The sequence below is a fragment of the Chromobacterium vaccinii genome, from assembly GCF_001855275.1.
Classification (GTDB): Bacteria; Pseudomonadota; Gammaproteobacteria; order Burkholderiales; family Chromobacteriaceae; genus Chromobacterium; species Chromobacterium vaccinii.
Window position 1 is genome coordinate 4,937,693 of record NZ_CP017707.1, and the last position, 55,135, is coordinate 4,992,827.

Below are 55,135 nucleotides of genomic sequence, written 5' to 3' on the forward strand. Positions count from 1 at the left end.
CGAAAGCGTCGCCCAAGATCAGCGGCAGGCAGTCCGCCGGGCGCACGGCCTCGGGGCCGGCGAGCAGCGCGGCGAAGAAGCCGTCCAGTCGCTCCAGGTTCATGCAGCCGTGGCCGGCGAAGCGGGCGAGAGTGGCGGACAGGCGTTGATAATCTTGTTCGCTGAGCGGCTTGTGCGACATGGCGGATTCTTCTGGTTAGGTCAGGCGGCCATTATGGGGCAGGGCGGGGCAAAACAAAACCGCCCGCGCAGGGGCGGGCGGCTTGGCGGGGCGGTCGGGGCTTAGTAGGAAGCCAGCACCAGGCCGGCGATCAGCGCCGACAGGATGCTCACCAGCGATGAGCCGTAGACCAGCTTCAGGCCGAAGCGGGACACCATGTTGCCGCGCTCTTCGTCCAGGCCCTTCACCGCGCCGGCGATGATGCCGATCGAGCTGAAGTTGGCGAAGGACACCAGGAAGATGGACAGCACGCCGCGGGTGTAGCTGGACAGGTGCGCCGCCTGGTTCTTCAGTTCCAGCATGGCGACGAACTCGTTGGTCACCAGCTTGGTGGCCATGATGCTGCTGGCGGTCAGCGCTTCGTGGCTAGGCACGCCCATCAGCCAGGCGAACGGCCAGAACACGTAGCCCAGGATGGTCTGGAAGTTGATGCCGAAGATGGCGGTGAAGATGAAGTTCACGCAGGCGATCAGCGCGATGAAGCCGACCAGCATGGCGGCCACGATCACGGCGATCTTGAAGCCGGTCAGGATGTACTCGCCCAGCATCTCGAAGAAGGACACGCGGTGCGCGTCGCTGCTGATCAGCTCGTCCTCGCCCAGCGCGCTGTCGTAGGGGTTGATCAGCGACAGCACGACGAAGGTGCTGAACAGGTTCAGCACCAGCGCGGTCACCACGAAGCGCGGCTCGATCATCTGCATGTAGGAGCCGACGATGGACATCGACACGGTGGACATCGCGGTGGCGGCCAGCGTGTACATGCGCTTCTCGTCGAAGGTGTGGATGATGTTCTTGTAGGCGATGAAGTTTTCGGACTGGCCGACCATCATCGAGCTGATGGCGTTGAACGACTCGATCTTGCCCATGCCGCTGATCTTGGACAGCACGAAGCCGATCGCGCGGATCACCACCGGCAGCACGCGGATGTGCTGCAGGATGCCGATCAGCACCGAGATGAACACGATGGGCATCAGCACGTTGAGGAAGAAGCTGAATTCATCCTTGTTCTGAATGCCGCCGAAAGCGAACTTGGTGCCTTCGCCGGCGAAATCCATCAGCTTGGTGAAGACGCCGGAAATGCTGCCGACGATGGCGAGGCCATAGGTAGTGTTGAGCAGGAAGAACGCCAGGGCGATCTCGATGACCAGCAACTGGATCACGGAGCGGATCTTGATGTTCTTGCGGTCGCGGGCGACCAGCTGGGTGAGGGCCAGTACCACGATCAGGCCGATGATGAATTGGACGATATGCATGATGAAGTCGCTTTGTGGGTTCCCCCTGCCTAGGCAGGTATCGAGCATGGTTCCGGTCCCGCCTGATGCCGCGGGCCGTATGCCGGTTTTTATAAAATGCGGCCAGCGCCGCGCCGGGCGGCATGCGCTTGGGGCGGATGCCATCGGCGTGAGCACAATGCGCTGAAGCAGAGAATAATACTTGTCTTTAGATCAAACAATCTGTCTTTAGATAAAGAGAAGCGGCCCGCCCCGGCGCATGCCTGGGGCGGGCCGCTTTTCATGTCTATTGACCCGATTGGGCTTCCTCCGCCTCGCGGCGGGCTTGTTCCGCGAAGTAATGCGCGCGGCGCGCTTCCTTGGCGGCGGCCTTCTCCGCCAGCTCGGCGGCTTTCTTTTCCTTCTCCGCGTTTTCCTCCGCCAGGCGCGCCGCCTTGGCGGCCTCGCGTTCGGCGGCTTCTATCGCCTCGATTTCCTCGACTTCCTTGCGCGTCTTGCACGGGCTGGTCTTTTCGAACCAGGCCACGGACTCGACGTGCGCGGTGTGCGGGAACATGTTGATGATGCCGGCCGCCTTCAGCGTGTAACCCTTGGTGTTGACCAGGATGCCGGCGTCGCGCGCCAGCGTGGCCGGGTTACAGGACACGTAGACGATGCGCTTGGGCGCGGTGTCCTCGGTGATGGCCTTCAGCAGCTGCACCGCGCCGTCGCGGGGCGGATCCACCAGCATCTTGTCGAAATGGCCCAGCGCCGCGAACGACTCCTCGGTCACCTCGAACAGGTTGGCCATCTCGTAGCTCACCTTGTCCTGCAACTGGTTGTGCGTGGCGTTCTCCACCGCGCGCTTCACCAGCGGCTGGCTGCCTTCCATGCCGTGCACGATCGCGCCGGAACGGGCGATGGGCAGGGTGAAGTTGCCGATGCCGCAGAACATGTCGGCGATGCGCTCGCCCGGCTGCGGGTCCAGAAACTTCAGCGCGCGGGCCACCATCACCGCGTTGATCTGCGGGTTCACCTGGGTGAACTCGGTGGGGTAATAGGGCATCTCCACCGCGAACTCCGGCATGCTGTAGGTCAGCTTGGGCGCGTCCAGCGGGTAGATCGGGTAGCAGGTTTCCGGGCCCTTGGGCTGCAGCCAGATCTGCAGCGGGCGCCCGGCGGTGCCGTGCGTGTCGGAAAACGCCTTGAGGATGGCGAAGTCGGCGTCGGTGATGGCGTCCATATTGCGGAACACCAGGATGTCCAGCTTGTCGCCGACGGCCACTTCCACCTGCGGCATGCGCTGGCTGATGGACAATGTGGCGATCATCGCGCGCAGCGGCATGATCAGATCGGAGATGTGCTTGGGCAGAATGTGGCACTCGCGCATCTCGGCGATGTAGCTGGAGCTTTTCTCATGGAAGCCCACCAGCACGCCGCCCTTCTTGGCCACCATGCGGGCGGACATGCGGGCGCGATGGCGGTAGTGCCAGGCCGGACCGGCGATGGGGGTGAGCACGCGTTCCGCCTTGACCTTGCCGATGCGCTTGAGATTGTCTTCCAGCACGCGCTGCTTGATTGCCACCTGGGCGGTGAATTCCACGTGTTGCATCGAACAGCCGCCGCAGACGCCGAAGTGCGGGCAGCGCGGCTCGGCGCGCATGAAGCTTTCCTTCAGCACCGCGGAGGTGTTGGCGTTTTCGTAGCTGGGCTTTTTGCGGTAGCTGCTGTAGACAACTTTTTCGTACGGCAGCGCGCCATCGATGAAGATGGTCTTGCCGTCAACGTGGGCGACCCCCCGGCCTTCGTGGTCCAGCGATTCGACCAGGGCAATAGTCTGTGCGTGCGTCATCGTCTTGCTTGCAAAATCAAACGGTAAAACGCGGATTTTCTCAAAAACCGGCGATTCTTGCTGGTTTTTTTACGATCCCGGAATTAGCCGCCTTTCTGTTAGAATCAGGACTGTGAATCATGGTTACAGAAGGTGCGGTATGTTGAAGCGGTTGTCGGTGCTGGCGCTGGGATGGTGGCTGGCTGTTCCCGTACAGGCGGCGGTGATGCCCGCGCCGGATGTCGCGGTCAATCCCATAGGCCGCCACCTGGTGCTGAATCTGCCGCAGGCGCGGCTATTCCTGTACCAGGACGGCAAACTGGCGCGGATCTTCCCGGTGGCGGTGGGCAAGATGCTGACCCAGACCCCGACCGGCAGCTTCGACATCACCGGCATCTACCGCGCGCCGAGCTGGCACGTGCCCAAGTCCATCCAGGAAGAGATGCGGCGCAACGGCAAGGAGGTGCAGACCGTCGTGCCGCCGGGTCCCAACAATCCGCTGGGCCCGGTCTTCGTGCGCTTCGGCGAGAACAGCCTGGGCCTGGGCTTCCATGGCACCAACGCGCCGGGCTCGGTGCCGGGCTTCCGCAGCCACGGCTGTGTCCGGCTGCGCAACAACGACGCGCTGGAGCTGGCCGGCACCGTCAGCCGCGGCGACGCGGTCACCGTCGCCTACCAGACCATCATCTTGAGCGAGGACGAGGCCGGCCAGCTGTGGCTGACCGTCTACCGCAACCACTACCGGCAGAGCGATCCCTCGCTGCCGTACTTGGCGGATACGCTGCTGGCCTGGCAGCGCCAGCACCAGCAGGCCTTGTTCGGCCAGCGGGTGGACAATGCGTTGAAGCAGCGCGACGGCAAGCCGGTTTGCCTGAGCTGCAAGAGCGCCAAAACCGACATCAACGGCAATCTGAGCGCCTTGCCCTGGTTGTCGAAGATGAACCCGCCGGTTCCGCCCGCGCCCGCCGCGCCAGCGGCCAGCCAGCCGCAGAACGAGCGCCAGCCGGGACCGCCGTCGGCCAGGGCCGGCCAGCGGGTCCGGCCTGTGGCCAAGGCGGGCTGAGTCCGCTGGTTTGAGTCAATGAATCCGGGCCGCGATCGCGGCCCGGATGCGTTTGGCGGCGCGCTTACTGCGCCGCGGCCTTCAGCGCCTGGCCGATATCGGCCAGGATGTCGTCGATGTGCTCGATGCCGATCGACAGCCGCACCAGTTCCGGCCGCACGCCAGCCTGCAATTGTTCTTCCGGCGACAGCTGGCGGTGGGTGGTGGTGGCGGGGTGGCAGGCCAGCGATTTGGCGTCGCCGATATTGACCAGCCGGGTCACCAGCTGCAGCGCGTCGATGAAGCGGCCGCCGGCCGCCGCGCCGCCCTTGATACCGAAGGAAAGGATGCCGGAGGCGCGGCCGCCCAGGTAGCGGTCGGCCAGCGGCTTGCTGGGGTGGTCCGGCAGGCCGGCGTACTCCACCCACTCCACCGCGGCGCTTTCCTTCAGGAAACTCGCCGCTTTCAATGCGTTGTCGCAGATGCGGTCCATCCGCAGCGCCAGCGTTTCTATGCCCTGCAGGATCAGGAAGGCGTTGAACGGCGACAGCGCCGCGCCCATATTGCGCAGCGGCACCACCCGGGCGCGGGCGATGTAGGCGGCCTCGCCCAGCGCTTCCACGTAGTTGACGCCGTGGTAACTGACGTCCGGCTCGTTCAGCCGCTTGAAGCGCGCCTTGTGTTGCCCCCACGGGAATTTGCCGGAATCGACGATGGCGCCGCCTATGCTGTTGCCGTGGCCGCCCAGGTATTTGGTCAGGCTGTGGACCACGATGTCGGTGCCGTGCTCGAACGGCCGGCACAGATAGGGCGAGGGCACGGTGTTGTCGACGATCAGCGGCAGGCCGTGTCGATGGGCCTCGGCGGCGAAGGCGGCGAAGTCCACCACATTGCCCAGCGGATTGCCTATCGATTCGCAGAACACGGCCTTGGTGCGCTCGTCCACCAGCGCGGCGATCGCGGCCGGGTCCTTGTAATCGACGAAACGGACTTCGATGCCCAGCTGCGGGAAGGTGTGGGCGAACAGGTTGTAGGTGCCGCCGTACAGGGTGCGGGTGGCGATGATGTTGTCGCCGGATTCGGCGATGGTCTGGATCGAATAGCTGACCGCAGCCATGCCGGACGCCACCGCCAGCGCGCCTATGCCGCCCTCCAGCGCCGCTATCCGCTTTTCCAGCACGTCGGTGGTGGGGTTCATGATGCGGGTGTAGATATTGCCCTGCACCTTGAGGTCGAACAGGTCGGCGCCGTGCTGGGTGCTATCGAAGGCGTAGCTGGTGGTCTGGTACAGCGGCACCGCCACCGCCTTGGTGGTCGGGTCGGGACTATAGCCGGCATGGACGGCGAGGGTTTCCAGTTTCATCGTGGGCTCCGGTTGAGTGGGCGGGTGGCTGCAGGCGCTTGTCATGATCGCTTACCTTAATGCCGCCGCGCGCTTGCCACAAGGAGATATCGATGATGCCGGATATAACTTTTGAATCTATTTAATCCATTATCGATCAGTCTTGTTCCGCTTATTCCCATCCGGGATGATTGCGCCGCAGCTCGGCCCAGATTTTCAAGACGTGGGCCGCGTAGGGCTGGGCCTTGCTTGGCGTGGGGCTGTGATAGGCGCCGATGCCGGCTACCCAGCTGCCGGTGCGCCTCACTTCGGAAGAGAGCAGCCAAGCGGCGACCTGGACATTGACGCAGGGATCGTACAGCCGGGTGCGGTCGATGTCGTAGCGCGCCAGCTTGGGCAGCCAGTTGTCGTTGATCTGCCAGTAGCTGATATCGCTGCTGCCGTTGCGATTGCGGCCGGTGATGTAGGGATTGCTGAACTGGACGCCGGATTCCTTTACTTTCAGCGCCATCAGCAGCAGATAGGGCACGCTGAAGCGGCGGGAAGCGTCCAGCGCGCAATTGGCGGTGCGTCTGATGTCGAAATGTTCCGTGACGCGGTCGATGGGAGCGGCTTGGCAGGAGAAGGCCGGCAGTAGCGCGAAGACGAGTCTCCATGGCAAGAGGGCGGCGCGGGAGCGGCGTGCGAGCGGACTCATGGCAGGCGCCGCAACGGTCCCAGGGCGTCCCGGACCTTGCGCTCGCCAGCGCCGTCGTCGAGGAAGGGGCCGATTCGAACCTGGAATTTCCTGCCGGCAACCTGGATTTGGCTATCAAATCCCTTGGCTTTATAGGCAGAGGCTACGCGCGCGGCCAAGGCGCGTTTGGCGAAGATCCCGCCGTCCATCGCGTATTTCTGCGCAGGGGGCTTTTCTGGCGTTTTGGCGGTGGCCGGAGCGCCGATGATCATTCGCGTGTAGTCGAGCGCGATGGTTCTGGATTTGGCGTCGACCACCAGTACGTAGGGGAACTGGTCGCCGATGGCTTGCAGCACCGTCAGCGCCGGTTGCGACGCGCTTTTGATGCGGACGATGACGGCATTGTCGGCGGCGCCGCGTTCCTCGAAATGCCAACCGATTGCGTCGGCGAGGTTTTGGGCGATCTCGCGCGGCGAGCCGGTATAGTCCGCCGAGTAAGCCTGTCTGAGGTCCTCGGTGGGATTCGCCGAGGCGCGCGGCACCGCCTGGCGGCCATCTTTCGCCGCTTCCATGGTTTTGGCAAGGGCGGCCAGTTCGGAGGGGGCCCCCGGCCGATTGTATGGGGGCGGAGCGCAAGCGCTGAGGGCGGCGGCGAGCAGCGCCAGCCATGGTGGTGTTTTCATTTTCTTAAATTTATTTGATAAAATATTAACTATATCAAACATAAAATTGACAGGCTACTCCTTCCGCTGGCGCGCGGGGTGTCGTTTGAGACTTGCCTTGTATTGATCACGACATGATCTTATTTGACTGGCATTGATAAAATGTTTGATATAATATTCATCAAAGTGAACTATTAGGGTTCGGCTGTGAAGAAGAAACTATTGCTGGCGACGTTCGTGCTGATGCACGTGGCTCAGGCGCGCGCTGGATTTCTGTACTTGGGGGGCGATACCGGCTTGCAGCCGCCGGCCGCGGCGTTGGCGGGCGGTGCCGAGGCCAAGACTCCGCCGCCTGCGCCGGTTGCCACGGCGGCATCGCCAGTCATGCCCGGAGCCGCGGCGGTGCCGCCAGTAGCGTCAGCAGCGCCGATGCCCGTGGCGACGGCAATGCCGCCCGCAATGGCGGCAACGGCAGCCGAGGGGCTGGCCGGGGCCGTTGGCAGCCGTGTCGTTTTGCGCTTGCGGCCCGGGGTGGGCAGGGTTTCCGCCGCGCTGCGCGATTTTGCCAAAACCAATGGCTGGGTTCTGGCTTGGGAGTTGGATCGTGATTTTCCGATCGACTACCCCGCGACTTTCAGCGGTTCTTTTCTCGATGTGATCGAGCAGGTGGCCAGGTCATTGCAGAACACCGATTCGCCGGTGCGGGTCAAGGTTTACGAGGCGAATAAAGTCATTCGCGTGCTTCAAGCCGCACGATGAGGGGATGTATGAGGAGAATGCTTGTTGTCGCGTGCGGCTCGGTGATGGTGGCCGGCTGCGGCACGCCGGGTCTGTTGCAAAGCATTGATGAGCGCATCGGGGACGTGCAGGACGCATCGCGCAAGGCGGGAGCGGAACTGGCGTATCCGACGGCGGGCCTGGTGGAGCGGAATGGCGGCGCTTGGCTCGCCCATCGTTCGGTAGTGATCGATGAGGCGGATGCATTGCCGGCCCGCTTTGATGAACCCGCCAGCTTCGCTTCCGGCCGGGCTTTGCCGTTGTCGCTGCTGCTGGAGCAGATCGCCAAGGAGCAAGGCATCGTCATCCGTCTGGCGCGGGATATTTTCAGCGCCGGGTCAGCCAAGCAGACCGGCCCGGCCCCGTCGGCGGCCGCGATGCCGGCGCTGCCGCCGGGCTTGGGAGCGGCGTTGCCGCCGCCTGCGGCGACTGGCGGCGATGGCGAGCCCAGGGCGCAGGTAAATTACAGCGGCAGCCTGCGCGGCTTGCTGGATGCCGTGGCCAACCGGACTGGCACCTATTGGATTTACCGCAACGGCTCGGTCAAATTCTCCCGCTTGCTTACCCGTACTTTTCAGATCAAGACCATGCCGGGCACCTCCAGCTATGCGGCCAAAGTGGGCAAGAGCTCGCAAAGCAGCACGGGAGGGAGTGGCTCCGCCGGAGGCTCCAGCTTGAATTTCGGCTCGGATTCATCGGTCAGCATGAATTCGGAAATGAAATACTGGGACCGGCTCAGCGATACGGTCAACAGCATGCTGTCGCCGCTTGGGCGGGCGGTGTCGTCCGAGATGACCAGCTCCATCACGGTAACCGATTCGGCCGACGTCATTGAGCGCGTGAGCCGCTACATTGACGGCGAAAACGCGGTGCTGGGGCGGCAGGTGAGCTTGTCGGTACAGGTGTTTTCAATCCGCCTGACCCGAGATTCGGCTGCGGGCATAGATTGGAATCTGGTGTACCAGGCCGCGCAAAGCGGTTGGGGCAGCTCGTTCCGGATGTCGGGCAATTCGGATACTGCTCAAGGCGTGTTCGGCATCACGATGGATTCAGGGCAGTTCAAGGGATCGCGGATCTTGCTGCAGGCGCTGAGCCAGCAAGGACGCGTCAGCACGGTGGTCAATACCAATGTCGTCACGCTCAATAATCAGCCGGCGCCGGTGGCGGTCACCAGCAACCGCGGCTATCTGGCCCGGGTGACCAGCACGCCCGGCACCAACGGTTCCGCGCCCAGCGTCGGGCTGGAGCCCGGCCTGATCTCGACCGGCTTCGTCATGAACTTGCTGCCGACCTTGCTGGACAACAGCAGCGTCATGTTGCAGGTGCAGATCGACCTGTCCGAGCTGATGGGGATCGACGAGGTCAAGTCCGGAGACAACCTGATCCAGACGCCGAATACCTCGTCGGTGCAGACAATGCAGCGCGCGGCGCTGAAGTCCGGGCAGACGCTGATCCTGAGCGGTTTCCGCCAAGCCAGGAACAACACGCGGCGCAAGGGCGTGATCGCGTACGAGGGGGGGACGAAGACCGCCTCGCAGAGCGATGAGGAAGTCATCGTGGTCATTTCGCCGCAATTGACCGAGGGCGTGTGAGGTGTCCCGGCTGCTGTTCGGCAATCTGGTCGTCGAGGTCCTGTGGGAGGCGCTGCTTGGGCTGAGCAAGGAAGCGGACGAGATCCGCGAACTATCCTCGCGCCGCGGAACCCGGCAGTTCCTGGTGTTGCGCAACCAGCTGGGGCCGCATGTGGCGGGCTTGGCCGACTTGCCCGGCAATGTGCGCAAAACGGCGTATTTCGCCTTGGCCGGCCTGCTGCGGGAGATGTCGGACGATGACAACATTCTCTTTCTGCATACCGACCCGGAGGATGCGGACAGCCTGATTTTCATCGCCATACACGAAGGCAAGCCGACGCATGACCGGGTGCTCTCCCGCGACGAGGCCATCGTCGCGGCCAGGCAGTTCATCCAGGAGGTCGGGACCGGCGTCACCATCCTGGGCGATGTGTCGGAAGGCTCGCTGGTGGCGACCAGGCTGCTCGATCTCGAGCATATCGTCAGCGCGCTGGCCGATGAAGACAAGGCGGCTTCGCGCTTCCTGCCCCTGCCCGGTGGCGGCCGTTGGGCGGTCGCGCTGTTGTTGCTGATGCTGGCTGGCATGGGCGGCGGCGCCTGGTGGTGGACGCAGGAACAGGAGCGCGAACGGCAAGCGAGTCTGGCGGCGCTGCAGGCGGCCAGCCCCGATCCTGCGGCGATCTACCGAGGCCAGATGGAAAAAGCCTGGCAGGGACTTCCGTTGCGGCATGGCCTGGGGTATGCGCGGGCGATGCAGGGCGTCATCCAGCAATTGCCGTTGCTGGCGGGGGGATGGCGGATCAGCCGCATGACGTGCCAGAACGGCGTTTGCGCGCTGACCTGGCTGCGCGGGATCGGCGGCACGTTTGAAACCCTGCTGGCGCAGCGCCGCAATGTCCGCTTCCAGGACATGAACACTGCTGAGGAGAGCCTGGATTTCGCTCCGCCGGCTGGCGCTGCGGCGATCGAGGCGATGGATGCCTCGCAGTTCTACCTGAAGGCCGGCGTGCGGATGCAGATGCTGGATGACTACGGCAAATCCTTCTCGGGCGAAAACCGGCTGCAGGTGGCATTGGACAGGATCGAGCCCCTGGTGCCGGTGCCGCCCGAGCTCAAGAGCCGGGCGGGCGAGGTTCGGCCGCTGGCCAAGGGAAGCTGGATGCTGCAAGGCCATCTGGCGTTTCTGGACTCTTTGCCGGGCCTGATGGAGAAGGCCAACAACATGACGATAGATCAACTCGCAGTGACGATAGATGACAAGAATCCGGCGTTTTCGGCCAAAGGGACGTTCTATGTCCGCTAATCCGCTGAAATGGCTGGCGGTCGCTTGGCTGGCGCTGGTTTTGCCCGCGGCGGCGGAAACGATAGACAGTTTCGCCAAAGGGGCGCTGTCGTCGAATGGCGGCATGCCGCCGTTGCCCGCCGGAGGGGCGGCGCTGGCATTGCCTGGGCCTGGGGGGGAGGCGGCGCAGCCGTTCGACCTGATGTTCATTCAGAGCCGAGGCAAGGTGCGCAAAGCTTACATCGTGGTGGGCGGCAAATACGGCAGGGCAGTCCAGGCCGGCGACATGTTGCAGGAATGGAAGATCGCGGCTGTCGGCGAAGACTATGTCGACATGTCGCGCCGCGGGAAGCGGACGCGCTTGTTGATGGATGCCGGAACGGCGATCTCGGAGCCGCGCTGAGCGCGGGAGGGAGAGGGTTTTGGAAATATGGAAATGGTTGACTGGAGCGCCGCGGCGGAACGAGGGGGCGGAGCGCCGATCGCGTGCCCGGGACGCGTCGAGTGGGGCGAGAGCCATGCCGGCGAGCCCGATCGCCCAACTCAGGCTGGAGGCCATCCGCCATCAGGGATGGCGGCACGAGAGCGAACTGGTACTGCCTGGCCATGAGAACGACGCGATGGTGCTGGTCGCGGCCAAGGCGAAGCAATACATCCTGCTGCTGGAGGACGCCGCTTATCGCCAGCTTCGGCACAGCGATCTGCTGCAGCGCTTCGACGCCGGGGTGCGCGGCCGGACCCGTTTCGCTTGTCTCGGCATCTTTGTCGGCAGCATGGAGGAAATCCTGCTGGTTCATTCCCAGTTGCAGCAGCATGGCATGGAGACCGGACTGCGGGGGGGAGACGCCAAGACCGGAGGCTATCGCAATTTCGACATGGTGATCGAGAAGGCGATCGATCTGCGCGCCACGGACATCCATTTCGAGTTTCGCGACAATGGCCTGGTCCAGGTGCGTTACCGCGTGCACGGCAAGTTGAGGGACAGCGACCCCAAGGACAAATTGCTGCGCGATTTCAACGCGATGATGGATGCGGTGTCCACCGCCTACAATTCCCGCGCCGACTCCAGCAGCCGCAGCCACAATCATTTCGATGAAAACAAGCATCAAAGCTGTTCCATCAGCCTGGCTATCCAGGGACGCAACTACCAGTTGCGTTTCCAGAGCATCCGGGAAAACCGAGGCGTCGACATTGTCCTGCGGATACTGCTGAACGAGGCGGTTGAGAAGGACATCATGAGCCTGGCAGAGCTGGGCTATTCGGCCGATCAGGTGGAAGCATTGGAGGACGCGGTGTTCCGCTCGCCCGGGCTGACCATCATCGCCGGCGAGACCGGCTCGGGCAAAACCACCACTTTGCGCACGCTGATGACTTATGAGCGCCATTCCGGCAAGAAGTTTTTCTCCATCGAGGATCCGGTGGAGTATATCCAGCCGCATGTGACGCAAATTCCCATCCAGCGCAAGGCTGAGGACAGCCGCAAGGACGGCAGCGAGACCGCGTTCGGCGCGGCCTCCAAGGTTTTGCTGCGCGGCGATCCGGACAAGGTGATGGGCGGCGAGATCCGCGACGTGGAAACCGGCTCGTTCGCCAAGGCCATGACCCAGACCGGCCATCAGGTGTTGTCCACCGTCCACGCCGCCAGCGCTTTCGGCATCATCCCGCGGCTGAGCGACGACGAGGTCGGCATGCCGATCCACGCGCTCGCGGCGCCGGACTTCCTGACCGCGTTGGTCTATCAAAAGCTGGTTCCCGTGCTGTGCCCGGCATGCAGCCAGCCGGCGGCAAGCTGCCTGGATGAGTCATATCTGCGCACCATCGCCGAGCTGGGCATCGATGTTGCGGCGGTGAGGGCGGAAGGGCCGGGATGCCCCGAGTGCCGGCATCTGGGCAGCATGGGGCAGACCGTGGTCGCCGAGGTGTGCGAAGTGACCGAGGAGATGTTGCCGCTGATCCGGGAAGGACGGTTCTGGGAGGCGGAGAAGCGCTGGCGCGCCCTGAGCAACGGCCGCCTGGACGATCCGACGATGCTGGGAAAGACCGCGATGGAGCATGCGCTCTACAAGATGTCGCTGGGTTTGCTGGACCCTCGCGATGTGGAGTCGGCGTTCCGCAAGCTCAAGAAGTACCGCCCGCTGACGCCGGCGGAGAAAACGGAATGCGCATGAGCCGGTTTCGTGGAGAGGGGCCGTGCGAGGCGAGGAGGGGCCAGTCATGCTGGATTTGCTGAAGCGGTTTTTCGGCATCGCTCCCGCGGATGAGTCGAAATACGCCGGCCTGGCCAAGGCGCGGCGGAAGTTTCTGAAACTGCGCGCCAAATTCTACGGCGATCTGGCCGATTCGATCGAGGACGGAGCCAATCCCTATGAGTTGTTTTCCCACAAATACGCGTTGGCGCGCGAGCGCGGCAATCCGATGGCGCCGTTATTCGCCTATTGGCGGCAACGGGCGGCCTCGATGAATTTGAGGGGAACCTGGGAGGGAACCGTTCCGGCTGACGATTTGATGGTGATCGGCTCCGGCGAGCGCGGCGATCTGCCGGAGGCGCTTCGCTTTTTGGCCAGGGTGGTGAAAATCAGGGAAGGCAACGCCAAGGCCATCAAGATGGCGGTGGCGTTGCCGATTTTCCTGCTGGTCCTGATGAGCGGGGTGCAGCTGGGAGTGGCCATCGGCATGATGCCCATCATGGAGCAGATCATGCCCGCCGAGCGTTTTCCTTTCATCGGCAAGGTGTTGTACTACCTGTCGGCGGCGATACGGGATTTCTGGTTTCTGATCTACGGGCTGCCGGTGTTGCTGGGCTTCGCCTATTTCTGGTCGCTGCCGCGCTGGACTGGCCCGCTGCGCAACCGGCTGGACCGCCACCTGCCGTATTCCGTATACCGCGATTTGAAGGCCAGCGAGTTTCTGGTGTCTCTTGCGGCGTTGTCGCAAGCCAATACCGCGGTGTTCGACGCGGTGATGCTGCTGGAGCGCGGCGCCACGCCATGGATGCGCTGGCATTTGGCGCGGATCCGGATTTCGCTTACCGCCAACCGCAGCATACTGAAGGCGATGGATACCGGTTTGTTTTCCGAGGAGATCTTCGACCGCTTGTCGGAGTATTCCGAGCGCAGCAATTTCGAGGATGGCATCCGCAAGATAGGGCTTGGCACGATCGAAGAGATCGCCGAGGCGATAGGCGAGCGCTCGGCCATCATGCGCAATGCGCTGGTGGTGATGGTGGGCGGGTTCATCCTGCTGACCATCGCCGGCATGATGATGACGGCGCTGGAGGCTGGCAATCAGATTCAACAAATGACCACTGGAGGGTGATTCATTCGGTCCAGGATATTAAATATTCGTTATCGTTGCTATTTTAATTAACTTTATGGAGACACTCATGCATGCATTGCCCATACAAACCATGGCTGCCAGGAGCGGCTCGCTCAAACGCCAGGCTGGCATAGACCTGATCCAGCTATCGGTCGCCGTCGGCATCATCGCTTTCATCCTGGCGGTGGGCTTTCTGGTGGTGCCGACGGTGATGACCAATATCAAGGTCAACTCGGAAACCTCCGACATCCAGCAATCGGTTTCCAATGCCCTGCGCGTGTTCGGCAGCGGCGCTGACAGCAGCGGCCTGACTACCGATGTGGCGGTCAGCCTCAAGCTGTCGCCGCCGGATCGCATCAGCGGCAAAAACATCCTGAACCGCTTTGGCGGCACGGTGGACTGGAGCCATGGCAGCGTTTTCGGCAACGAAGACGGCTTGACGATTACGTCGAAGGGCTACTCGGCGGAAGCCTGCGCCAAGCTGGTGCCGAATGTGCAGGCGTTGTTTGCCAGGATCAAGATCGGCGGCACTACGGTGAAGGACACCGCCAATGGCACGGCGCTGAGCGTGAGCTCTCTGGGCACCGCGTGCAATCCAGGCGGCGGCAAGACTGCTGATATCGAGTTCGCATTCACCAAATAACAGCGGCGCCCCGCCGGAAGCGGGGTGGCGGCGAGAGTATCCGGATACATGATGCAAGAGATGATTACCGACGTTCAGTTGCTCGTGCGCGACTGGCAGTCCTGCGTGCTGTTTCCCGGGCAGATCCGGCCGGCGGACGAGCACAGGGCCTTCCTGCAGGAAATGGCGGAAGCGGTTTTGGCCGAGCAGAGGCAGATGGAGCAGCGCTCGGGTTTCACCGTGGCCGTCGGCGGCGCGCGCTGGCGGGTGCAGCGCATGCAGCCATTTCGTTACGCCTGCCGCAAGGTGATGGGGCAGGCGCCCAAGCTGAACGAGCTGGGCCTGCTGGAATGCCATGTGCGGATGATGCAGTCCGACGAGTTGAAGAAGAGCGGCGGCTTGGTGCTGTTTTCCGGCTTGACCGGCTCCGGCAAGACCACCACCTTGAATGCGATGCTGGTGTCCCGGCTCGAGAAGTTCGGCGGCTTCGCCCAGACCGTGGAGGACCCGGTGGAGATCGTCATCGAGGGCTGGCATGGCGAGGGCTATTGCACGCAGATCGATGTGACGGATTGTCCCTCGGGGCAGGAAATCAGCTTCGATCACCGTTTCGCGGAGGCCATCACCACCTCGCTGCGCTCCTTCCCGGCGCGCGAGCGTTCGATACTGATGATAGGCGAGGTGCGCGATCCGCATAGCGCGGCCGAGTTGCTGCGGATCGCGGTGGACGGCCACCTGGTCTTGTCCACCATACACTCGCGCGACATTCCCACCGCGCTGAGCCGGCTGGCTTCGCTGGCGCGGGCCGGCGGCGAGATCCAGGCCGACAAATTCATCGCCGACTCCTTGCGCATGGTGTTTCACCAGCGCCTGGATAGCGGCATTCCGCAAGTGAGTTCGCTGGATGTGCGCGAGCGCAGGGATCTCTATCAGTTCCTGAGCAAAGGCGAGTACGCGCGCCTGGAGGGGGAGGTGGACATCCAGCGACGGATGAATGTTCAGAACAGGGGGAACTGATGCGCAGGAAGCAGACGGGGGAGTTGCTGATCAGCCTGGCGATCGCCGTGACCTTGATAGGCATGTGCCTGGCTTATCTGGGGGTGCGCCAAGTGAACGACTGGCGGGAAAGCCGCGGCCGGCAGCTTGGCGGCGCGCTGGCGGGATTGGCCAGAGGGGTGAACAGTTATGTCGTTGACTATCACCCCAAGATCGTAGAGGCCCTGTTTGCCTCCGGTCCGCCGATTCCGCTGGTGGACAAAGGCGTATTGGTCGCCAAGGATGTGTTGCGGCCCACGGTTCAGGAGATTGTCAAGTACGCCGGCATGGGCGGCTTTGGCGACAAGCCGCCGGGTACGGATGGCAATTACCAGATCGTGTTGAAGAAGGGTAGCCAATGCGCGGATGCGGCGACTTGCAATATCGACGCGCTGACCTATGTCGATCAGCCGTTGATTTTGCCGTACCCGTCGGTGGCGGACAGGATCGACTATGTGGCCGCGGCAGCCGCCGTGCAGACGATAGGGGCCAACGGCGGGATGTCGATGCTGCAGAGCAAGCAGTTTCTGACGTTTCCGGATAATCATGGGCAGAAGGCACTGCAGATGGATAATCCCGAACCGAAGAAGCAGGGTGGCATCGTCGCCGTGCGCGGCGGTTATTTGCGTTCGGACATGGACCAGTTTTTGCGGCGCGACGGCAGCCGGCCGATGACGGGCAATCTGGACATGGGGGGCGGCAACATAGGCGCAGCCAAGGACATCGCGGGGACGGGCTCGCTGACGATGGATGGGAATGCGATTGCTGCCGGCAGCATGTTGGCCTTCCAGAACATCACCGCAGGAGCGGATTTGTCCGCCGGCGGCAACCTGACGGTGGAGAAGCAGGCGACGATGAAGGGCGAGCTCATCGCCAAGGAGCGGCTGACCGCCAATAAATACCTGCAATTGGGGGGCGACTCCAGGGCGGTGATCGGGGCGGATTGCTCGCCGAACGGCTTGGTGGGGCGCGATGAGGATGGCTTGATCCTGTCATGCCAGAGACTGAAGTGGGCGCCAGGCGGTTTTTCGCAAACCAAGCCCGCGGTGGCGGAGGTTGAAACTTGCGGCAAGCAATCGATGCGTCCGCCCAAGGGGGACAGGGGCAATGCGTCGATCGCCTATTGCGAGGAAGGGGCCCGATTGGTGGCGGGGGGCTACTACCTGACTGGCTGGCCCAATCAGGCAGACGAACATCTATATGAGAAGTACACCCTCGCGCCGGAGGAAAGCGCGCCGTTGGCCTTTTACACCATAGCGCGGGACGAATATCCGCAGGGCTTCAAGTCCCGCAACGACGAACGTCCGTTGCCGCGCGACAAGTTGAATCGCGAGGGCTGGTATGTCTGGACCGGGGGGGCGGAGTCAGGCTGCTGGAAAGCCGTGGCCATGTGCACCAAATAAACATGGCCAGGGCGCGGCAACCGGCTGCGCCCTGCATCCTTTTGCGCGTTCCAGATCGGCGGCCGCGCTTGATCGCATCCTGCTTTAGAGCTTGTTTTCTGCCCATATTCCAGTTTTCGCGCGCTCGCGCGGCTTCGCCCAGGCCGAGGCCTTCATTCCCGTCTTTGCCGCCCGATGGCGCATCTTATGAGCAAATATGATAGCTGCGCCCTGGTTCGCCGTGTAATTGACGCCGGGCGCGTGGCGTCGGTCGCATCTTTCCGGTTGAACGCGCGTCTGAACGGCGGCTCCCGCGGCGCGGCGCGGCTTTCATCGCGGGCGATGGGCGCCGCGCGGATGCGCCGCGCTGACGGGCTCGCAGGCGGTGTGGTTGCGGGGAGGGCGAGCCATGCCATTATCCAGGATGAATGCGCATTAAAATACCGGGTCGGCGCGCTTGCGCGGCAATGCGATGTTTGGTGTTCTGCGAGCAACGGCAAGGGCGGAATCGCATGGAAAATCACCGTTCTAGATGAGCGTTATTTAGCGTTTTTTTAATAAAAAGTTGTGTTAAAGTATGTATCTTAATAAATTATTAATTGGATTTGGCATTGCCTTTGACATGCTTTTTCGTATTGAGGCTTGCGGGGTGTATTGATTGAGCGTTTCGGCGGCGGTTTCCCGATAGGGCGTGAAGACGGCTTTAGGTGATTGGATCGGGGCGACGAATTGGAAGTGGGTGCGAACATGGGTTTGGCGGATGATGATGCGTGTTGTTTTGTCTGGCATATGCTCTGGTGTGTTGGCTGAGACTTCCTTGGATAGGGCTGGAAGGGTTGATAGAGGTTTGGTATGAAAAAAATTCAAGCGGTGCTGAAGGACATTGCGCAAAAATCCCTGCTGCTGGCTAGCTTGATCGATGAGGCGATTCGGGTCGGCGCGCTGACCCAGGAGCGGGCCAATGATCTTGTTCAAGGATTGAGCGTCAGGGGGCAGCTGGCCAATAGTTTGGAAACCATGCTGTATTGGACTGCCGATGATATCGGTGATCCAGCCGTGATTGAGGAGTTTCAGGAACTTGCAGTCTGTACTCGCGACTATTTGTACTGGGTGGAAGATGCGGTTTGCCAAATCAGGGCTACGTTGCGGAATGCCGTCGACTGCATTGAACGATAAAAGCATCCCGCGTTTATGCGCTTGAGGTCTGCGGCGGCGTCGGTGGATTTCGACTGAAGCGGTCGTTTGTAGGCGGTGATAGTGAGCGGGCGGAAAGCTGCGGTTTTCTTAATGCTTGTTGGTCGGATAGTCGCAGTCATTCCTTACCTTTCCTGTAGACTTCGTTCCCCTGATGATACTAAATCAATATTATTGTTTTTTTTTGATTGAACATGACATGGCAGGCGGGCTGCCATTGTGGCTACTACCCTGGAGCGGGTTGGGTTTCTTCATGCCAGACGATTGTCCGACAAAGGTGATTTCTGTTTCTAGCGGGGTTGTGGAGTGGGTTCAGGCATGCCTGCTCAAAATGCCGATAAACCGGGTGTGGAGGAGGCTCATGTATGAGCGGCATAGCCGTCAGCGTTCGTGGAAATGAATTTTTGTGACCTTGTGGTACACTCTAGTAGTAATGAAACTAAAAGAAACTGTAACCTCCGGGCTGCGCCAAGAGGCAGGGTCACTCATGGTAACTGAGTGAGGGGAAAAGACATGTACGATGACGGACGCGTATTTTTGGTTGCGGGTTATTGGGCAAAACTTAAGAAAGCGTTCTCGGCGGCTTCGGTGTATGTCATTGCGGACACTGCGACCGTCGCATCCAGTTTGGCAAAGCGTTGCATGCCGCAGTTTCAGCCGGCGGGTGTGATGAGTCTGGCCGAAGTGCGTCGATATGTAAATTACATGAATCGGATCGCGGTCGGCGACGAGGCTTGCCTGACGCAGGAGGGCGTGGCGTTTGGCGATGATCGCCATTTGCCTGCGGAGCGGGTTTTTGTTGTTGTCGGTTTTTCCAAGACTCATGCGCCGGACCGAAATCCCGTGGTCAATTTCGTGGTTGCGCGCAGCGACGCCGAAGCGGCGGTTCTGCAGCAGGGCGCGATGCCTAGTCTTTCCGTTTCTGGCGTGGTGGATCTGGCCAGATTGACGGAGTTGTTGTATCGAATGGAGCGAGTCGCAACTGGAGAGGTGCCGGCGCTAAAAGAGCATGGTGTCATTCGGTAATGATCGGGTCTATCGCAAAAAGGTGTGACAGATGTCTACGGTGAACATCCCGGTGTATGAACGTCAACTTGCGGCGGTGTTGCCGGAGGAATTGCAGGCTTGCTACTTCAGGGGCGAGGTGCCTGAGTCAATGCGGCAACGGTTTGACGAGTGGAAAGCCAGCGCTTTTCTTGATGGAGCGCCGCCGGCTTCGATGACGGAAAGCAATGTCGCGAAGTTTTTCCTGAGGGCCGAGGCGCTTGGGGAGCGGGATGCGTTGGGCGCTGTGGCTTTATCCGTGCTGTTTCCGATGAGCAATGCGCCGATCACGGCGCTGGACGCTGCCGCGGTAAGGCGCGCGGCCGTCGCCGGCCACGCGCAGTTGGCGCGAGAGCTGGTGGATATGGCGATCCATCCTGCCGACGTCGCGCCGGCCAATCGTCAGCCGCAGGTCGCCGATCGCCGCGATGCCGAGCGGGCTCAACTCGGGGCGGCAAATGTCGACCGCAATTTGCTGGACTTTTTTCAGATGCGAGGCAATGCCAAGTACCGCAAGGACTTGATGATCAATGTCGCGCTGGAGGAGGCGCACGGCGCAAAGGGTCTTGCAGAGCGGGTGGAGCGGCGGATAGGCGTGCTGTCTGAGCCGGAGCGGGGATGGGTGAGGCGTTTGCTGGATGGAGAGTCTCCGGTCGAAGTCATGAAGGATGCGCGCCGCGCGAAAGCGCCCTAGCTCCGCGCGGCTGTTTTCCCTGGGAATGGCCCTGGCGGGCCGTCCGCCGGGGATATGCGGCAGTTGGCCGCTAACCCTGTCCCAGGGCCGTCTTCAGATACCAGGCGGCGATCTCGTTTCCCCAGAACAGCGCTACCGCGGCCGCGCCGATGAGGTGAGGGCCAAATGGTTGCGGCGCATGGCTGTCAATCTTTCTCAGCGCGATCAGCGCGCCGCCTGTCAGCGCGCTGCTGATTGCTCCCAGTCCGACGATCAGCGGCAGTTGTTGCCATCCCAGCCAGGTGCCCAAGCCTGCGACCAACTTGAAGTCTCCGGCCCCGAGTCCGTCCAGTCCCGTGCTCCAGCGGAATAGGGCGGCGATCGTCCACATCAATGAATATCCCGCTATTGCCCCGACCACGGCATCTTGCAGCGGGGCGAATGCGTGGAAAATATTGGCTATCAAGCCCAGCCATAGCAGCGCCTGGGTCAGCGAGTCGGGCAGCAGCTTGGCATCCAGGTCGATCAGCGCCAGCGCGGACAGCAGAAATAAAAAGACCAGCCAGGCCGCGGCGATGGGATGGGGGCCTAAACGCCAGCCTACGCAGCAGAAAGCGAGTCCGACGCCCAGCTCGATCAGCGGGTAGCGCAAGCTGATTCTGGCGGCGCAGCGGGCGCAGCGTCCGCGAAGCAGCAGATAGCCGAGAAGCGGGATCAGCTGCCATCCGGCCAGCGAGGCATGGCAAGCGGGGCAGTGTGAGCGCGGGCGCGATAGCGTAAGCGTTTCGAGTGGAGGCGCCGGCTGATTCGTGGCCTCCGCGCACTCGCGCCTCCAGGCGGACTCCATCATTTTGGGGAGCCGGTATACCAGTACATTCAGGAAACTTCCAAGCAGCAAGCCCAGGATCAGCAGGACGACGGCGAACTGAATGCCGAGCGTGGCGTTCTGGCTGAGCCAGGCGAATAGCGCTGTCAGCGCGATGCTCGCGCTTCCGATGAGAAGCGCGCTTTTCCGGTCGATCATATGCTCTTGGCTTTCTTTTCATCGAAGCGTGTCTGAAGGGGAGGAAATATGTGGATTTTGAAATCCCTTCAACATTAAGTTTGATTTAGTACCTACTTCAATATAACATATTTATCGCATTGACCTATATGACGAGGTATCGGAATGAGTGGAATGCATGATTTTGGCGATGCGGAAAGTCTGGCCTTGGATAGGGAAGGGCCTGGTTTCGCCGATGAACGCGCGATGGCGCGCGATGCATGGCGGCAGCCCCCGCCGCTCCAGGATTTCGGGATGGAAGAAAAGCCCGGGAGTGCGCTGACGGAGGAAAGACCGAAACGCGATCTCCGACGCGTGGCGGCGTTGGCGCTGATCGCCTGGCTGGCGCTCATTCTGCTGGGCATGCTGTTATGGCAGAAGTTTGTGAGCCCGCAGCCTATCGCCGAACCGTTGATCTCTGCTTCGAGGCAAACAGGCCCGCCGACGATGCCGGCGCCGAGGCGGATTGCGGCAAAGGCCGGCGGTGCGTCTGAGGCTGGCGGACGGACTGCGCTGCCGGCGCTTGACGCGCGGACTCCAGCCTCCGGTCCGCTTCCCGCGCGGCAATCCGCAACGCAGCCGAACGCTCCGGCATCCGCGCCTGCGTCGCGGCCAGACTCCCCGGTCGTGAGCGCGAAGCCCATGCCGGCAGGAGAAACGTTGGAGGCGAAAGTCGCGAGGCTGGAGCTGGAGGTGAAAGAACTGGCAGCCCGCAGCCGGCCGGCAAGCCCGCGCAAGGCCGCCATCGGCGGGCATGGGCAGAAGGCGCGCGATGTGAGCGTGCTGGGCATGTCCTCCACATCGGTATGGGTGACGCAGCCGGATGGCCGCGCCGCGGAATTACAGGTGGGCGATCGCTTCAGAAATGGCGAAGTGATCCAGCGCATAGACCAGCAAGCGCAGGTGATCGAAACCGATCATGGCCGCTACAAGGTCAACCTCTAGCCGGCGGCGCAGGCCAGATGACGGCAGCGCCCTGGGGCGCGCATATGAAAGGATTAAGTCATGCGCAAGTTTTTCGCGAAAATGCTGCTGGGCAGCGACGCGCTCAGCAAGCTCGATTCCATCGAGCAGTCGGAAGCCCTGCAGGAGGTGGCGGGCAGCCAGCCTGACGAAACGATCAGCGACACGCTCAAGGGCAGTTCGCCCACCATCACGCGCGAGCAGATCCGTTCTTTGATCGAGATCGACATGGAGATCCATGGCGATATTTTCATTGGCCGGGGCGTCAAGGTTTCCGGACGGATTATCGGCAGCCTGATTCCCAATGGGGCGGTCAAGGAGTGCGATCCTATCGTCATCGTCAGCCAGGGGGGAGATATCAATGGCGATCTGCATGCCCGAGTCGTGGTCGTGGCCGGCAATCTGGACGGAGATATCTATGCCGATCACGTGCTGTTGATGCCGACTGCCCAGGTCTGCGGCACGGTCAACTACCGCCATACCCTGCGCCAGGATATAGGCTCGGCCTTGTCCGGCATGGTAAGGCGAGTCGAGCACATCGCCATGCTGGATCATCCGCCGCATCCTTGCGATATGGGCAGGAGCGCGTTGCCGGGCGACGAAGAGGCATCGGCCACAGGCATCCCGGTGCTGACAGTGGAGCGCGAAGCGGCTGTCGCGCAGGTTTCGGCGACGGTATCGCCATTGGCCGCGACGCAGAATACGGCGGAGATTGAAAAGCTGTATCGCGGGCTGGATGTCGAACGCGAAAGCTCGGCGAACCTGCGTTCCTTGGCTGTCGGCGCCTGACAGGCGCCGGGCTTGCGTTTCGCTTGGATGGTTGGAACCGGGAGTTTGGATGGAAGAGCAAGGCTTTCCCCGGCGGGTGCCGGCGGATGCGTTGTCGGCAGCGGAAGCCGGCAGGCTGGGCTTGAATGCGCCTCTGCCGCCGGAAGCGAGCGACGAGGAGGAAGATGCCCGGTGGGCTTGCCAGCCGTTTCTGAAGCTGGCGATAGAGCGCTTGTGCATCATGTTGTTGCTGGCAGAGGATCATGAGGTCGCATTTTCCCCTTTGGGCGGAGATGGGCTGGCGGCTATCCGGGCGATGGCGGCGTCGGCCGCGGATCCGGTATTCGCCCAGGCTGCCGCGGACTATCTGGGAGGCTTGGCTACGCTGGCTTCGATGATGGGGCGCGGCGAGGCTGGACTGCATCAGTCGATCAGCGGCTTGTATCTGTAGGAGGAGAATTCATGAGTCTGCAGCGAAGCGGGCGGCGCGATTATTTCAGCGAGGTCTCGGTCAGAGTCTCCAGACACCTGGAAGCGATGCGGCTTGGCACTGGGGCTGCGCCGGCTGGGCTGGCCTGCCATTTCAATCCGTTGTCGGGAACGGTTTATCAAGGCATTAACCATTTATTGTTGAACGCCGCCTTGCCGGCGGGCAGCGCCGATCCCCGCTGGCTGACGTGGAAGCAGATAGATGGCTTGCGGCAACGATTTGCCGACATCCGCCTGGTCAACGGCGCGCAGGCTGCCCTGGTCGTGTTCGCTCTGCCGGTCATGAGGGCGGGGGGCATGCCGGGGGATGACGCCGTATACGCATTGAAGGGTTGCTCGCTATTCAATGCCGCCCAAATCATCGGTTTGCCTCCGCTGGCGGTTTCGTCGGACATGGATCTGGCGGCAGGGGGCGGCAACCGTCGCTTGACTGAGCTTGCGTTGAGCGATTTGGGTTGGACGGATGGGCCGAATGTTTTTCCGGCCCTTGCCCGGCATTGCTTGGAGGACGCCGCCTTGGATGAGGGGGCGGTGTTGCTGTCGCGGGTCGCCTCGAGCATGCTGAGCTGGTTGCCCGGTTTGGCCGAGGCTGCGCCGATGGCGCGAATCTCCGGCCATGACGGGGCTGAAGGGCCGCTGGCCATCTTCCGAGCGGCGCATGCGGTGGAAAGAGTGAGAGCCTGGCTTGGTCGGCACTCTCCGGCTGTTTCGGCGTTCGAGCGGGCGGGCAACGAGTTTATGAAGGCGAATCTGCTGGCCGATCCCTCGTTGGAGGCGCGGAAGCTTGCGCTGGCGGCGGAAGCGGCCCGGTTTGCGGCGCGGCGCGGCGCCTTATGGATGGAGGTATCCATGCTGGCCATCGCGGAGTCGACGCAGCTGACGGCGAGCCATTTCGGCAGCCAGGAACTCTTGCCCGAAACCGAAGCGGAGCTGTACGGCCGTTTTCAGGACTGGGCGCGGCGCTCCATTCAGGCGGGAGCCTATGATGGCTTGTCTGTTACCGCGCGCGAGCTGTTCGGCTGGTTTCTGGCGGAGGAGGAAGGCATGGCGAGGGATCTGCTGAGGCTGGATGACAGCCGGCGGAGGCGGCGGCGCGCGGCTTCGGCCATCGATATGGCGATGCCGGGCCTCGCCGCCGCAGGCTAGGAGACGCTGACAAAAATCCCGACGCTGCGTTGCGCCGATTTGTCGCAAGATTCATGCGCGCCTGCGCCCTTGGCCTTGAGTCAGTCCTTCCGCTCGGAGGGCGCGGGGCTTGGAAAAGACTTTGAGCCGCTTCCAAGAGTGGCGTGATTTCCAGCCACTATCGGTAAAACTCCGGCGTTTCTCTACGCCGGTCGCCGCTGCGGTTCCTCGGCTGGATTTCTCCCGGCGCTCTCCCGGCGCGTCGCGGCAGCATGCGGGGCGGCCAGCCTGCCGTACGCAGCCTGGCCGACTCTCCGCGTTACCAGTCGCTGAACTCCGGCGGCGTGCCATCCGATAGCAGGACCTCCTGCATCCACTGGTTCACTTGTGATTGCAGATTGCTGACTCCCAGCATGGCCCCGGTCAGCGGCTGGTAAAGAGGCGATGCGTCGCCTACCTCGTTCTGGAGGTGCTTGAGCACAGCTTTTTGCTGGGCCAGGGTGGCAAATGCGCGGGCGTTTCCTTGAGGCGATTTGAAGTCGCGCAGCTGCTGCGCGATGGCGGCGATATAGGCCTTGCGGTCCGCCAGCGAGTCCGATGCCGGCGTGGGCAGCTGTTTCAATGCCGCCAGCAAGGCTTGCGCCTGCGCGGCGTCTCCGGGCGCGAGGGCATGCTCCTGGGCGGCATCGGTCTGTTGGGCCTGGGCGGCCCGCAGATATAGCGGAACGATGGAGTCCGCGGCGCTCGAGCCGAGCGTTTGCGCGTCGGGAATCCGGTTTGTCGGGGTCGTGATCATGGAGGCTAGCTTTCCGTTGACGGATTGGCGGGGAGGGCGGCGGCCAGCGGCTCCAGCCGTTGCCGCAATTGCCGTTGCAGTTGTTCCAGCGAGGCGGCGGACAGCCGGCGGCAGTCCTGCGGCAAGCCATTCAGGCTCTGAAGCAACTGGCGGCTCGCCGGTTCCAGATATTGTTCCGGGGAAAACTCGGCCGCCTGATCGGCGCAACGCATGATGAAGCGGCTATCGTCGTGATGGTCGATCTGGATGGCGCCGTGCCAGCGCTCCGCGAGCAGGGACATCAGCGCGCCCTGCCGCGGGCGCGAGGCTTTGGGCACGCGCAAGTGCAGCGTGGCTTCCGGCGCGGCGGGGGGCTGGTTTTTCAGCCATTCGTCCAGCAGCAGCAGCAAGGTGTCCGGGTGGTCGACAGCGGCGGCCAGCATGGCGCGCGCCTGCTGCTCCAGATGTCCGCGCCATCGCTCTGCCAGGGCCTGGCTGTCGGCCAGCGCGGCGGCTATCTGATCCAGGGCTGTGAGCATGCCCTGTTGGTAGCCGTCGCTATAGGCATGGCCGCGGATGGCGTCGGCCTGATTTTGAGCTTCCCGCAGCAATTGGCTGGCGCGTTGGCGCGCCTGTCGCTCCAGATTGTGGGCGTGGCGAAGGCGTTCCAGTTGGCCGCGGCGGACCAGTACCCCCTCAGCGGCTGTCTGCGGGCGGAACATGGGGGTGTCGTTGGGCATATTGCAGAGCCAGTGTCAGTAGCAGGACGTCCGGCGCGCCGGGCGCGGCCGGCACATCGTCGACGATGGGAGGAAACGGAAGCGCCAGCCTTTGGGAGAGCGCCGCTGGCAGCTCGCCCTTCCAGGCCTGCAGTCGGCTATAGCCGGCGCGCAGCAAGTCGTTGTGGGAGAACGGGCGGGATGGCGCGATGCCGCTTGGCTGATTCAGACGCATGGCGGCGAAATCCTGGGCCCAGGCAGGCAGGCGCAGCAGACCGCCTTGCCAGCCCAGGGCGGCGCGCAGCGCCTGGCAACCGATCAGGTAGGCCGCTTGCGGCAGCAGTGGCCAGTGGCGCAGAAACTGGCGGGTGGCGCTATTGAGCGGGCCGGCGGGCCAGTGGTTGTCCAGGCGATGGCCGCTGATCAGCATGTCGTTGATGACGGCGCGCTGCCGCGGGCTGTCCAGCGCGGCAGGGAGCCTCAACCGGTGCGGATGCAGATAGGACAGCGGGTCGAATAGAATGGCGCGCACTGGCGGAGACAGTTCCGCGCCGGAGCGCTCAGCCATGCCGCGCCTCCGCGGGGGCCGCCTTGCCGCCTCGTTTGCCCTGGCGCAGCCAGAACCAGCCGGCCATAACCGCTAGCAGGCCCGTTGCGGCCAGGCCGGCCAGCAGCGCGGGCAGGTTGTCCGGCCGGCTGGCGGATGGCTGGCCGGGTGGCTGTTGCTGGGCTTCGCTGCGGCGCGACAGCACGACCGAGATATTGTCGTATTCGACGTCGGCGAAGCTGTTTTTCAGAAAGCGCTTGATGTTGTTGATCATCGGTTCCGGTTCGATGTCCCGGTCATAGCTCGCCAATACGGCGAGATGGATGGGCTGGGGCGGCCGGCCGTCCTCTCCGGCATTCAGGTCATAGCTGACGTGGACGCGGGCGGACAGGATGCCATCCATGGTCTGCAGCGATTGCTCCAGCCGCTGTTCTATGGCGGAGTACAGCCTGGCTTTTTCCGCGCGCGGCGAAGAGACCAGCGAGTCGGCCGGGAACATCTGCGCCACTTCCATGCGCGGACGGGAGGGCAGGTCGTAGGTTTTCAGCCAGTCTACCGCGGCGGCGAAGTCGGACGGCGCCACGGCGATGCTGAAGCCGCTCTTGCCCTTGTCCTGCTTGTCCGCTTCGATATTGTGGCGCTGCAGCACTGCGATGACTTCATTGGCCTGCTGCTGGTCCAAGCCCTTCAGCAAGTCCTTTTGCTGGCAGCCTGCCAGCAGCAGCGCCAGCAGCGCGGCTTTCAGGCAGGCGCGCGTCATGAGCGCAGCAGGCTTTCCACCACGCCGACCCCTTTGCGGGCGAGGGTGCTGAGCATGGAAACTTCCAGGTTGTAATTGGATGTGCGCAGCTGCAGCTGATATAGCTTGGACGGGTCGCTCAAATCCTCGGGTTGATCGATTTTTTGCATGATGGCAGTTTTCTCCGTGCCGACTGAGACCGCGGATTCGGCGAAGGCATGGATCATTCTGTCTTCCAGCGACATGGTTTGCTGATCGGTCTGGCTGATGTCGCTGACCTGGATGGCCTGGCGCGACTGGGCGGCGGAAATGGGAATCATCTTGGAGTCCAGGTTGGCGCCGGCGGCTTGCCGGCGCGACGATTAGCGGAAGTTCTGGATAATGGCGGCGTCAATGTCCTTGAAGGTCTTGACCACGTTGGACTGGGCGTTGCGGTACAGGTTGTATTCAGACAATTTGCTTTGGTACTTGGCGAGTACGCTTGGGTCGGAAGGGTTGGCGACAAGTTTTTCCAGGGCTGTATCTACTTCTGTCTTGAGTTGGGTCGAGTCAAAATTTTGCGACAACTGGTTGATATAAAAACTATCCGGTTGTGAGGCTCCGATAGTGGCGGCCATGCTTATTCTCCTGTGGTTGATAAAGTGTGTGGGAAGTACCAATGGCTGGCATCAAGCTTGATGTAGCCCTGACTGCCATACAGGAAGGACTTGCCTTTGAGACTGTCGTCCTTCAATTCGATGGCGAACTGCACATAGCGGCCGCCCCATTGGCGGTAATAGCGGTCGACGAACTGGCGCGCGCGCTGCAGTTCGTCGTCGCCCAGCGAACCTGAGATGGCGAAGACGACGCTGCTTGGGTTGTCCTGGCGGCGGAAGGGCAACGCCAACCGCCGCAGCCCGGCTTCCGCTTCGCGCGCGGCGGCGGCGTCGTCCACCGGGACGATATCCACCTTGTCGGCGTAAGGCAGGCTCTCGACCAGCCGGGCAGCCAGGCGCATTTTGTCTTCCGCGCTCAGCGCGGCGCGCTGCAGGCTGATCCAGAGCTGGGGGTGGCGCGGATCATTCAATTGCAGGCAGTAATAAGCAAGATCCGGATAAGCCGCGGCCAGCCAGCGGCCGATGCGCTCGTTCTCGCGCAGAGGGGTGATGACCTCGAAATCTTGCGGATCGTCGCTGCGCAGCAAGGCTTGCCGCGCCCAGGCGGTATCTCTTTCGCTGGCGGCCGCGACGTAAAAGCGGCCATCCTGTCCGGGCAGTATCTGAAAGCGCTGAGGATTGTTGCCCAGCAGCGCCGATAGCTCCATTGTCTTGCGTTGAGAGCCGTCCTGCCATTGCTCGTAGCTGCCGAAGCCCAGCCCCGCAGCGGCCAGCAGCGCCAGCAGGGCGGGGACGGCCAGCCAGCGGTTGCGGCGGCGCGGAGGCTTCGTCGCCAGGGTATCGGTCTGGCGCGGATGGTTGAGCACTTCCGGCAGCCAGGACTGGTCCTGAGGGCGCAACGCCAGTTCCAGCGCGCCCACCCGGATGATCTGATTGAAGCCCGCCGGATATTCGGCCACCTCGTCCTGGCCCAGCTCGCGGATTTGAGCATCCTCATCGATGAGGATCTCGAAGTTGACGCCGCCGTCGGCCAGCGGCACGTACAGCGTGTCTCCCGGCAACTCCGGCAATTGGTGGGGCTCGGCCAGGGCTTCGCTGGGGCCTACCAGAAACAGCGTCCTGCCGGGGCGCAACAAAAACTCGCAGCCGCGCAAGGCGCTGTTGAGCAGGCGCACGACGATGGCGGCCGTCTCGGATGGGTGGTTGTCTTCTGCAAGCATGGTGTTCTTATTCAAGGCTGCTGGGCGAGTCGATATCGGCCGCCACTGTATGCGCGCGGGTTATGCCATTCCTGATGAAAAACCGATCAGATTCGGCGCGGCGGATCAGATTCGCATCCGAATCTTGTCGGCTTAGTGGACTCACGCTGCCGCCGACATTTGCGGCGCGAACAGTTCCGCCAACCTAGGGTCGTGCCGCCATGCCGGCAGCCAGGGGTAGCGTCCGGCCTGCAATTGCCCCCACAGCAGCAGCGCCGCCTCGCGGCCGTCGCGCGCTAGCACCAGCGGCAGCAGGCTGGCCCGCACATGGCGGCTGTCTATCTGCAGCGCTTGCAACGGGGCGGGGTCGCCGGAGCTGGCAAACTCCACGCTGCAGCGGTTGAGCATGAGTAGGCCGGCTTCCTCGCCTGCGGCGCGCACGGCATGAATGAGCTCCAGCGCTTCGGCATGCAGTTGCTGTTGCGACAAGATCAAGGCCAGCAGGCTTTGCAGCACCGGATGGTCCTGGCCGTAACGGCGCAACTGGCTCTTGCCCAGCGCGACGGCGTCGCCGAGGCGGTTCTGGCAAAAGGTCAGCCACAGCTTCAGGATGCTGGCCGCGATGCGGGAAGGATCGCGTTCCAGGCTGGCGTCCAGCGCGTTCTGCGCCTGGCTCAGCCGGCCGGACAAAAACAGATGCCAGGCGTGGCAGCAGAGCACTTCCACCGATTGCGGCGCCAGCAGCCGCGCCTGCTCGAACAGCGCGTCGGCCAGCGCATGTTCGCCGCGCAAGCTGCCCAGCAAGGCCAGCAGCCCAAGCGTCTGAGGATGGGCGGCGTCCAGCTCCACCGCTTTGTCGACCGCCTGCCTGGCTTGCTCCAGCGCCAGTTCCTGGTCGAACAGGCTCAGTTGCGCCAGGGCCAGATAGCATTCGGCCAGGGCGCGCCAGGATGGCGCGTGGCCGGGCGCGCTCTCCACGCATCGATGCAGCTGGCCCAGCGCGCGCAGCAGGCTGGATGGCGTGTGCTGCCGCAATTCTTGCATGGCGTTCAGGTAGGGGATGGCGGTGTCGGCGGCGTCCAGTTCGCCAACCCGGCTGACGCGAAGGCCGGGGATGCGCTGCGCCAGCAGATTGCTTAGCCGGGCTTGCAGCGCCGCCGGGTGCAAGCCGGATAGCGAGATGCTTTCGTGATGGACCAGCTGGTGGCCGCGGGAGCGGATCAGCTCCACCCGCAAGATGCAGGTTTCGCCCGCGCCCTGGGTTTGACCGGCCAGGTAGTAGTCGGGAGCGAGCTGCTCCAGCAGCGCGTGGATATCCCCGATGGCATGGCAATGCCGGGTCAGCGTGGCCGGCAGCACGCAGAGGCCGTAGGGAGCGTAACGCGCCAGATTCTGCACCAGCGCGCCATGCAGCGCCTGGGCATCCAGCTGGCTTTCCATGCGGAAGGGCAGCACCGCGACCGAGGCGCTTGTCGCCGGCACGCTGTGCTGGGTCACCATGGCCACGGGGCGGCAGAAACGGTAGCCCTTGCCGTAGACGGTGTCGATGTAGCGCTGCTCCTTGCTCTCCAGCAGGATGCGGCGCAAAGCGTAGATGCAGCGGGTAAGCGACTCCTCGTTGACGTCGTCATCGGGCCATACCCTGTCCAGCAGCTCATCCTTGCTCACCAGCTCGCCGGCGGCTTCCAGCAACACGGTGAGCACCGCCAGTTCCTTGGGCGGGATGCCCAGCTGCCGCTCGCCATGAGTCAGCATGCCGTCGAAGTGCAGGATGAAGTCGCCGAAGACGAACTGCCGGTTCATGAAGCCATCGTTGTTCATCATCTCTCTATCCCTTGCGGCAGGCCAGAGCTACAGGGTCTCACGGCGCATTGATAATTTGTTCGTTATGATACGTATCATATCAAACATATTATCAGCTGGCTTGGCGACTTGACAACGGAATTTTTACTATCCGGTTTGTCACGCCTGTAGGGATGGGGCCGGCTCGTCCTTGATGGTGGAGGTGTGAGCTGTTTCTGCAAGTATGGCTGGCGATTGTGGTTTAGCTTTTTTGGTTACGCGTGTGCCTCTTGAGCGTTTAGAGCATGCGCAGAGCCTTTTCCACTTTGTTTGACTAGTATTGCTAACCATCCATGGCATTTGGATTCAGTGCAGTTTGTGTTGGCTAGACTTGGTTTATATGTCGAAGTGTGTTGCGAGGTTATAAGGTGGTGGCGTAATTTATTGCCATCAAATTTAATTGGTTATATTTGTTTGAACAATGGAAGTGATATGATTTCTAGTCCCTCGAATGGTATGTCTGTCAATGCAAAATTTGGTAGTATGGCCTTGGATGGTGGCGCGGTGGAGGAGCGTGCTAAAAAATTCAACACGGGGGAGGCCTCTAAAACTTATGATGGCCAGATCAATATACTGAAGGCAAGTGATAAGGTTGATACTGCAAAGCTTGAGGGATTGCATGCACAGTATGAGGAGATAGAGCCTAATAATCCAGATGGAATTCTTAGAAAATTGCGCATTGCTGATGAAATGGCTGCTGAAGGTAAGTCCATCAGGGCACAATGTGAAGCGGGCGATATTGCTGTTGGTGATGCTGCGCGCACAGTTTCTCTTTTTCCTCATGTTTTCTTGCCAGTCAACTTTAGTATTTCTTTAAAGGATCTTCAAACTATTGGGATGGATAGAAATACAGCAAGTGAAATTGGGTTGAATGTGGTTGGTGATGCGAGTGAACGACGGCTTCTGATAGTAGGAGGGGTGACAAGTGATGGCTCTAATGGTCTAGCTGCTTCTGTTAAGACGCCAGGGAACACAACGCCTGGTTTTGAAGGCATGAATGTTATTAACATTGTACATACGCATCCGAGAGAAGGACTAGCCAAAGCTTCTGATGTGGAGTTCAATGCGGATGTGAAGGGACAGGGCGAGAATGATCCTCCGGCGCTGGTGCGTAGCCACTCAGGTGGGACCTATTTATTCAGTAATGAAGATGCTGGAGGTGTATTTAATGAGAAAAAAGACAGCAGATTTTCTCCCTCTTCTTTGTCCATACCCAGTTTTGCAAAAGATACAATGAATGGCGGCAAGAATGGATTTCCATTTCATCGTTATGAGCCAAAGAGCGAGGGAGTGGACGTTGGTCCTTACAAAGAGGCTGTGGTGGCAGAGATTACAGGGCTTGTTGGTGAGTTGAATGATTTATATTCTAAAATGTCTAATGATTCATTTACAGCAGATGGATTCTTGACAGTTTTGGGACAGGCGGGGGATGTAAGAAAAAAACTGGAAAATGTTAATGATTTATCTAGTGTAAAAAATTTCGAAGAGCATTTTAAAAAGCCAGATGAGCCAGATTCAGGATTTGATCTTTTTTCTGGGGATTTTGAGGGTGTAAACTTCAGTGGGAGTGGAAGCGAAAGTGGAAGTGAAAGTGAGGGTGGGCGTAAAACTGGGAGTCAGTAAGCGATTTTGATGGGAATGGGCTTGCTCGTTATCAAGCGTATGATGGTATATCGCCTATGTCGAGAATGTTTTCTCGTTAACTGTATTCCATATTTTCGCGGGGAGAATGACTCGACGTAGCTTGCCTGCTGGTAGCAAGTATTGTCCCGGTCATCATATTCCCATCAGGATTCCTTCCTTTCGCTAATACACACTGTCGTCATCCCGGCAACCGCCGGGCCTGGATTTCATGCGATGACAGAGAACAATGTATTGAACCCCCTGCAAACCTTGGCGGCCTCTGGCCGGCGCGAGATCGCCGGCCAGGAGGCTTGGTTATTGCTGCCGCTGGCCAAGGGCGGGGCTCGGCTTGAATTGAGCTGGGAAGCCGACCGTGAGGTTTGGACTCTGCCATCAGGCTGGCAAGGGCTGTTGCTGCTGGACCGCCTGAAGCTGAAGGCGGTGTCCGGCAGTCTTTGTTTTCATCCGGTCCGGCTGGAGGCGCTTGCCAAATTGCTGGCCTTCGTCGATGAGGCCAATGGTCTGGCGCCGTGTTCTGCCGAGCGGCATTGCGCGCGCTTGCCGCAGGATGATCTGTCTTTATGGGCTGACCGGCGCCGTTGCGAGTACTGGTTCCTGAACCAGTTGCTGGAGCCTGCGGAGCCGTTTTCGTCCTTGCTGGCCCTGTTGCGCCGCAATGAAAGCTACTGGCTGGTGCGTTTTCTGTTGGCGCAGTCGGCAGGCGGCGACAAATTGCAAGAGCTGGGCGAGCGTTACGGCGTGTCGCGCTCCCATTTCCGCCGCTTGTGCCGCCACGCGCTGGGCAATGCGGCCAAGACCGCGCTGCGCGACTGGCGGATGGCGCGCTCTCTGCTGGATGTGGTTGAGGGCAGGGAAAGCCTGACCCAACTGGCCCTAAAGCATGGTTATTCTTCGCAATCGCATTTTTCAAATGAAATCAAAGGATTGATCGGCGTTTCTCCACGCAGTCTGTCCAATATCATCCAGCTAAGCGTGAAATGAACAAGTGTTTGTCGTACGCGTTATGGCTGGGATGCGCGTTGTGCCTGGCCGCCGGAGCGCTGGCCGCGCCGGAGCCGGGCGAGGCTGCCGATGGCGCTGGCTATGTGGCCAGAAAGGACAGCCTGCGTTCGTTTTTCGACGCGATTTCCTCCAAGTTGAAAAAGCCGGTGATTCTGAGCAAGCAGGCGGCGCGCAAGCAGGTCAGCGGCGAGTTCGACCTCAGCAATCCGCAGGCGCTGCTGGAGAGGATGACGCAGCAACTGGGGCTGGTCTGGTACCACGACGGTCAATCCATCTATGTCTACGACGCCAGCGAAACCCGCAACGCGGTGGTGGCGCTGCGCAATGTGTCCTTGTCGGCCTTCAACGGCTTTCTGCGCAAATCCGGCCTCTACGACAAACGCTATCCGCTGCGCGGCGACAGCCGCAGCGGCGCTTTCTACGTATCCGGCCCGCCGATGTATGTGGATCTGGTGATCAATGCGGCCGGGTTCATGGATAAACAGAGCGAAGGCATGGACCTGGGCCGTTTGAAGATAGGCGTGATCAAGCTCAACAACACGTTTGTCGGCGACCGCAGTTACGAGCTGCGCGACCAGAAGCTGGTGATCCCGGGCATGGCCACGGTGATAGAGAAATTGCTGACGGGCGAGGGAAAGTCGGTGCGGATGCTGCCGCCGCCGGCTCCGTCCCTGCCGCCTTCTTCGGCGCTGCCCGCGCGCGCGGAGGACGCGGCCAGCCAAGTGGGCCTGCCGCCGTTGCCGGGGCTGCCGTTGCCGTCCAGGACGGCGCTGCCGGAGCCGCCGCCGCAAGACGGCCCCGCCGGGGATATTCGCGTCATCGCCTATCCGGACACCAACAGCTTGCTGGTGAAGGGGTCGGCCGAGCAAGTGCGCTTCATCGAGAATCTGGTGACGGCGCTGGACGTGGCCAAGCGCCATGTCGAGCTGTCGCTGTGGATCATCGATCTGCAGAAAGAGGATCTGAATCGGCTGGGCGTGGAATGGAGCGGGCAACTTGTGGTCGGCGGCGGGCTGGGGGTGTCGTTCAACGGTTCCGGCTCGCTGAGCACGCTGGACGGCAGCCGCTTCATCGCGTCGGTGATGGCCTTGTCGCAGCAGAACAAGGCCAATGTCGTGTCGCGGCCGGTATTGCTGACGCAGGAAAATGTGCCGGCCGTGTTCGATAACAACCGCACCTTCTACACCAAGCTGGAGGGCGAGCGCAGTGTCGATTTGCAGCATGTGACCTACGGCACGCTGGTCAGCGTGCTGCCGCGCTTCAGCGCCGATGGCCAGATCGAGATGTCGTTGAACATCGAGGACGGCAGCGAGGCGCGGGCGCCGGATTACTCCAAAGACAATAAGGATGCCGCCACCCCGGAAGTGGGGCGCACGCGCATCAGCACGGTGGCGCGGGTGCCGCAGGGCAAAAGCCTGCTGATAGGCGGTTTCACCCGCGACGCGAGCAGCGACAACCGGGCCGCCGTGCCGGGCTTGGGCCAACTGCCGCTGGTGGGGAGCCTGTTTCGCTATCAGCGCAAGGATTTGTCGAACAGCGTGCGGGTGTTTCTGATTCAGCCGCGCGAGATCGACTCGCCGCTGACGCCGGACGCCAGCGACTTAGCTGGCGGCTTGAGCCGGCAGGGGGGCTTGGATATGGACCCGCTGCAGCAGAAGTTGCGCCGCTACCTGGAGCGGAGGGAGGGCGCGGGCCATGGAGATTAACGCTCGCCAGCAGCATGCCTTGGGTTTGCGCACGCCCAAACAGCAGGCCCAGCTGGACGCCAAGCGCGATGCCAAGCGCGATATCCGGCACGATGCCCAGCAGAAAAGCGAATCGCAGCAGGCCGATGCGCAGATGAACGAAGCGGAGCTGGCGGAAGAGACGAATCCAGCGGCGCTGCTGCAGCGCGCCGCCCAATCCGCCGACGAAATGGCGGCGGTGCTGACCCAGTTCCGCAACCGCCGCGATTACGACAAGAAGCGGGGCAATCTGGCGGATAGTTTCGAGCGGGTGCTTGACGAGGATGCCCTGCCCAAGGCGCAGGAAATCCTGCAGGTGGCCAAGTCGCCCGGCTACACCGCCGAGGAGTTGCTGCGCCGGGCGCGCTCGCAGTTTCCCGACGACAGCGATCTGGTGCTGGTGTTGCGCCAGTTGTTGCGGCGCCGGCAACTGGACGAGGTGACGCGCAAGCGGCTGCAAGCGCTGCTGGAGCAGGTGGAAGACGAGGCGGAGCCGCGGCCCCTGAAAGCCGGCATCAACTGCGCGCTCAAGGCGCGCTTGTTCGGCAAGGCGCTGGATTTGAGCCCCGGCCTGCTGCGCGCCAGCTACCGGCAGTTTCTGCAAAGCGAGGCGGGAGAGGCGGAAATCTATCAGGACTGGGTGGCCAGTTACGGCTATCAACGCCGGGCGCAGGTGCTGGATTTCATCGAGGGGTCCTTGCTGGCCGATATCGATTCGCTGGATGCCAGTTGCTCGAGGCTGGAGTTCGGCGATCTGCTCGGCAGGCTGACCCAGCTGAAATTGCTGCGCTCCGCCGACTGCCTGTTCATCGGGCGCCTGCTGGCCAATCCGGCGGTCCGCGGCTTCAACCCCAATGAGGCTGACTGGCTGTTTCTGCTGCTGTCGCTGCTGCAGCAACCGCAAGAGCTGGACGAACTGCTGGCGGAAACCGTGGGCGATACCGCCTTGCTTAGCCGCCATGCGGATCGCTCCACCCTGCTGCACGCGCTGTACCAGGCCTGCAAGTCCTTGCCTGCCAGGCTGTTTCCCGATGAGGGATGGCTGGACGCCTTGCTGGACGAGTTTCGCCATCTGGCCGGAATCGCTTATCGACATGAGTTGGTTGAGCGGCGCAGAGCGCGGTGAGTGGTGTGGGAGAGAGCCGCCAGCCAAGCCCTGCGGCGCAGGATTTCGCTTGCTGTTTTCCCCTATCAAAGACGTTTTGAGCGTCTGATTTTCTGGATGAACGACGGTGTTGACTTCTTTGTTGAACGGCGCGCGCTCGCGGCCTGAATTGCTGATCCTGTTGTTGATGGTGATGATCATCGCGATGCTGATCATCCCGCTGCCCACCTACCTGGTGGACTTTCTGATCGGCCTCAACATCGTGCTGGCGATGCTGGTATTCATGGGGTCGTTTTACATCGACCGCATCCTGAGCTTCTCCACCTTTCCGTCGGTGCTGCTGATCACCACGCTGTTCCGGCTGGCGCTGTCGATCAGCACCAGCCGCCTGATCCTGATCGAGGCCGATGCCGGCGAGATCATCGCCACCTTCGGCCAGTTCGTCATCGGCGACAGCCTGGCGGTGGGTTTCGTGGTGTTCTCCATCGTCACGGTGGTGCAGTTCATCGTGATCACCAAGGGTTCGGAGCGGGTGGCGGAGGTGGCGGCGCGTTTCTCGCTGGACGGCATGCCCGGCAAGCAGATGAGCATCGACGCCGACTTGAGGGCCGGCATCATCGACGCCGACGGCGCGCGCGAGCGGCGCAGCGTGCTGGAGCGGGAAAGCCAGCTATACGGCTCTTTCGACGGCGCGATGAAGTTCATCAAGGGCGACGCCATCGCCGGCATCATCATCATCTTCGTCAACTTCGTCGGCGGCATCGCCGTCGGGGTGACGCAGCATGGCATGAACCTGTCCACCGCGCTGTCCACCTACACCATGCTGACCATCGGCGATGGCCTGGTCGCGCAGATCCCGGCATTGCTGATCGCCATCAGCGCCGGTTTCATCGTCACCCGCGTCAACGGCGACAGCGAGAACATGGGCCGCAACATCATGAGCCAGTTGCTGGGCAACCGCTTCGTGCTGGTGGTCACCGCGGGCCTGGCGTTGGCGGTGGGCATGCTGCCGGGTTTTCCTCTGCTGGTGTTCCTGATCCTGGCCGGCGGGCTGGGCGGCTTGTTCTATTTCAAGCGGCGGGCGGCCCAGACCGCCGGCGCGCCCGGCGAACCGGCCGGGGGGCGCGCGGTTTTGGGCGGCGCGGCTCCCGAGCCAGGCAAGCCGGGCCCGGATAGCTCCTTGGGGTTGATCGGCAATCTGGACCGGGTGGCGACCGAGACGGTGCCGCTGATCTTGCTGGTGCCCAAGGCGCGTCGCGCCGAATTGGAGCGCATGCAACTGGCGGAGCGTCTGCGCAGCCAGTTCTTCATCGATTACGGCGTTCGCCTGCCGCAGATGATGCTGAGCGACTCCAGCTCGATGCAGGACAACCGCGCGGCGGTGTTGATCAACGAGATCCGCGCGGAAGAATTCGCTTTGCATTTCGATCTGGTGCGGGTGGTCAACTACTCGGACGAAGTGGAAGCGCTGGGCATTCAGCCGGTATGGGCCGCGCAGGGCGCCGGGCAGTGCGCGTGGGTCAAGCCGGCCGAGGGCGAAAAGCTGGCCAAGCTGGGCTATCAGCTGCGGCCGGCGCTGGACGAGCTCTACCACTGTCTGTCCACGCTGCTGGCGCGCCATGTCAACGAATACTTCGGCATACAGGAAGCCAAGCACATGCTGGATCAGCTGGAAGGCAAATATCCGGACCTGCTCAAGGAAGTGCTGCGCCACGCCACCGTGCAGCGCATCGCCGAAGTGCTGCAGAGGCTGCTGACCGAGCGAATTTCGGTACGGAACATGAAGTTGATCATGGAGGCGCTGGCGTTATGGGCGCCGCGCGAGAAGGACGTGATCAACCTGGTGGAGCATGTGCGCGGCGCGTTGGCGCGCTACATCTGCCACAAATTCGCCAATGGCAACGAATTGCGCGCGGTGATGGTGTCAGCGGAGGTGGAGGACGTGGTGCGCAAAGGCGTGCGCCAGACTTCTGCCGGCGCCTTCCTCAACCTGGAGCCGTCCGCTTCCGAGGAGTTGATGGATTTGTTTTTGGTGGGACTGGGCAGCCTGAGCATCGCCCACAAGGACATGGTGTTGCTGGCGTCTGTGGATGTGCGCCGCTTCATCAAGAAACTGGTGGAAACCCGCTTCCATGATCTGGAAGTGATTTCGTTCGGCGAAATCACCGACAGCGTGTCGGTGAATGTGATCAAGACTATCTGACGGGAGATGAGAGCGCCATGCAGTCAATCGATATCGCGCAACTTTTGAACGCTGCCTTGCAAGGCAGCGGCTACGCGCCGGAGAGGCTGGCGATGCTGGACGGCGGCTGCACCATCGCGCTCGAGCTGTGCGATCTGCCCAGCATGCACATCACCGAGCAAGAGGGCGAGGTATGGCTGTGGTCGCGCCTGGGGAGCCTGAACGATGCGGCGCTGGACCGCTTCGGCGGCAGTTTGCTCAAGTCGCTGCTGGCGGGCTGCGGTTTCGCCCGCAGCGGCCAGCTGCAGCTGGCGCAGAGCGAGGGCGAGTTGGAGCTTAGGGCCCAGCTGCATCCGGACTGCCTGGAGGATGGCCCCCATTTCGCGGCGGCGCTGAACGGCTTTTTCGACGCGCTGAATCATTTCCGGGAGCTGCTGCTGTGATGAAGCCTCCGCGTTTGCTGCGCCGTCTGGCTTATCCGCATCGGCTGTCCGGTCCAATCCTGGAGGCGGCGCTGCCGGATGTGGCGATAGGCGAGTTGTGCGAAATCCGCCGCAGCTGGCAGGACCGCGAGGTGGTGGCGCGCGCCCAGGTGGTGGGTTTCCAGCAGGAGCGAGCGGTTTTGAGCCTGATCGGCAACGCGCGCGGCTTGTCGCGCGAGGCGGTGTTGCAGCCGACTGGACGGGCGTTGTCGGCCTGGATCGGCGATGCGGCGCTGGGCGCGATGCTGGATCCCACCGGCCAGGTGGTGGAGAGATTCGCCAGCGAGCCCGCCAGCCATGGCGGCGACGAGCGCGGCATCGATGCCGATCCGCCGCCGTACTCGCGGCGCGTGGGGGTGCGCCAGCCGCTGGTCACCGGCGTGCGGGCGATCGATGGCTTGCTGACTTGCGGCATCGGCCAGCGGGTGGGCATTTTCGCTTCCGCCGGCTGCGGCAAAACCATGCTGATGCATATGCTGATCGATCAGGCCGAGGCCGATGTGTTCGTGATCGGCCTGATCGGCGAACGCGGCCGCGAGGTGACTGAATTCGCCGAGTCTTTGCGGCAGTCGCCCAAACGCGACCGCTGCGTGCTGGTGTACGCCACCTCCGACTACGCGTCGGTGGATCGCTGCAACGCCGCCTTGCTGGCGACTACGGTGGCGGAATACTTCCGCGATCAGGGCAAGCGGGTGGTGCTGTTCGTCGACTCGATGACGCGTTACGCCCGCGCCTTGCGCGATGTGGCGCTGGCCGCGGGCGAGCCGCCGGCCCGGCGCGGCTATCCGGCATCGGTGTTCGACAGCCTGCCGCGCCTGCTGGAGCGGCCCGGCGCGACTCGCGAGGGCAGCATCACGGCTTTTTACACCGTTTTGCTGGAAGGCGACGACGAGCCCGACCCGATGGCGGACGAGATCCGCTCCATTCTGGACGGCCACATTTATCTGAGCCGCAAGCTGGCCGGTCAGGGACATTACCCGGCTATCGACGTGCTGAAGAGCGCCAGCCGGGTGGCGGGCCAGGTCTGCGCCGACGCGCATCTGCAGGCGGCATCAGGAGTGCGGGGCCTGATGGCGCGCTTGGAGGAACTGCAGGTTTTCATCGATCTGGGCGAGTACCGGCAAGGAGAGAACGCCGACAACGACCGAGCCATGGGCGCGCGCGAAGCTTTGCGGCAATGGCTGCGGCAGCCCTTGGCGCAGAACTCGTCGTTCGACGCCACGCTGCGCGGCATGCATGAGCTTATTGCCTAAGATCGGCGCGCTGCTGCGGCGTTGCCAGTTCGCGCAATCCCGGTGCCAGCAGGCGCTGGCGCAGTTGTCGCGGCAAGACGATGGCCTGTTGCGGGAGCTGCAGGCGCTTGAGGCGCAAGGGCAGGGTTTGCGCCAGCTATTGCAGGCTCAGCAACTGGCCGGCGCGGTCGTCGATCGCGGCCAGTTGTTTTCCTTGCAGCGCCGGCAGGCGGTGTTGCGACAGCAACTGCAGAGCCTGGCATTGCAAGGCGAGCAACTGCAGGAGCGGCGCCAGCAGCTGCAGTTGGAAAGAGAGAAGCAGAGCGGGCTGAGCCGGCAATGGCTGCGCAAGGAAGACAAATATCAGCGATGGGCGCAACGGGTCCGCAAGCAGCGGCGATTGTCGCGGCTGCTGCAGGAAGAAGGCGAACTGGAGGAGCGAACGAAATGGAAACCGTGACGGCGGCAGGCAGGTGGCCGGCCGCGCTCAAGCCCGAAGAGGCCGAAGGGGCGGCAAGCAGTTTCGCCAGGCTGCTTTCCAGTCCCGACGCGCGCAAGCCGCTGGGGGGCGATAAGCCTCTGTCGATTCTACCGCCGCCATGCGGCGCGGGACGCGGCATGGATGCGATGGCGGAATCAAAGGCCGCAGTCTCGCCGGAGGGCGGATCGAACCAGGACGCCAATCAAATGGGGGCTGATGGCTTGCCGGAAACGGCAGGGCCATCGACGGTCGCTCAGGACGTATTTCCCCCGCTGGACGACGAGGCGGCAAGGAACCGCAGCGACTGGCTTGCCGGCAGGCTGGCAAAGGGTAAACGGCTGGCGTCGGACTCGCATGCCGGCGCAGTCGCCAGCGAGCCGCCGCTCCCGGCCTGGTCGCCGCCCTCGCCGCTGCAGCTGTCGCAACGCCATCGACAGGAGCATGGCGAGCCATCCTGCGACGCAGCGCCGTCCGGAGTCCGCTCTTCTGAGCGAGCGACGGTTGGTTTCCTTGCGGGTTTGGGGGCGAGGGCATGCGAAGAGCCATCCCGAGCATCTTCGCCGATAGCGGCCGCGCCCGCGCCGCCGGCTGGCGGGAGGAAGGCCGAAGCGAGCGCGCCGCCAGTCATGGCCGCGACTCCGCGCAAGGCGTCAATGTCGTCGCCGTCGGGCGCGGCTGGTCCGGCGGACGGGAAAGAGAGGCCGGTGGATGGACGACGCGCGAGCGTCGGCGGCGCCGCTGTGTCCGGTTCGCCGCCGGCGTTGCCTAGGGACCGTCGCGAGGAGGCATTGTCGGCGGCTGCCGCGCCTTTCCCACCGGCCGGCGAGAAGGTGGCCGCAACAAGCCCGCCGCTAAGCGCGGCCTATGCCATCGGCATGGATATGGCCGCGCGGGGGATGGCCGAGGCACCGCCGAGCGGAGCCGGAAATGCCGGCCTCGCCAGCGGACAGGGCGCGCCGGAGCCGGGGCGAGCGGGCATTGCCGACGCCGGCGCTCGGGGCGGAGAGTCGGAGCGGGCACCGGATGCCCCGGGGCGGCCCAAGCCTGCCTCCGGCGCTGCCGGACTCGCGCCGCCGGGCATGGCGCGCGGCGACGCGATGGCGAACCCGGTTCCGACGCGCGCTGGCCGCAAACATCATGAGGATGCCGCCGCCGCCGTTGCCGGACGGCAGGATGCACTCTTGCCGCCGCAGGCCATGGCCGCAAGCGATGGGAGCTGGGCTCCGCGGTCTCGAAGCCGGGCGGAGGGGACGCCGCAATCGCCGCCAAAGGCCGAGCCGGAACAATCGTCCGGCATCGGCTACCGCTTTCTGCGCTGGGGAGGGGAGCACGCGGTGAGGATTCAGAGCCGAAATGGCAAGTTGTTGCTGCAGCCGTCCGACAGCCTGGTGCAGCAACGCCTGAGCGAACAGTGGCTGTCGGGCAACCCGCAGCACTGGAACCTAGATCGCGACAGCGGAGAAAGACAATCGCCAAGGCCGGCCCAGGATGAGCACGAGGAGGACGCCTGATGCTGAAACTGCGGCATGTGGACCGGCAATTCCAGGCTCTGCGCCAGACGGAAGGCGTTTGGAAACGGCAAGGCTGGGAAGCCGAAATCGCTTATCCGTCCCGCAGCGGCAGATGGGTGGCGCTGAGCGATGAGGCGCGGCGCTGGCAGGGATGGCTGCAGCCGCGGATCTGGCTGGAGAAGATGGCGCCGGAGCTGGCGGCGCTGGCCAGCGCATCCGGGGTGGAAGAACAGGCGGTCCGGCTGATCGCCGCCAGCGAACAGCCGCTGCGCTGGCCTATGCCGGAGTTGGCCTATCAAGGGCTGAGTCTGGGCCGGCTGGTAGACGGAAGCGAGCTGCCTGCGCAGGCTCTGCTGAGAGTGTCGACCGAGCTGGGTCCGGTGTGGTTGTCCAAGGTGCCGGCGCCGACGCATCCGGTCTTGGATTCGGCGCGGCTGGAGAGCCTGCCGCTGCCGCTTAGGTTCGAATTGGGAAGAAGCCGCATCAGCCTGTCTTTGCTGCGGAGCGTTTGCCTGGGCGACATGCTGCTGGTCCAGCAGGCCGCGCCGCGGGTGAGTTGCCATGGGCGGGTGTTGGGGCGTTATCAACGGAGCGATGAGGGAATCGTGATGGAGTGGCAGACGGAAGAGGATCGTCCCGAGGACGGACCGGCAGTGGCGGATGTTCGCCAGTTGCCGGTGCGGTTGGAGTTTGTCTTGCAACAGAGCATGGTGACGTTGGCGGAATTGCAGCAGCTGTGCCAGGGGCGGTTGCTGCCGGTGCAGACAGGCGCGGAACAGCGCGTGGAGGTTCGAGCCAACGGCGCGCTGCTGGGGCGCGGCGAACTGGTGCAGCTGGATGGCCATCTGGGCGTGGAAATGACGCAGTGGCAGGGCGAGGTCGCGGATGTCGAATGATATTACCCTGATAGCGCTGATGGCGTTTGCCACGCTGCTGCCCTTCCTGATTGCTTCAGGCACTTGCTACATCAAGTTTTCCATTGTGTTCGTGATGGTGCGAAATGCCCTGGGCCTGCAACAAGTGCCTTCCAATATGACGCTTAACGGCATCGCGCTGCTGTTGTCGATGTTCGTGATGATGCCCATCGCGCGGCAGGCCTGCGATTACTACCAGGACGAGCATGTCAGCTTTTCCAGCATCGAATCGGTGCGCAACTTCGTCGAAAACGGCCTGGATGACTATCGCGGTTATCTGCAGAAGTATTCCGATCCGGAACTGGCGCGCTTTTTCGAGAAAGCGCAGGCGCAACGGATGGGAGAGCCTGCAGGCGGCGCGGCTGCGGACGAGCCGCCATCCATCTTCGCCTTGTTGCCGGCCTATGCGCTCAGCGAGATCAAGAGCGCGTTCAAGATTGGCTTCTATTTGTATCTGCCGTTCGTGGTGGTGGATCTGGTGATCTCCAGCGTGCTGCTGGCGTTGGGGATGATGATGATGAGCCCGGTGACGATATCGGTGCCGGTCAAGCTGGTGTTGTTCGTGGCGCTGGATGGCTGGACTCTGTTGTCCAAGGGCCTGGTGCAGCAATACCTGGAGCTCGCCAGTTGATGCGGCCCGGCGCGGAGGCGCTTTCCTGCGCGGCATGGGCGCTCGCCCCATCCTATCGGACGCATCGCCATGAATGAAATGATATTCGCCAGCAACAAGGCGCTGTACCTGGTGTTGATGATGTCGGCCTGGCCCATCATCGTCGCCACCATCATCGGCCTGTTGGTGGGCCTGTTCCAGACCGTGACCCAGCTGCAGGAACAGACGCTGCCGTTCGGCATCAAGCTGTTTGGCGTCAGCCTGTGCCTGTTCATGCTGTCAGGCTGGTATGGAGAAACCTTGCTGGGCTTCGGCCGCGAGGTGATGCGTCTGGCGCTGAGCCATGGGTGAGGCGATGCCGGCCTCCCTGTTTTTCGACATCCATGGCTGGGCGGCCACCGCGGCGCTTGGGTTTGCCAGGGTCGCGCCTATTTTTTTCATCCTGCCTTTTTTCAACAGCAATGTATTGAGCGGGATGGCGCGCACGGCGGTCTCCATGCTGGTTGCGCAGGGGGTGTGGCCGCATGGGGTGGATGAGCCGATGGCTGCCGATTCGCTGCCGTTTCTGGCGCTGCTGGGGCGGGAGGCTGCCGTCGGCCTGTTGTTGGGTTGTCTGCTGGCCTGGCCTTTCTGGGTCTTCCATGCGCTGGGCAGCGTCATAGACAACCAGCGCGGCGCGACTTTCAGCAGCAGCGTTGATCCGGCCAACGGCGTGGATACGTCCGAGCTGGCCAATTTTTTCAATCTGTTCGCGGCGGCGGTCTATCTGCAGGGCGGCGGCATCCAGCTGGTTCTGGAGCTGATCCGGCAGAGCTATCAGCTATGCGACCCGCTGCGTGACTGCGCTCCGCCGCTGACGCCGCTGTTTAGCCTGATCAACCGGGTGATGGCCAAGGCCTTGGTGCTGGCCAGTCCGGTGGTGGCGGCTTTATTGCTGTGTGAAGCGGCATTGGGCCTGCTGTCGCGCTTTGCACAGCAATTGAACGCCTTTTCTGTGGCGATGACGGTCAAGAGCGCGGTGGCGCTGTTGATCCTGCTGCTGTATTTCGCGCCGGTGCTGCCGGGTACGGTGGGGCAACTGGCGCTGAAACCCGCGGCGCTGGCGAATTGGCTGGCGGCGCCGCGCTGAGATGGCCGAGAAAACCGAAAAGCCCACGCACAAGCGGCTGAGGGATTCGGCCAAAAAAGGGCAGTCGTTCAAGAGCCGCGATCTGGTCGTCGCCTGCCTGACCTTGTGCGGGGTCGCCTATCTGGTGTCGTTCTCCTCCCTTGCCGAACTGATGGGCGTGTTCCGCCAGACGATCGCCAGCGGTTTCCGGCTGGACATGCCGGGTTACGCCAAGGCGCTGGCATGGCTGGGGCTGAGGCTGTTCTTGCCGATTTTCCTGTTGTGCGCGCTGGCATCGGCGCTGCCATCCCTGTTGCAGAGCGGCTTCGTGCTGGCCAGCGAGGCGTTGAAGCTGAATCTGGACGCGCTCAATCCGGTGAGTGGCTTCAAGAAGCTGTTCAGTCTGCGCACGGTGAAGGAGGTGGTGAAGGCCTTGCTGTATCTGGCTAGTTTCGTCGTGGCGGTGTTTGTGGTCTGGAACAAGCACAAGACGCTGCTGTTCGCCCAGTTGCATGGCGGTCCGCTGGGCCTGGCCGCCATCTGGCGCGAGTTGTTGCTGTCGCTGGTATTGACCTGTTTGGGCTGCATCGCGCTGATCCTGATTCTGGATGCGCTGGCTGAGTATTTCCTGTTCATGAAGGACATGAAAATGGAAAAAGAAGAGGTCAAGCGCGAGATGAAGGAACAAGAAGGCAATCCGGAGGTGAAGTCGCGCCGGCGCGAGGTGCATATGGAAATCCTGTCCGAGCAGGTGAAGTCTGATGTGGCGAATTCACGGTTGATCGTCGCCAATCCCACTCACATCGCCATCGGCATTTATTTCAAGCCGGAGTTGTCGCCGGCGCCGTTCATTTCCGTGATGGAAACCAACCAGCGCGCTTTGGCGGTGCGCGCCCATGCCCGGAAGGTGGGCGTGCCGGTGGTTCGCGACGTGCCGCTGGCGCGGCGAATTTACGCCAGCCATCGGCGCTATGCCTTCATCAGCCTGGACGAGGTGGACGAAGTGCTGCGGCTGCTCGCGTGGCTGGAACAGGTGGAAAACGCGGGTTTGCCGGAGGGGGATGCCGCCGTTGAGCCGCAATGAGCGATTCTTGAATGTTTATAGTCGCCGACCCGGGTTTAATGGCTGGGATGATGCCCGCCGGCAATGGTTGTCCGGCGATCTTCTCCAGCCAGCTTTGCCGAGTTGGCGACCGTTACTTGGGAGCAGATTAATGAGTTTTACAGACAGCGCCGATGACGATCGCCTGGCGGAGGTGATCTGGCAAGCCGTGAGCGAGGGCGCCACGTTGCAAGACGTGCATGGCATTCCGCAGGACCTGATGGATGGCCTGTATGCCCATGCTTACGATTTTTACAACAAGGGAAGGCTCGACGACGCCGAGACATTCTTCCGCTTCCTGTGCATCTACGACTTTTACAACCCTGACTACATCATCGGCCTGGCTGCGGTATTCCAGTTGAAGAAGCAGTTTCAGAAGGCGGCCGATCTGTACGCGGTGGCTTTCGCGCTGGGCAAGAGCGATTACCGGCCAGTGTTCTTCACCGGCCAATGCCAGCTGTTCATGCGCAAGGCGGCCAAGGCGAAGCAGTGTTTCGAGCTGGTGCTGGAACGCAGCGACGATGAGGCGCTGCGTGTCAAGGCCCAAGTGTATCTGGATACTTTGCAGGAGGCTGAGGACGAGCAGTCCCGCAGCCTGGAAAAGGAGCAGGCATGAGCGATGTGGGCACGATAGGCGGCCGCCGGCCGCCAAACCCCGATCTCATCAAGGCGGTAACGGACAGCGTGCGCCAGGGTGGTCCGTTTCTGAATGTGGCGCATGAGGCTCACGCGAAGCTGTTGGCCTTTCATGCGGGCAAAACGGGCGGCGTGACGGTGGCGCGCGAGAGCGAAACGGGTTCGCCGGAGTTGACTCCGCCTACGGACAGTTCATTGCCTGGCTTGAACAAGGACGGCGCGTTCACTTACGTGGTGGGAAAGCTGATAGTTCTGTTGGGTGAAAGCAGCCTGAAGGAGCTGGAGGCCCGCCTGGCGACCTGGCGCGCGATGCGCGAATCGGAAAAGGCGATGAGCACCGAGTTGTCGAAGGAGTTCGAGAAGGCTTTGGGCGAGTCCGAGGCGGCCACCGCGGCATTCAAAACGGCGACGCAGAACAGCGAAACGGCGAATGCGGCGGTCGCCGCCGCGCAGAGCAAGGCGGATGAGGCGAAGAGCAAGCTGGACAAGATGTCGCCGAACGACGCGGGTTACGCCGACGCCAAGGCCGCCCTGGATGCGGCGAACACCACGCTGGCCCAAGCCAAGACCGCGGCGAGCAATGCCGTCGACGCGGCCGCCCAGGCTCAGCAAGTGGCGACGCAGAAGGCGGCGGTTACCGATGGCGTGGTCGACAAGATACACAACGCCGGCATAGACAGCGAGACCGCCAAGCAGGCGGACAAGGACAATTTGAACAATCTCGCCAAATTGACCGAAGTGATGGCCAGGTTTTCCAAACTCCTCGGCGACAACAGCGAAAGAAGCCTGAAAAACGAATTGTCCCTGTTCGAGGCCATGCAGGACAGCCGGCAGAAGGAGATGGAAAAGAAGGCCGACGAATACCAGAAAGAGGTGAAGAAGGCGGAAACCCTCAATACCGTCATGGGCTGTCTCGGCAAGATCCTGGGCGCGATCCTGACGGTGGTCAGCGTGGTGTCGGCCGCCTTCACCGGCGGGGCCAGTCTGGCGTTGGCGGCTGTAGGGGTGGGGCTGATGGTGGCGGACGAAATCTGCAAGGCTGTTACCGGGAAGTCGTTCATAGAAGAAGCCTTGAAGCCGCTGATGGACAAGATCCTCAAGCCCTTGATGGAGATGTTGAGCAAGGCGATCACCAAGGCGCTGGAAGGTTTGGGCGTAGATAAAGGCACTGCGGAAATGGTGGGAGCCGTGGTCGGCGCCATCATTGCGGCGGTGGTGATGGTGGTGGCCATGGTGGCGGTGGCGGCGGTGGGAAAGAACGCCGCCAGCAAGATGGGCGACATGCTGGGCAAACTGATCGGCGACGCGGTCAAGGACATCGTGCCGCAGGTCTTGAAGGATTTGGCCAGCGGCACCGGCAAGCTGTTTTCCCAAGGCATGGAGCGCTTGACCAAGAGCCTTGGCCTGGGCAGCGACGAGGCGTCCCAGAAACTGGTGGCCAATACGCTGGACCAGGTGGTGACGGCCGGGTCGTTCATCAACTCCACCATTCAGGGGATCGGCGGGGTGGAGCAGGGGGTGTTCAGGAAGAAGGCCGCCGAAGCGCTGGCGGGTTTTTCGCTTGCCCGGGCCAGCATGGAGCAGCTCGAAAAGTGGCTGCAGCAGGCGGTGGAGACTTTCGGCAGCAATCTGAAGATTACCCAGGATCTGACGGTGAACATGTCCAACGTGTTCGAGCAAACCACGGATGCGGGGCGTTTCGTCTTAGGGCACACCCGCGCCTGAGCTAAAGGGAGTTTAAGAATATGACGGTTCACAACAACACTGTTTTCAATCCCAATCTTAACCAGGTTGTGGCTCCCACCGGCGCGCCTGTAGGCCGCGGCGGCGGCGTGGAGACGGTGCCGATGCCGCTGCCCAGCGATATCGACAACAAAGAGAAGAATGATGGAGGGAAGCCTCACCTGACCCAGCCCAAAACGGTGGTGACGGAGGAAGGCACCCGTAAGCTGAAAAACTTCATCCAGCTGAAAAGCGAAGAGCAGCCGGTGAAGGATGACGATAAAAAGCCGGATGGCAGCGGCCTCGACATCAGCCATATGTCGACAAAGTTTGCGGATACCCAGACAGAGCTGATGCATGCGCTGGTCAAGGTGAGAACGGCCGATAGCAAGCTCAACGGCCAGATGTCGATCGTCAGCTTCGACGCGGCCAAGGCCGGCGCGGCGGCGACGGTGAAGGCCGGCCAGGACGAGCTTCTCGGCAGCGTGGCGCAGAGCACGCTGCAGGTCGGCATGAGCGCCACCGGCGCCGGGATGAGGCATGGCGGCTTGTCGGCCGAGCGCGGCGTCTTGAAGACCAATTCCGTCAAAGTGGCAAAGCTTGACAGCGAAATCAACACGAACAAGATCAAGCTCGAGTCGCCGAATGTGAAGTCTTCCGATCGGCAAGAGCTGATGGAGCACAACGGCAAATTGGAGATCAAGCGTCAGGAAGAGCACCGGGCCGGAGAAGACACCAGGCTTGCCGCGGACAAGAAGAAAACCAGCGGCCAGTTGGTGATGGATACATCCGCCGCCGTCGGCAACGTGGCGGGCTCGGCAGGCCGCTACGCGGCGTCCACCGAGCAGGCGAACCAGCAGATTTCCCAGGCATCCAGCCAGGTGGCGTCCAACGCATCGGGCGAGGCGCGCGATCGCAGCCGCAGCACCGATGGAATCATCCAGGACGTGCTGAAGGTGCTGGATGGCGTCAGCCAATCCAATATGGCGGCGATGGGAACGGTGGCCGGCAATATCCGGGCGTGAGTCTATTCGCTCAATCCGTTCGGCCGCGCCGGCATCCGGCGCGGCGCTTTTCGCCCATGCCGCTTCGAGTTGGCTTGGCCCGCGCATCGGGAGGTTTGAATGCTTGATATCCATCACCACATCGCGTCGGCGGGGTTGCCGAATTTGCAGGCTCCGAACAACGAAGACGCTCCGACGCCGGCGCCGTCAGTCAAGACCGCGCCGGACAACGGCAGCCGCCCGACGGGCGATCCCAAGCCCTTGCAGCATGCGCTGACGGCAAGCCAGCGTTTCAGCGACACGCTGGCGCCGCTGTTTCGAGCGGTCACGACCGGCAAAACCTCGGCGGGGGATGACAATCAGCTGGCGTGGCATCAGCTGGACGGCCGCTTGCGCAGCCTGGCTGCCGGGAAGGTCGCGCTGCCGGCGCCGCAGGCGGAATCGTTTGCGGTGGGCGCCGAGCGCGTTTTCCGTTCGGAGTCGCCTTTCGTCCGCTCCCAAGTGGCGCGAATGGCTGCCGGGTCCAGTCTTTCCAATGGCCATGACGATTTCGCGCTATGGGACAAGATTTCGCAGTATATCGGCCAGGTCAATACGGATTATCTGGGCGTGTTTCAAGACGCCACCAGCAAGTACGTCAAGTTCTACAGCGAATTCAGCGATACCGTCATGTCGCCGTTGAGCAACTGGATCACTACCGCTAACGACGAAAAGAAGGGCGAGCAGATCACGTTGGACACGGATTCCTTGCGCAACGCGCTCACCGCGCTGAAATCCAAGTACCAGGACGTCGCGCTATGGAGCGCGACCCCGAATGGCAAGAATCACGATGGCGCCGTCGCGTGGGCCAAGCAGCTGGGTCTGCCTGAGACCTGCGCCCAGGGGGATAAGGTGGTGATCGATATGAGCGCGATCGACAAGATGATTGAGGATCTTCCGAAAGAAAAGACCATGGACAGCGCCAAGTTCCAGGCCTGGAAGGCGGGTTTCGACGCCGAGGAAGAAAAAATGAAGAACACGCTGCAGACGCTGACGCAGAAGTACAGCAATGCCAATTCCTTGTTCGACAACTTGGTCAAGGTGCTGAGCAGTACCATCAGCGCGTGCCAAGAAACAGCCAAATCCTTCCTGCAGATTTGAGGCGGCAGAGGACATGATGCCGGCCGGAAGACTTTCTCGATCCATGTCGATGCCAAATTTGGGATCCGTCAGCCAGCCGGGGACGGTCGATTCGAGAAGATCGTTTTCTCGCTTAGTGTCTCCAGAATTGCTCATAGGGCTGAAGAATGTGAGCAATTTTCCGTCCAAGCCGATGCGGCCTGAGCCAGATTTGGGCGGCTTGTCCGCAGGCCTCGCTACGCAGAGCTTGAAGACCCTGTCCAGCTTGGGAGAGCCGCCGGGCCGCTTGCTGGAGGTGTACCAAGGCTCCAGCAACTTCTACGCCAGAATGGAGGTGGCCGAGTTCGCCAAGGTGTTTCATCAACTGGCTCAGCAGCCGGACCTGGATGAGGAGAGCAAGTCGCAATTGCAAGAGCAGGCGCAGCAATATGCGGCGCTGATTCTGAAGGATGGTTTGGGGGAGAAGTCCGCTTTTGGCCCCTGGACGCCGAAAACCGATAAAGGCTACCAGCTGCGCAGCCAACTGGAGCATAAGCTGGCGCAGCATGCCGCCTCGCTGGAGGGCGGCGTCGGCCAGCTGAGCGAATCATTCCTGACGCGCGAAGTGCTGCCGCTGGCGGGCGAGTATCTGGCGCAGCAGTTGGGCGTCAGCCGGGATTCGGACCCTGTGCTCGATGGGCAGAAACAGTTTGAACGGGCGGCTCGCCAGGTCTTTGAAGACTTGAGCCAGGCGAGGCGGGCGTTGATGGATATCCATGGCGCCGGCGTCGGCAAGCTGGCGCGGGATCTGGATTTGCTGGCCATGCTGCCATTGCTGTTGCGAGTGGCGCTGGCGCGGCCTGAAACCGCGCTCGATGCAGACTGCGGCCTTGGGGCGTCGGGCGAGGTCCAGCTGCGGCGGAAGGTGTCGAGCGATTTGAAGCAGGAGGTGGTGGAAGATGAGACCGGAAATGAATCATCCAGGTAAGGGGCGCATGGCATTGGAGGAGCGGGTGAGAGCCGTGCTGCACCTCACGCTGGGGGCGGCGATGGAGCAGATCCAGCCCGCGGCGAGGCTGATCGACGATCTGTACGCCGACTCGATGGAATTGCTGGAGATGGTGATGTCGTTGAACGACGAGTTCGGCATTGAAATCGGCGCGGCGGATGTCGCGGGAATGCGAACGGTGGCGGATGTGCGCGAGGTGGTGACTAGGTGCTTGGCGAAAGCTTGGGAAATGGGGTGATCGCGCCCAAGGCCTGAGAGAGTTGAGGCCATTTATGGATGAGGCCTGATTTCAAGGCATGGCATGCATATTCAAGGTGATAAGAGGGAGATGGAAAATGATGATCAGTTCGCTAGCGACTGTTGGCGTCGCACAAACGCAGTCCGTGACTCCGGGCGAAAAAGTAATTTCTGTTTTGAATCAATTTGGGGTGGAGCTACGAGGCATGATCCATCCAGGAAATAAGCCGGAAGGCCAGGGGACGAGTGGGCCGGCATCTGCGGCGTATGCGTACGATATGGGAAATTTGTACACCCAATATCGCCAAAGCTCAGGTCTTTCACCCATGCAGGCGAGCTCTGAAAGTACGCTGTTCCAGGCGGGCTTGGCATTGAAGTACGGTGGTGGGAATTGCGATCATTATTCCGCGCTTGGTGAGTTTTATCTGAGTCGTGTCATTAAACCCAAGCTTGAGATGGAGGGCTTGGCGACGATTGAAAGTTATGAGCGCAAGTCGGATCTGGTGGCAAAGCATTCGTTTCTTGAGGTAAAGGTTGCTGGCGTGCCTGGATTGATTGTTTTTGATCCTTGGGCGGCCTCCAGTCCGAATAAGGCGCTGGCAGGCTATGCCAGTGAGTATCAATTCGATGTGGCGGGTGGGCGGGGGGAGGGAGCAATTGCAATTGATAAATGGGGAATGCCAGACGAGTTCTCAATAGGCGATATCGACAGCGTGACTCAGCAGCTTCGGCAATTTACCGATACTTGGGAAACGAATTTGCAGCAAAACTGCCCCAATGAGTATCAAGACATAAAGCAGCGAGCCGAGAGTGGGAATGTTGTATTCACCGCGTATGGCAATGATACCGGTTTCTCGCAGGGAATGAATGCCTATGCGGCGGGATTGCATCTAGGCGAGGGCGGTAGCATCAGCGCTTGGTACCGAACGCCGATTGCGCCTCCTGTATTGGCAAGGCAGGATTCCGATGAAAGCATGAAATCCCATCAGAGCTCTAATTCGGACATGAGTATCACTTGATCAGTGGAGTGCTGGGATGGTTGAGCATCAAGGCATAGGCGCAGCCGGTAGGCGCGGGGGCGCCGGTTGGGTGGGCGGCGCCCCCGCGCCGTCGACCGGTTGGAGCGGCTCCGGGCGGGCGGGACTCGGCTATGAACCGCCATCCAACGCGGGGCTTGCCCGCGCGCTGCGCGACGGCGAATTCCGCATGCACTACCAGCCGCAGCTGGATTGCCGCAGCGGGCGCGTGATCGGCGCCGAGGCCTTGATGCGCTGGAACAGCAGCGCTTTGGGGCGATGGGTGAGCCCGGCAGACTTCATTCCGCTGGCGGAGCGGGATGGCTTCATTGTCGAACTGGGCGACTGGAGCATGGCGCACGTCATGCGGACATTGCGCGCCTGGCAGGATGCGGGCTGTTTGCCGGCGGGCTTCAAAATGGCGATCAATTTGTCTGCGAGGCAGCTGACGCCCGCCTTGCCGGCGAGGGTGGCATGCTTGCTCGGCGAAACCGGCATCGCGCCCTCGTTGATCGAGCTGGAAATCACCGAGTCGTACTTTTCTCCCGATATGGCGGCGATGGCCGATATCGCCCGCCAACTGCGTCGGCTCGGGCTGAGGCTGGCGATCGACGATTTCGGCACCGGTTATTCCATCCTGGCTCATCTGCGCCATATCCCGGCCAACACGGTCAAGATAGACCGCGGCCTTACCCGAAAGGTGTTGAGCGTTGCACGCGACCATATCATCATGCGCAACTTGATTCGGATGATTCGCGATCTGGGCATGCAAAGCGTGTGCGAAGGCGTGGAAACGGCGGAGGAGCTGGCCGCGCTCCGGGAAATGGGCGCGGATGCCTGGCAAGGCTTTCTGTCCACGCCTGCCGTGTCGGCGGAGGAGTTCATCGGCTTTTTGGCGCTTGCGCCGCTGAAGCGCGCCGGATGACTTGATTGTTTCGCCGGAGCTGGAGGGGGAGGCGTTGCTGCGCCTGGTTTGAAACGGGCATGCTTACGCGGTTAAGCCAGTCGAATGCCGACTGGCTTTTTCTATTTGCCGCTTCGGATTAGAGGCTGGACGAGGGCGAACTGCGCGCTTGGCAGCCATCTAAGGAGAATGCAGCCCGTACACGACTTTAAACAGGCTCTCAGAGAAGCCGGTCTAGGGGCTGCGGTATACTCCAATCATTCCAAGCGGCGTATCGCATATCGTATTGAGGTGTAAATGACTGAACAACAATCGCTTCTTCCGGCAGAGCATAAGGCTTCGGCGCAGGAATCGCCTATGGCTTCCCGACTGCCGAGAGTCCTTTCCTTCCCGATGGACAGGCCGATTCTCGGGCGCGATCTGGACACATTCAAGGATTACTTCGGCGCCACGGTGGCGCAGGCTTTGGCCGCGCTGGGGATACAGACGCACGGCCGCTGGTCCACCATCGTCAAGAAGAACGCCGAGCGGCCGGTGGATGGCGCCATCGCCAACCTGGTGCGTTGGTATGCGGCCCACCCAGAGCGGTTTCCGTTCGGGCAAGTGGATATGCCGACGCTGCGGCTGCGGCTGGCGATCAATCAGGATTCTTTCGCTCAATTGTTCGGCCGGCGCAAGGTGGCGGTATCGCATTGGGAGCGCAAGCAGGTGAAGCCCGAGCCGCAGGTGCAGATCATCGCGCGCGAGGTGGACGATCTGTTGAAGTCATACGAGCACCAAGCGGAGAGCGAACGGGACGGCTCGCCGCGCATGATCGTGCAACACCTGCTGTACCGGCTGGAGGAGCTGGAGCAGGACGATGGTGCGACGCGAAAGGAAGATATTTTGGCGGCTATCCGCGAAACGCTGCGAATGGAGGAAAAAAACATCGAGCTCAAGCAGGAGGCCTCCACGCGCGGCTTGGATATGCTGCATGAGTTCATGGATATCGCGTCATTGAACGCTTCGCTGATACCCGCGCCGGCGCCGCGGCGCAAGAGCGTGCAGCCGGCTCCGGCTGCTGCCGGCGAGGCGTAGCCGTCAGGATCGGTGCTCAGCCGCGCCCGGCCAGCTCTCCCGCCAGTTCCCCAATCCGGACCAGCGCCCGCTGGTAGGCATCGTTCCACGGATAGCAGCACGACAGCCGCAGGCAGTTGCGGTAACGCCCCTTGGCCGAGTACATCGCGCCGGGCACCACGGTGATGCGTTCGGCCAGCGCGGCGTGGAACAGCTCCATGGTGTCGGCGTGGCTGGGCAACTCCACCCACAGCAGGCAGCCGCCGGAGGGCAGGGTGGCGCGGGTGCCGTCCGGGAAGTGCTGAGCCACCGCGCCGCGCAGTTTTTCCATCTGGCTGATGAAGTGGCGGCGGATCAGCCGCAGGTGGTGGTCATAGCCGCCGCTTTCCAGGTATTCGGCCAATGTCTCCTCCAGCAGCGCCGGCTGGCCCAGGCTGCTGGAGAATTTCAGCCGCCGCACCTCGCTGAGGAAGCGGCCTGGCGCGATCCAGCCGATGCGAAAGCCCGGCGCCAATGTTTTGCTGTAGCTGGAGCACAAGAGGACCCAACCGTCGCGGTCGTAAGCCTTGACCGCGTCCGGCGTCGCGGCGCCGTAGAACAGCTCGGCGTGCGGCGCGTCCTCGATCAGCGGCACCTGATAGTCGTTGACTAGCTGCGCCAGCCGCCGCTTGGC

57 protein-coding genes (2 of these 57 cut by a window edge) are annotated in these 55,135 nt (G+C 62.2%); 41 read left to right on the top strand and 16 right to left on the bottom strand.

Going from position 1 to position 55,135, the window contains the following annotated elements; translation table 11 throughout:
- From BKX93_RS22825 to rlmD, 3 genes are all read right to left on the bottom strand, one after another.
- A protein-coding gene (locus BKX93_RS22825) for a YecA/YgfB family protein (protein WP_046155903.1) crosses the window boundary here: on the bottom strand, positions 1-181 show its 5' portion. Its footprint begins 449 nt before the window's first position; 181 of the gene's 630 nt are visible here — the first part of the coding sequence; the start codon lies at positions 179-181; the stop codon falls past the left edge of the window.
- A gap of 101 nt (positions 182-282) precedes the next feature.
- Positions 283-1,473, bottom strand: coding sequence for a NupC/NupG family nucleoside CNT transporter (locus BKX93_RS22830; protein ID WP_021475700.1), 1,191 nt, complete (start codon positions 1,471-1,473; stop codon positions 283-285).
- A gap of 265 nt (positions 1,474-1,738) precedes the next feature.
- A complete protein-coding gene (rlmD, locus tag BKX93_RS22835; protein ID WP_070981525.1) occupies positions 1,739-3,283 on the bottom strand; it encodes a 23S rRNA (uracil(1939)-C(5))-methyltransferase RlmD in 1,545 nt (514 codons plus the stop codon).
- A gap of 139 nt (positions 3,284-3,422) precedes the next feature.
- Here rlmD and BKX93_RS22840 point away from each other — a divergent pair, with 139 nt between their 5' ends.
- Positions 3,423-4,325 carry a L,D-transpeptidase gene (locus BKX93_RS22840; protein WP_046155905.1) on the top strand — a complete coding sequence of 301 codons (903 nt, stop codon included), beginning with the start codon at positions 3,423-3,425 and terminating at the stop codon, positions 4,323-4,325.
- 64 nt (positions 4,326-4,389) lie between these two features.
- Here BKX93_RS22840 and BKX93_RS22845 read toward each other — a convergent pair whose 3' ends face one another.
- From BKX93_RS22845 to BKX93_RS22855, 3 genes are all read right to left on the bottom strand, one after another.
- Positions 4,390-5,667, bottom strand: a complete 1,278-nt coding sequence (locus BKX93_RS22845) for an O-acetylhomoserine aminocarboxypropyltransferase/cysteine synthase family protein (RefSeq protein WP_070981527.1) — start codon at positions 5,665-5,667, stop codon at positions 4,390-4,392.
- Between the two features lie 151 nt (positions 5,668-5,818).
- Entirely contained in the window at positions 5,819-6,343 is a 525-nt protein-coding gene (locus BKX93_RS22850; RefSeq protein WP_082107229.1) for a lytic transglycosylase domain-containing protein, read from the bottom strand.
- The gene (locus tag BKX93_RS22855; protein WP_145929375.1) at positions 6,340-7,047 is read right to left on the bottom strand and encodes a DotD/TraH family lipoprotein; all 708 of its coding nucleotides are present in this window, start codon (positions 7,045-7,047) and stop codon (positions 6,340-6,342) included. The genes BKX93_RS22850 and BKX93_RS22855 overlap by 4 nt, the downstream gene beginning before the upstream one ends.
- Positions 7,048-7,191: 144 nt before the next feature.
- Here BKX93_RS22855 and BKX93_RS22860 point away from each other — a divergent pair, with 144 nt between their 5' ends.
- From BKX93_RS22860 to BKX93_RS22915, 13 genes are all read left to right on the top strand, one after another.
- Positions 7,192-7,743, top strand: coding sequence for a toxin co-regulated pilus biosynthesis Q family protein (locus BKX93_RS22860; RefSeq protein ID WP_070981530.1), 552 nt, complete (start codon positions 7,192-7,194; stop codon positions 7,741-7,743).
- A gap of 17 nt (positions 7,744-7,760) precedes the next feature.
- Positions 7,761-9,353: a PilN family type IVB pilus formation outer membrane protein gene (pilN, locus tag BKX93_RS22865; protein WP_186009463.1), complete on the top strand. Its 1,593-nt coding sequence runs from the start codon at positions 7,761-7,763 to the stop codon at positions 9,351-9,353.
- A gap of 1 nt (position 9,354) precedes the next feature.
- On the top strand, positions 9,355-10,635 hold the full coding sequence (gene pilO2 / locus BKX93_RS22870; protein ID WP_070981531.1) for a type 4b pilus protein PilO2: 1,281 nt from the start codon (positions 9,355-9,357) through the stop codon (positions 10,633-10,635).
- The gene (locus BKX93_RS22875) at positions 10,625-11,017 is read left to right on the top strand and encodes a hypothetical protein (RefSeq protein WP_046167965.1); all 393 of its coding nucleotides are present in this window, start codon (positions 10,625-10,627) and stop codon (positions 11,015-11,017) included. Before pilO2 ends, BKX93_RS22875 begins: the two co-directional genes overlap by 11 nt.
- 115 nt (positions 11,018-11,132) lie before the next feature.
- Positions 11,133-12,782, top strand: a complete 1,650-nt coding sequence (locus tag BKX93_RS22880) for a GspE/PulE family protein (RefSeq protein ID WP_046167964.1) — start codon at positions 11,133-11,135, stop codon at positions 12,780-12,782.
- Between the two features lie 46 nt (positions 12,783-12,828).
- Positions 12,829-13,929, top strand: a complete 1,101-nt coding sequence (locus BKX93_RS22885) for a type II secretion system F family protein (RefSeq protein ID WP_046167963.1) — start codon at positions 12,829-12,831, stop codon at positions 13,927-13,929.
- A 67-nt stretch (positions 13,930-13,996) separates the two neighbouring features.
- On the top strand, positions 13,997-14,572 hold the full coding sequence (locus BKX93_RS22890; RefSeq protein WP_046167962.1) for a type 4 pilus major pilin: 576 nt from the start codon (positions 13,997-13,999) through the stop codon (positions 14,570-14,572).
- Between the two features lie 60 nt (positions 14,573-14,632).
- Positions 14,633-15,568, top strand: coding sequence for an ATPase, T2SS/T4P/T4SS family (locus tag BKX93_RS22895; protein WP_186009464.1), 936 nt, complete (start codon positions 14,633-14,635; stop codon positions 15,566-15,568).
- Positions 15,568-16,989: a shufflon system plasmid conjugative transfer pilus tip adhesin PilV gene (gene pilV / locus BKX93_RS22900; RefSeq protein ID WP_046167961.1), complete on the top strand. Its 1,422-nt coding sequence runs from the start codon at positions 15,568-15,570 to the stop codon at positions 16,987-16,989. The genes BKX93_RS22895 and pilV overlap by 1 nt, the downstream gene beginning before the upstream one ends.
- A gap of 186 nt (positions 16,990-17,175) precedes the next feature.
- Positions 17,176-17,526 carry a hypothetical protein gene (locus BKX93_RS24975; RefSeq protein WP_145929376.1) on the top strand — a complete coding sequence of 117 codons (351 nt, stop codon included), beginning with the start codon at positions 17,176-17,178 and terminating at the stop codon, positions 17,524-17,526.
- 294 nt (positions 17,527-17,820) lie between these two features.
- Positions 17,821-18,144: a hypothetical protein gene (locus tag BKX93_RS22905; RefSeq protein WP_046167960.1), complete on the top strand. Its 324-nt coding sequence runs from the start codon at positions 17,821-17,823 to the stop codon at positions 18,142-18,144.
- Between the two features lie 531 nt (positions 18,145-18,675).
- Entirely contained in the window at positions 18,676-19,188 is a 513-nt protein-coding gene (locus BKX93_RS22910) for a hypothetical protein (RefSeq protein ID WP_046167959.1), read from the top strand.
- A 31-nt stretch (positions 19,189-19,219) separates the two neighbouring features.
- On the top strand, positions 19,220-19,900 hold the full coding sequence (locus BKX93_RS22915; RefSeq protein WP_046167958.1) for a hypothetical protein: 681 nt from the start codon (positions 19,220-19,222) through the stop codon (positions 19,898-19,900).
- Positions 19,901-19,970: 70 nt separating this feature from the next.
- Here the strand turns inward: BKX93_RS22915 and BKX93_RS22920 are convergent, their stop codons facing one another.
- Positions 19,971-20,903, bottom strand: coding sequence for a prepilin peptidase (locus BKX93_RS22920; protein WP_083340648.1), 933 nt, complete (start codon positions 20,901-20,903; stop codon positions 19,971-19,973).
- A gap of 153 nt (positions 20,904-21,056) precedes the next feature.
- Between BKX93_RS22920 and BKX93_RS24980 the strand changes: the two genes are divergently transcribed.
- Genes BKX93_RS24980 through BKX93_RS22940 form a run of 4 tightly spaced genes read left to right on the top strand, consistent with a single transcriptional unit; the run spans position 21,057 to position 24,287 of the window.
- Positions 21,057-21,866 carry a hypothetical protein gene (locus tag BKX93_RS24980; protein WP_145929377.1) on the top strand — a complete coding sequence of 270 codons (810 nt, stop codon included), beginning with the start codon at positions 21,057-21,059 and terminating at the stop codon, positions 21,864-21,866.
- A 60-nt stretch (positions 21,867-21,926) separates the two neighbouring features.
- Entirely contained in the window at positions 21,927-22,673 is a 747-nt protein-coding gene (locus BKX93_RS22930) for a bactofilin family protein (RefSeq protein WP_046167956.1), read from the top strand.
- A gap of 49 nt (positions 22,674-22,722) precedes the next feature.
- The gene (locus BKX93_RS22935; RefSeq protein WP_046167955.1) at positions 22,723-23,103 is read left to right on the top strand and encodes a hypothetical protein; all 381 of its coding nucleotides are present in this window, start codon (positions 22,723-22,725) and stop codon (positions 23,101-23,103) included.
- A gap of 11 nt (positions 23,104-23,114) precedes the next feature.
- Positions 23,115-24,287 (top strand): ArdC-like ssDNA-binding domain-containing protein, encoded by a 1,173-nt coding sequence (locus BKX93_RS22940; RefSeq protein WP_070981533.1) that lies wholly within the window; start codon positions 23,115-23,117, stop codon positions 24,285-24,287.
- A gap of 298 nt (positions 24,288-24,585) precedes the next feature.
- On the opposite strand, the gene BKX93_RS22945 is transcribed toward BKX93_RS22940, so the two are convergent.
- The 8 genes from BKX93_RS22945 to BKX93_RS22980 form a co-directional block, all read right to left on the bottom strand.
- Positions 24,586-25,062 (bottom strand): hypothetical protein, encoded by a 477-nt coding sequence (locus BKX93_RS22945; RefSeq protein WP_070981535.1) that lies wholly within the window; start codon positions 25,060-25,062, stop codon positions 24,586-24,588.
- A gap of 5 nt (positions 25,063-25,067) precedes the next feature.
- Positions 25,068-25,781, bottom strand: coding sequence for a hypothetical protein (locus BKX93_RS22950; protein ID WP_070981537.1), 714 nt, complete (start codon positions 25,779-25,781; stop codon positions 25,068-25,070).
- A complete protein-coding gene (locus BKX93_RS22955) occupies positions 25,738-26,328 on the bottom strand; it encodes a type III secretion apparatus protein OrgA/MxiK (RefSeq protein ID WP_046167951.1) in 591 nt (196 codons plus the stop codon). The genes BKX93_RS22950 and BKX93_RS22955 overlap by 44 nt, the downstream gene beginning before the upstream one ends.
- Positions 26,321-27,067, bottom strand: a complete 747-nt coding sequence (locus BKX93_RS22960; protein ID WP_046167950.1) for an EscJ/YscJ/HrcJ family type III secretion inner membrane ring protein — start codon at positions 27,065-27,067, stop codon at positions 26,321-26,323. The genes BKX93_RS22955 and BKX93_RS22960 overlap by 8 nt, the downstream gene beginning before the upstream one ends.
- Positions 27,064-27,366: a type III secretion system inner rod subunit SctI gene (gene sctI / locus BKX93_RS22965; RefSeq protein ID WP_083340650.1), complete on the bottom strand. Its 303-nt coding sequence runs from the start codon at positions 27,364-27,366 to the stop codon at positions 27,064-27,066. Before sctI ends, BKX93_RS22960 begins: the two co-directional genes overlap by 4 nt.
- A 42-nt stretch (positions 27,367-27,408) precedes the next feature.
- Positions 27,409-27,663: a type III secretion system needle complex protein gene (locus BKX93_RS22970; protein ID WP_046167826.1), complete on the bottom strand. Its 255-nt coding sequence runs from the start codon at positions 27,661-27,663 to the stop codon at positions 27,409-27,411.
- A gap of 2 nt (positions 27,664-27,665) precedes the next feature.
- Entirely contained in the window at positions 27,666-28,862 is a 1,197-nt protein-coding gene (locus BKX93_RS22975) for a PrgH/EprH family type III secretion apparatus protein (protein ID WP_052717540.1), read from the bottom strand.
- 141 nt (positions 28,863-29,003) lie between these two features.
- Positions 29,004-30,665 carry a HilA/EilA family virulence transcriptional regulator gene (locus BKX93_RS22980; protein ID WP_052717541.1) on the bottom strand — a complete coding sequence of 554 codons (1,662 nt, stop codon included), beginning with the start codon at positions 30,663-30,665 and terminating at the stop codon, positions 29,004-29,006.
- Positions 30,666-31,115: 450 nt separating this feature from the next.
- On the opposite strand from BKX93_RS22980, the gene BKX93_RS24985 reads away from it, so the two are divergent.
- The 23 genes from BKX93_RS24985 to BKX93_RS23090 all read left to right on the top strand — a co-directional run bounded on the left by BKX93_RS24985 (position 31,116) and on the right by BKX93_RS23090 (position 54,483).
- Positions 31,116-32,306, top strand: a complete 1,191-nt coding sequence (locus BKX93_RS24985; RefSeq protein WP_144408829.1) for a hypothetical protein — start codon at positions 31,116-31,118, stop codon at positions 32,304-32,306.
- A gap of 234 nt (positions 32,307-32,540) precedes the next feature.
- The gene (gene invF, locus BKX93_RS22985) at positions 32,541-33,308 is read left to right on the top strand and encodes an AraC family transcriptional regulator InvF (protein WP_083340651.1); all 768 of its coding nucleotides are present in this window, start codon (positions 32,541-32,543) and stop codon (positions 33,306-33,308) included.
- Positions 33,305-35,035 (top strand): type III secretion system outer membrane ring subunit SctC, encoded by a 1,731-nt coding sequence (sctC, locus tag BKX93_RS22990; protein ID WP_070981539.1) that lies wholly within the window; start codon positions 33,305-33,307, stop codon positions 35,033-35,035. The genes invF and sctC overlap by 4 nt, the downstream gene beginning before the upstream one ends.
- Complete coding sequence (locus BKX93_RS22995; protein ID WP_083340652.1) at positions 35,025-36,179, top strand: YopN/LcrE/InvE/MxiC type III secretion system gatekeeper; 1,155 nt, start codon at positions 35,025-35,027, stop codon at positions 36,177-36,179. The genes sctC and BKX93_RS22995 overlap by 11 nt, the downstream gene beginning before the upstream one ends.
- 106 nt (positions 36,180-36,285) lie before the next feature.
- Positions 36,286-38,361: an EscV/YscV/HrcV family type III secretion system export apparatus protein gene (locus BKX93_RS23000; protein ID WP_070981541.1), complete on the top strand. Its 2,076-nt coding sequence runs from the start codon at positions 36,286-36,288 to the stop codon at positions 38,359-38,361.
- A 17-nt stretch (positions 38,362-38,378) separates the two neighbouring features.
- Positions 38,379-38,783 carry an InvB/SpaK family type III secretion system chaperone gene (locus BKX93_RS23005; RefSeq protein ID WP_070981543.1) on the top strand — a complete coding sequence of 135 codons (405 nt, stop codon included), beginning with the start codon at positions 38,379-38,381 and terminating at the stop codon, positions 38,781-38,783.
- Positions 38,783-40,075, top strand: coding sequence for a type III secretion system ATPase SctN (gene sctN / locus BKX93_RS23010; protein WP_046167830.1), 1,293 nt, complete (start codon positions 38,783-38,785; stop codon positions 40,073-40,075). Before BKX93_RS23005 ends, sctN begins: the two co-directional genes overlap by 1 nt.
- A complete protein-coding gene (locus BKX93_RS23015) occupies positions 40,059-40,514 on the top strand; it encodes a hypothetical protein (protein WP_070981545.1) in 456 nt (151 codons plus the stop codon). The genes sctN and BKX93_RS23015 overlap by 17 nt, the downstream gene beginning before the upstream one ends.
- A complete protein-coding gene (locus BKX93_RS23020) occupies positions 40,502-42,046 on the top strand; it encodes a SpaN/EivJ family type III secretion system needle length determinant (RefSeq protein WP_070981547.1) in 1,545 nt (514 codons plus the stop codon). The genes BKX93_RS23015 and BKX93_RS23020 overlap by 13 nt, the downstream gene beginning before the upstream one ends.
- A complete protein-coding gene (locus tag BKX93_RS23025; RefSeq protein ID WP_083340653.1) occupies positions 42,046-42,942 on the top strand; it encodes a YscQ/HrcQ family type III secretion apparatus protein in 897 nt (298 codons plus the stop codon). Before BKX93_RS23020 ends, BKX93_RS23025 begins: the two co-directional genes overlap by 1 nt.
- On the top strand, positions 42,932-43,591 hold the full coding sequence (locus BKX93_RS23030) for an EscR/YscR/HrcR family type III secretion system export apparatus protein (protein ID WP_070981551.1): 660 nt from the start codon (positions 42,932-42,934) through the stop codon (positions 43,589-43,591). The genes BKX93_RS23025 and BKX93_RS23030 overlap by 11 nt, the downstream gene beginning before the upstream one ends.
- Before the next feature lie 69 nt (positions 43,592-43,660).
- Positions 43,661-43,921 carry an EscS/YscS/HrcS family type III secretion system export apparatus protein gene (locus BKX93_RS23035; RefSeq protein ID WP_031296613.1) on the top strand — a complete coding sequence of 87 codons (261 nt, stop codon included), beginning with the start codon at positions 43,661-43,663 and terminating at the stop codon, positions 43,919-43,921.
- Between the two features lie 4 nt (positions 43,922-43,925).
- Positions 43,926-44,699: a type III secretion system export apparatus subunit SctT gene (gene sctT, locus BKX93_RS23040; RefSeq protein WP_046167835.1), complete on the top strand. Its 774-nt coding sequence runs from the start codon at positions 43,926-43,928 to the stop codon at positions 44,697-44,699.
- Position 44,700: 1 nt separating this feature from the next.
- A complete protein-coding gene (locus BKX93_RS23045) occupies positions 44,701-45,762 on the top strand; it encodes an EscU/YscU/HrcU family type III secretion system export apparatus switch protein (protein WP_070981553.1) in 1,062 nt (353 codons plus the stop codon).
- Positions 45,763-45,892: 130 nt separating this feature from the next.
- Positions 45,893-46,396 carry a type III secretion system translocator chaperone SicA gene (gene sicA, locus BKX93_RS23050; RefSeq protein WP_021477908.1) on the top strand — a complete coding sequence of 168 codons (504 nt, stop codon included), beginning with the start codon at positions 45,893-45,895 and terminating at the stop codon, positions 46,394-46,396.
- Positions 46,393-48,141 (top strand): type III secretion system translocon subunit SseC family protein, encoded by a 1,749-nt coding sequence (gene sctE, locus BKX93_RS23055; RefSeq protein ID WP_070981555.1) that lies wholly within the window; start codon positions 46,393-46,395, stop codon positions 48,139-48,141. The genes sicA and sctE overlap by 4 nt, the downstream gene beginning before the upstream one ends.
- Positions 48,142-48,161: 20 nt before the next feature.
- Entirely contained in the window at positions 48,162-49,163 is a 1,002-nt protein-coding gene (locus tag BKX93_RS23060) for an IpaC/SipC family type III secretion system effector (protein ID WP_070981557.1), read from the top strand.
- A 99-nt stretch (positions 49,164-49,262) separates the two neighbouring features.
- The gene (locus tag BKX93_RS23065; RefSeq protein ID WP_082107206.1) at positions 49,263-50,282 is read left to right on the top strand and encodes an IpaD/SipD/SspD family type III secretion system needle tip protein; all 1,020 of its coding nucleotides are present in this window, start codon (positions 49,263-49,265) and stop codon (positions 50,280-50,282) included.
- A 148-nt stretch (positions 50,283-50,430) separates the two neighbouring features.
- Entirely contained in the window at positions 50,431-51,228 is a 798-nt protein-coding gene (locus tag BKX93_RS23070; protein ID WP_186009465.1) for a hypothetical protein, read from the top strand.
- On the top strand, positions 51,212-51,487 hold the full coding sequence (locus tag BKX93_RS23075; protein WP_186009466.1) for an acyl carrier protein: 276 nt from the start codon (positions 51,212-51,214) through the stop codon (positions 51,485-51,487). Before BKX93_RS23070 ends, BKX93_RS23075 begins: the two co-directional genes overlap by 17 nt.
- Before the next feature lie 97 nt (positions 51,488-51,584).
- On the top strand, positions 51,585-52,505 hold the full coding sequence (locus tag BKX93_RS23080; RefSeq protein WP_144408830.1) for a hypothetical protein: 921 nt from the start codon (positions 51,585-51,587) through the stop codon (positions 52,503-52,505).
- A gap of 16 nt (positions 52,506-52,521) precedes the next feature.
- On the top strand, positions 52,522-53,427 hold the full coding sequence (locus tag BKX93_RS23085) for an EAL domain-containing protein (protein WP_083340656.1): 906 nt from the start codon (positions 52,522-52,524) through the stop codon (positions 53,425-53,427).
- Positions 53,428-53,763: 336 nt separating this feature from the next.
- The gene (locus tag BKX93_RS23090; protein ID WP_144408831.1) at positions 53,764-54,483 is read left to right on the top strand and encodes a hypothetical protein; all 720 of its coding nucleotides are present in this window, start codon (positions 53,764-53,766) and stop codon (positions 54,481-54,483) included.
- Positions 54,484-54,499: 16 nt separating this feature from the next.
- Here BKX93_RS23090 and BKX93_RS23095 read toward each other — a convergent pair whose 3' ends face one another.
- Positions 54,500-55,135, bottom strand: partial view of an aminotransferase-like domain-containing protein gene (locus tag BKX93_RS23095; RefSeq protein ID WP_070981565.1) — the end only. Its footprint extends 792 nt past the window's final position; only the last 636 of its 1,428 coding nucleotides appear in the window; its start codon lies off the right edge, out of view — the gene reads right to left on this strand; the stop codon is at positions 54,500-54,502.

What these genes read in the sequence shown, in the direction of transcription:
- BKX93_RS22830 (WP_021475700.1), bottom strand. Translation starts at nt 1,473, where the DNA reads ATGCATATCGTCCAATTCATCATCGGCCTGATCGTGGTACTGGCCCTC.
- rlmD (WP_070981525.1), bottom strand. Translation starts at nt 3,283, where the DNA reads ATGACGCACGCACAGACTATTGCCCTGGTCGAATCGCTGGACCACGAA.
- BKX93_RS22840 (WP_046155905.1), top strand. Translation starts at nt 3,423, where the DNA reads ATGTTGAAGCGGTTGTCGGTGCTGGCGCTGGGATGGTGGCTGGCTGTT.
- BKX93_RS22845 (WP_070981527.1), bottom strand. Translation starts at nt 5,667, where the DNA reads ATGAAACTGGAAACCCTCGCCGTCCATGCCGGCTATAGTCCCGACCCG.
- BKX93_RS22850 (WP_082107229.1), bottom strand. Translation starts at nt 6,343, where the DNA reads ATGAGTCCGCTCGCACGCCGCTCCCGCGCCGCCCTCTTGCCATGGAGA.
- BKX93_RS22855 (WP_145929375.1), bottom strand. Translation starts at nt 7,047, where the DNA reads ATGTTTGATATAGTTAATATTTTATCAAATAAATTTAAGAAAATGAAA.
- pilN (WP_186009463.1), top strand. Translation starts at nt 7,761, where the DNA reads ATGCTTGTTGTCGCGTGCGGCTCGGTGATGGTGGCCGGCTGCGGCACG.
- BKX93_RS22875 (WP_046167965.1), top strand. Translation starts at nt 10,625, where the DNA reads ATGTCCGCTAATCCGCTGAAATGGCTGGCGGTCGCTTGGCTGGCGCTG.
- BKX93_RS22880 (WP_046167964.1), top strand. Translation starts at nt 11,133, where the DNA reads ATGCCGGCGAGCCCGATCGCCCAACTCAGGCTGGAGGCCATCCGCCAT.
- BKX93_RS22885 (WP_046167963.1), top strand. Translation starts at nt 12,829, where the DNA reads ATGCTGGATTTGCTGAAGCGGTTTTTCGGCATCGCTCCCGCGGATGAG.
- BKX93_RS22890 (WP_046167962.1), top strand. Translation starts at nt 13,997, where the DNA reads ATGCATGCATTGCCCATACAAACCATGGCTGCCAGGAGCGGCTCGCTC.
- BKX93_RS22895 (WP_186009464.1), top strand. Translation starts at nt 14,633, where the DNA reads ATGATTACCGACGTTCAGTTGCTCGTGCGCGACTGGCAGTCCTGCGTG.
- pilV (WP_046167961.1), top strand. Translation starts at nt 15,568, where the DNA reads ATGCGCAGGAAGCAGACGGGGGAGTTGCTGATCAGCCTGGCGATCGCC.
- BKX93_RS24975 (WP_145929376.1), top strand. Translation starts at nt 17,176, where the DNA reads ATGAGCAAATATGATAGCTGCGCCCTGGTTCGCCGTGTAATTGACGCC.
- BKX93_RS22905 (WP_046167960.1), top strand. Translation starts at nt 17,821, where the DNA reads ATGAAAAAAATTCAAGCGGTGCTGAAGGACATTGCGCAAAAATCCCTG.
- BKX93_RS22910 (WP_046167959.1), top strand. Translation starts at nt 18,676, where the DNA reads ATGTACGATGACGGACGCGTATTTTTGGTTGCGGGTTATTGGGCAAAA.
- BKX93_RS22915 (WP_046167958.1), top strand. Translation starts at nt 19,220, where the DNA reads ATGTCTACGGTGAACATCCCGGTGTATGAACGTCAACTTGCGGCGGTG.
- BKX93_RS22920 (WP_083340648.1), bottom strand. Translation starts at nt 20,903, where the DNA reads ATGATCGACCGGAAAAGCGCGCTTCTCATCGGAAGCGCGAGCATCGCG.
- BKX93_RS24980 (WP_145929377.1), top strand. Translation starts at nt 21,057, where the DNA reads ATGCATGATTTTGGCGATGCGGAAAGTCTGGCCTTGGATAGGGAAGGG.
- BKX93_RS22930 (WP_046167956.1), top strand. Translation starts at nt 21,927, where the DNA reads ATGCGCAAGTTTTTCGCGAAAATGCTGCTGGGCAGCGACGCGCTCAGC.
- BKX93_RS22935 (WP_046167955.1), top strand. Translation starts at nt 22,723, where the DNA reads ATGGAAGAGCAAGGCTTTCCCCGGCGGGTGCCGGCGGATGCGTTGTCG.
- BKX93_RS22940 (WP_070981533.1), top strand. Translation starts at nt 23,115, where the DNA reads ATGAGTCTGCAGCGAAGCGGGCGGCGCGATTATTTCAGCGAGGTCTCG.
- BKX93_RS22945 (WP_070981535.1), bottom strand. Translation starts at nt 25,062, where the DNA reads ATGATCACGACCCCGACAAACCGGATTCCCGACGCGCAAACGCTCGGC.
- BKX93_RS22950 (WP_070981537.1), bottom strand. Translation starts at nt 25,781, where the DNA reads ATGCCCAACGACACCCCCATGTTCCGCCCGCAGACAGCCGCTGAGGGG.
- BKX93_RS22955 (WP_046167951.1), bottom strand. Translation starts at nt 26,328, where the DNA reads ATGGCTGAGCGCTCCGGCGCGGAACTGTCTCCGCCAGTGCGCGCCATT.
- BKX93_RS22960 (WP_046167950.1), bottom strand. Translation starts at nt 27,067, where the DNA reads ATGACGCGCGCCTGCCTGAAAGCCGCGCTGCTGGCGCTGCTGCTGGCA.
- sctI (WP_083340650.1), bottom strand. Translation starts at nt 27,366, where the DNA reads ATGATTCCCATTTCCGCCGCCCAGTCGCGCCAGGCCATCCAGGTCAGC.
- BKX93_RS22970 (WP_046167826.1), bottom strand. Translation starts at nt 27,663, where the DNA reads ATGGCCGCCACTATCGGAGCCTCACAACCGGATAGTTTTTATATCAAC.
- BKX93_RS22975 (WP_052717540.1), bottom strand. Translation starts at nt 28,862, where the DNA reads ATGCTTGCAGAAGACAACCACCCATCCGAGACGGCCGCCATCGTCGTG.
- BKX93_RS22980 (WP_052717541.1), bottom strand. Translation starts at nt 30,665, where the DNA reads ATGATGAACAACGATGGCTTCATGAACCGGCAGTTCGTCTTCGGCGAC.
- BKX93_RS24985 (WP_144408829.1), top strand. Translation starts at nt 31,116, where the DNA reads ATGATTTCTAGTCCCTCGAATGGTATGTCTGTCAATGCAAAATTTGGT.
- invF (WP_083340651.1), top strand. Translation starts at nt 32,541, where the DNA reads ATGACAGAGAACAATGTATTGAACCCCCTGCAAACCTTGGCGGCCTCT.
- sctC (WP_070981539.1), top strand. Translation starts at nt 33,305, where the DNA reads ATGAACAAGTGTTTGTCGTACGCGTTATGGCTGGGATGCGCGTTGTGC.
- BKX93_RS22995 (WP_083340652.1), top strand. Translation starts at nt 35,025, where the DNA reads ATGGAGATTAACGCTCGCCAGCAGCATGCCTTGGGTTTGCGCACGCCC.
- BKX93_RS23005 (WP_070981543.1), top strand. Translation starts at nt 38,379, where the DNA reads ATGCAGTCAATCGATATCGCGCAACTTTTGAACGCTGCCTTGCAAGGC.
- sctN (WP_046167830.1), top strand. Translation starts at nt 38,783, where the DNA reads ATGAAGCCTCCGCGTTTGCTGCGCCGTCTGGCTTATCCGCATCGGCTG.
- BKX93_RS23015 (WP_070981545.1), top strand. Translation starts at nt 40,059, where the DNA reads ATGAGCTTATTGCCTAAGATCGGCGCGCTGCTGCGGCGTTGCCAGTTC.
- BKX93_RS23020 (WP_070981547.1), top strand. Translation starts at nt 40,502, where the DNA reads ATGGAAACCGTGACGGCGGCAGGCAGGTGGCCGGCCGCGCTCAAGCCC.
- BKX93_RS23025 (WP_083340653.1), top strand. Translation starts at nt 42,046, where the DNA reads ATGCTGAAACTGCGGCATGTGGACCGGCAATTCCAGGCTCTGCGCCAG.
- BKX93_RS23030 (WP_070981551.1), top strand. Translation starts at nt 42,932, where the DNA reads ATGTCGAATGATATTACCCTGATAGCGCTGATGGCGTTTGCCACGCTG.
- BKX93_RS23035 (WP_031296613.1), top strand. Translation starts at nt 43,661, where the DNA reads ATGAATGAAATGATATTCGCCAGCAACAAGGCGCTGTACCTGGTGTTG.
- sctT (WP_046167835.1), top strand. Translation starts at nt 43,926, where the DNA reads ATGCCGGCCTCCCTGTTTTTCGACATCCATGGCTGGGCGGCCACCGCG.
- BKX93_RS23045 (WP_070981553.1), top strand. Translation starts at nt 44,701, where the DNA reads ATGGCCGAGAAAACCGAAAAGCCCACGCACAAGCGGCTGAGGGATTCG.
- sicA (WP_021477908.1), top strand. Translation starts at nt 45,893, where the DNA reads ATGAGTTTTACAGACAGCGCCGATGACGATCGCCTGGCGGAGGTGATC.
- sctE (WP_070981555.1), top strand. Translation starts at nt 46,393, where the DNA reads ATGAGCGATGTGGGCACGATAGGCGGCCGCCGGCCGCCAAACCCCGAT.
- BKX93_RS23060 (WP_070981557.1), top strand. Translation starts at nt 48,162, where the DNA reads ATGACGGTTCACAACAACACTGTTTTCAATCCCAATCTTAACCAGGTT.
- BKX93_RS23065 (WP_082107206.1), top strand. Translation starts at nt 49,263, where the DNA reads ATGCTTGATATCCATCACCACATCGCGTCGGCGGGGTTGCCGAATTTG.
- BKX93_RS23075 (WP_186009466.1), top strand. Translation starts at nt 51,212, where the DNA reads ATGAATCATCCAGGTAAGGGGCGCATGGCATTGGAGGAGCGGGTGAGA.
- BKX93_RS23080 (WP_144408830.1), top strand. Translation starts at nt 51,585, where the DNA reads ATGATGATCAGTTCGCTAGCGACTGTTGGCGTCGCACAAACGCAGTCC.
- BKX93_RS23085 (WP_083340656.1), top strand. Translation starts at nt 52,522, where the DNA reads ATGGTTGAGCATCAAGGCATAGGCGCAGCCGGTAGGCGCGGGGGCGCC.
- BKX93_RS23090 (WP_144408831.1), top strand. Translation starts at nt 53,764, where the DNA reads ATGGCTTCCCGACTGCCGAGAGTCCTTTCCTTCCCGATGGACAGGCCG.